40 protein-coding genes are annotated in these 40,784 nt (G+C 35.3%); 26 read left to right on the top strand and 14 right to left on the bottom strand.

Annotated elements, in window-relative coordinates; translation table 11 throughout:
• The first annotated feature begins 245 nt into the window (after positions 1 to 245).
• Positions 246 to 707 (top strand): hypothetical protein, encoded by a 462-nt coding sequence (locus IV57_RS09835; RefSeq protein WP_057881348.1) that lies wholly within the window; start codon positions 246 to 248, stop codon positions 705 to 707.
• A 51-nt stretch (positions 708 to 758) separates the two neighbouring features.
• Here IV57_RS09835 and IV57_RS09830 read toward each other — a convergent pair whose 3' ends face one another.
• Positions 759 to 1,862 carry a YdcF family protein gene (locus IV57_RS09830; RefSeq protein ID WP_057881347.1) on the bottom strand — a complete coding sequence of 368 codons (1,104 nt, stop codon included), beginning with the start codon at positions 1,860 to 1,862 and terminating at the stop codon, positions 759 to 761.
• Between the two features lie 181 nt (positions 1,863 to 2,043).
• Between IV57_RS09830 and IV57_RS09825 the strand changes: the two genes are divergently transcribed.
• From IV57_RS09825 to IV57_RS09810, 4 genes are all read left to right on the top strand, one after another.
• Complete coding sequence (locus IV57_RS09825; protein ID WP_057881346.1) at positions 2,044 to 2,862, top strand: Cof-type HAD-IIB family hydrolase; 819 nt, start codon at positions 2,044 to 2,046, stop codon at positions 2,860 to 2,862.
• A 17-nt stretch (positions 2,863 to 2,879) separates the two neighbouring features.
• Positions 2,880 to 3,380 (top strand): macro domain-containing protein, encoded by a 501-nt coding sequence (locus tag IV57_RS09820; protein WP_057881345.1) that lies wholly within the window; start codon positions 2,880 to 2,882, stop codon positions 3,378 to 3,380.
• Between the two features lie 235 nt (positions 3,381 to 3,615).
• On the top strand, positions 3,616 to 4,455 hold the full coding sequence (locus IV57_RS09815) for an aldo/keto reductase (RefSeq protein WP_057881344.1): 840 nt from the start codon (positions 3,616 to 3,618) through the stop codon (positions 4,453 to 4,455).
• A 15-nt stretch (positions 4,456 to 4,470) separates the two neighbouring features.
• Positions 4,471 to 5,265, top strand: a complete 795-nt coding sequence (locus IV57_RS09810; protein ID WP_057881343.1) for an SDR family NAD(P)-dependent oxidoreductase — start codon at positions 4,471 to 4,473, stop codon at positions 5,263 to 5,265.
• Positions 5,266 to 5,338: 73 nt separating this feature from the next.
• Here the strand turns inward: IV57_RS09810 and IV57_RS09805 are convergent, their stop codons facing one another.
• Genes IV57_RS09805 through IV57_RS09795 form a run of 3 tightly spaced genes read right to left on the bottom strand, consistent with a single transcriptional unit; the run spans position 5,339 to position 8,127 of the window.
• Positions 5,339 to 5,626 carry a putative quinol monooxygenase gene (locus tag IV57_RS09805; protein ID WP_057881342.1) on the bottom strand — a complete coding sequence of 96 codons (288 nt, stop codon included), beginning with the start codon at positions 5,624 to 5,626 and terminating at the stop codon, positions 5,339 to 5,341.
• Between the two features lie 16 nt (positions 5,627 to 5,642).
• Entirely contained in the window at positions 5,643 to 7,409 is a 1,767-nt protein-coding gene (locus IV57_RS09800) for an ABC transporter ATP-binding protein (protein WP_157051944.1), read from the bottom strand.
• 22 nt (positions 7,410 to 7,431) lie between these two features.
• Positions 7,432 to 8,127 (bottom strand): MarR family winged helix-turn-helix transcriptional regulator, encoded by a 696-nt coding sequence (locus IV57_RS09795; protein ID WP_057881341.1) that lies wholly within the window; start codon positions 8,125 to 8,127, stop codon positions 7,432 to 7,434.
• A 282-nt stretch (positions 8,128 to 8,409) separates the two neighbouring features.
• On the opposite strand from IV57_RS09795, the gene rpsN reads away from it, so the two are divergent.
• The 6 genes from rpsN (at position 8,410) to IV57_RS09770 (ending at position 15,786) form a co-directional block, all read left to right on the top strand.
• Entirely contained in the window at positions 8,410 to 8,679 is a 270-nt protein-coding gene (gene rpsN / locus IV57_RS09790; RefSeq protein WP_057881340.1) for a 30S ribosomal protein S14, read from the top strand.
• A 9-nt stretch (positions 8,680 to 8,688) separates the two neighbouring features.
• Positions 8,689 to 8,802, top strand: a complete 114-nt coding sequence (locus tag IV57_RS13230) for a putative metal homeostasis protein (protein ID WP_162261220.1) — start codon at positions 8,689 to 8,691, stop codon at positions 8,800 to 8,802.
• 85 nt (positions 8,803 to 8,887) lie between these two features.
• The gene (locus IV57_RS09785) at positions 8,888 to 10,420 is read left to right on the top strand and encodes a YfcC family protein (RefSeq protein WP_057881339.1); all 1,533 of its coding nucleotides are present in this window, start codon (positions 8,888 to 8,890) and stop codon (positions 10,418 to 10,420) included.
• A 347-nt stretch (positions 10,421 to 10,767) separates the two neighbouring features.
• Entirely contained in the window at positions 10,768 to 12,912 is a 2,145-nt protein-coding gene (locus tag IV57_RS09780) for a glycoside hydrolase family 65 protein (RefSeq protein ID WP_057881338.1), read from the top strand.
• 98 nt (positions 12,913 to 13,010) lie between these two features.
• Positions 13,011 to 14,396: a class II fumarate hydratase gene (locus IV57_RS09775; RefSeq protein ID WP_057881337.1), complete on the top strand. Its 1,386-nt coding sequence runs from the start codon at positions 13,011 to 13,013 to the stop codon at positions 14,394 to 14,396.
• A gap of 1 nt (position 14,397) precedes the next feature.
• Positions 14,398 to 15,786, top strand: a complete 1,389-nt coding sequence (locus IV57_RS09770; RefSeq protein ID WP_057881336.1) for a flavocytochrome c — start codon at positions 14,398 to 14,400, stop codon at positions 15,784 to 15,786.
• Between the two features lie 482 nt (positions 15,787 to 16,268).
• On the opposite strand, the gene IV57_RS09765 is transcribed toward IV57_RS09770, so the two are convergent.
• Together IV57_RS09765 and IV57_RS09760 are read right to left on the bottom strand one after the other, a co-directional pair.
• Positions 16,269 to 16,895, bottom strand: a complete 627-nt coding sequence (locus tag IV57_RS09765) for an HAD family hydrolase (RefSeq protein WP_057881335.1) — start codon at positions 16,893 to 16,895, stop codon at positions 16,269 to 16,271.
• Positions 16,896 to 16,905: 10 nt separating this feature from the next.
• Positions 16,906 to 17,658 (bottom strand): DeoR/GlpR family DNA-binding transcription regulator, encoded by a 753-nt coding sequence (locus tag IV57_RS09760; RefSeq protein WP_057881334.1) that lies wholly within the window; start codon positions 17,656 to 17,658, stop codon positions 16,906 to 16,908.
• Positions 17,659 to 17,862: 204 nt separating this feature from the next.
• Between IV57_RS09760 and IV57_RS09755 the strand changes: the two genes are divergently transcribed.
• Positions 17,863 to 18,828 (top strand): agmatine deiminase family protein, encoded by a 966-nt coding sequence (locus IV57_RS09755; RefSeq protein ID WP_057881333.1) that lies wholly within the window; start codon positions 17,863 to 17,865, stop codon positions 18,826 to 18,828.
• A 366-nt stretch (positions 18,829 to 19,194) separates the two neighbouring features.
• Complete coding sequence (locus IV57_RS09750) at positions 19,195 to 20,046, top strand: AraC family transcriptional regulator (protein WP_057881332.1); 852 nt, start codon at positions 19,195 to 19,197, stop codon at positions 20,044 to 20,046.
• Here the strand turns inward: IV57_RS09750 and thrB are convergent.
• Entirely contained in the window at positions 20,039 to 20,920 is an 882-nt protein-coding gene (gene thrB, locus IV57_RS09745; protein WP_057881331.1) for a homoserine kinase, read from the bottom strand. The genes IV57_RS09750 and thrB overlap by 8 nt on opposite strands.
• A complete protein-coding gene (gene thrC / locus IV57_RS09740) occupies positions 20,907 to 22,397 on the bottom strand; it encodes a threonine synthase (protein ID WP_057881330.1) in 1,491 nt (496 codons plus the stop codon). The genes thrB and thrC overlap by 14 nt, the downstream gene beginning before the upstream one ends.
• Positions 22,398 to 22,508: 111 nt before the next feature.
• Here thrC and IV57_RS09735 point away from each other — a divergent pair, with 111 nt between their 5' ends.
• Together IV57_RS09735 and IV57_RS09730 are read left to right on the top strand one after the other, a co-directional pair.
• The gene (locus IV57_RS09735; protein WP_057881329.1) at positions 22,509 to 23,684 is read left to right on the top strand and encodes a homoserine dehydrogenase; all 1,176 of its coding nucleotides are present in this window, start codon (positions 22,509 to 22,511) and stop codon (positions 23,682 to 23,684) included.
• Positions 23,684 to 25,012, top strand: a complete 1,329-nt coding sequence (locus tag IV57_RS09730) for an aspartate kinase (RefSeq protein ID WP_057881328.1) — start codon at positions 23,684 to 23,686, stop codon at positions 25,010 to 25,012. Before IV57_RS09735 ends, IV57_RS09730 begins: the two co-directional genes overlap by 1 nt.
• 58 nt (positions 25,013 to 25,070) lie before the next feature.
• On the opposite strand, the gene IV57_RS09725 is transcribed toward IV57_RS09730, so the two are convergent.
• A complete protein-coding gene (locus IV57_RS09725; RefSeq protein WP_057881327.1) occupies positions 25,071 to 25,946 on the bottom strand; it encodes an aldo/keto reductase in 876 nt (291 codons plus the stop codon).
• 184 nt (positions 25,947 to 26,130) lie between these two features.
• On the opposite strand from IV57_RS09725, the gene IV57_RS09720 reads away from it, so the two are divergent.
• From IV57_RS09720 to phnW, 6 genes are read left to right on the top strand one after another with little or no spacing between them, the layout of a single operon-like run.
• Positions 26,131 to 27,174, top strand: a complete 1,044-nt coding sequence (locus tag IV57_RS09720; protein WP_057881326.1) for a phosphate/phosphite/phosphonate ABC transporter substrate-binding protein — start codon at positions 26,131 to 26,133, stop codon at positions 27,172 to 27,174.
• 12 nt (positions 27,175 to 27,186) lie between these two features.
• Positions 27,187 to 27,942: a phosphonate ABC transporter ATP-binding protein gene (phnC, locus tag IV57_RS09715; RefSeq protein WP_057881325.1), complete on the top strand. Its 756-nt coding sequence runs from the start codon at positions 27,187 to 27,189 to the stop codon at positions 27,940 to 27,942.
• Positions 27,942 to 28,733 carry a PhnE/PtxC family ABC transporter permease gene (locus IV57_RS09710; RefSeq protein WP_057881324.1) on the top strand — a complete coding sequence of 264 codons (792 nt, stop codon included), beginning with the start codon at positions 27,942 to 27,944 and terminating at the stop codon, positions 28,731 to 28,733. Before phnC ends, IV57_RS09710 begins: the two co-directional genes overlap by 1 nt.
• On the top strand, positions 28,730 to 29,578 hold the full coding sequence (locus tag IV57_RS09705) for a PhnE/PtxC family ABC transporter permease (RefSeq protein ID WP_057881323.1): 849 nt from the start codon (positions 28,730 to 28,732) through the stop codon (positions 29,576 to 29,578). The genes IV57_RS09710 and IV57_RS09705 overlap by 4 nt, the downstream gene beginning before the upstream one ends.
• Before the next feature lie 21 nt (positions 29,579 to 29,599).
• Positions 29,600 to 30,394 (top strand): phosphonoacetaldehyde hydrolase, encoded by a 795-nt coding sequence (phnX, locus tag IV57_RS09700; RefSeq protein ID WP_057881322.1) that lies wholly within the window; start codon positions 29,600 to 29,602, stop codon positions 30,392 to 30,394.
• Positions 30,388 to 31,476, top strand: coding sequence for a 2-aminoethylphosphonate--pyruvate transaminase (gene phnW / locus IV57_RS09695; protein ID WP_057881321.1), 1,089 nt, complete (start codon positions 30,388 to 30,390; stop codon positions 31,474 to 31,476). The genes phnX and phnW overlap by 7 nt, the downstream gene beginning before the upstream one ends.
• A 43-nt stretch (positions 31,477 to 31,519) precedes the next feature.
• Here the strand turns inward: phnW and IV57_RS09690 are convergent, their stop codons facing one another.
• Positions 31,520 to 32,188, bottom strand: coding sequence for a phosphatase PAP2 family protein (locus tag IV57_RS09690; protein ID WP_057881320.1), 669 nt, complete (start codon positions 32,186 to 32,188; stop codon positions 31,520 to 31,522).
• Positions 32,189 to 32,378: 190 nt separating this feature from the next.
• On the opposite strand from IV57_RS09690, the gene IV57_RS09685 reads away from it, so the two are divergent.
• The 4 genes from IV57_RS09685 to IV57_RS09670 all read left to right on the top strand — a co-directional run bounded on the left by IV57_RS09685 (position 32,379) and on the right by IV57_RS09670 (position 35,979).
• Positions 32,379 to 32,624, top strand: a complete 246-nt coding sequence (locus tag IV57_RS09685) for a hypothetical protein (RefSeq protein ID WP_057881319.1) — start codon at positions 32,379 to 32,381, stop codon at positions 32,622 to 32,624.
• Between the two features lie 104 nt (positions 32,625 to 32,728).
• Positions 32,729 to 33,667, top strand: a complete 939-nt coding sequence (locus IV57_RS09680) for a DMT family transporter (RefSeq protein WP_057881318.1) — start codon at positions 32,729 to 32,731, stop codon at positions 33,665 to 33,667.
• Between the two features lie 131 nt (positions 33,668 to 33,798).
• Positions 33,799 to 35,559, top strand: coding sequence for a thiamine pyrophosphate-binding protein (locus tag IV57_RS09675; RefSeq protein ID WP_057881317.1), 1,761 nt, complete (start codon positions 33,799 to 33,801; stop codon positions 35,557 to 35,559).
• 105 nt (positions 35,560 to 35,664) lie between these two features.
• Positions 35,665 to 35,979 carry a hypothetical protein gene (locus IV57_RS09670; protein ID WP_057881316.1) on the top strand — a complete coding sequence of 105 codons (315 nt, stop codon included), beginning with the start codon at positions 35,665 to 35,667 and terminating at the stop codon, positions 35,977 to 35,979.
• Positions 35,980 to 36,026: 47 nt separating this feature from the next.
• Here IV57_RS09670 and pstB read toward each other — a convergent pair whose 3' ends face one another.
• From pstB to IV57_RS09650, 4 genes are all read right to left on the bottom strand, one after another.
• Positions 36,027 to 36,821, bottom strand: coding sequence for a phosphate ABC transporter ATP-binding protein PstB (gene pstB / locus IV57_RS09665; RefSeq protein ID WP_057881315.1), 795 nt, complete (start codon positions 36,819 to 36,821; stop codon positions 36,027 to 36,029).
• Positions 36,822 to 36,832: 11 nt separating this feature from the next.
• A complete protein-coding gene (pstA, locus tag IV57_RS09660; protein ID WP_057881314.1) occupies positions 36,833 to 37,720 on the bottom strand; it encodes a phosphate ABC transporter permease PstA in 888 nt (295 codons plus the stop codon).
• Complete coding sequence (gene pstC / locus IV57_RS09655) at positions 37,721 to 38,638, bottom strand: phosphate ABC transporter permease subunit PstC (RefSeq protein ID WP_057881313.1); 918 nt, start codon at positions 38,636 to 38,638, stop codon at positions 37,721 to 37,723. It lies immediately after the preceding gene.
• Positions 38,639 to 38,710: 72 nt separating this feature from the next.
• Complete coding sequence (locus IV57_RS09650; RefSeq protein ID WP_057881312.1) at positions 38,711 to 39,607, bottom strand: phosphate ABC transporter substrate-binding protein PstS family protein; 897 nt, start codon at positions 39,605 to 39,607, stop codon at positions 38,711 to 38,713.
• 319 nt (positions 39,608 to 39,926) lie between these two features.
• Here IV57_RS09650 and IV57_RS09645 point away from each other — a divergent pair, with 319 nt between their 5' ends.
• Entirely contained in the window at positions 39,927 to 40,733 is an 807-nt protein-coding gene (locus tag IV57_RS09645; protein ID WP_236704355.1) for a response regulator transcription factor, read from the top strand.
• The last annotated feature ends 51 nt before the right edge of the window (positions 40,734 to 40,784 follow it).

The following is a 40,784-nucleotide window of genomic DNA, read 5'->3' as shown; positions in this document are numbered from 1 at the left end:
AATAATTTAAAAATTAGCTTCTATTATTCTAATTATAATATCTTTTAACATTAGTTTAAACATATTTGACTATTATTTTTTTTATGTAATTGTAATGTTATTTGCTTGTTTGGGATTATCGTTGTACGATTGGTGAATTAAGAGAATAGTAGTAATTATCATGTTCTAAATACAGTAAATATTAGATTAATACCTATGATTTATGGTGCTATCAAGGATTAAATTCTAATTAAAGAGGAATTGTAATGTCATATAAAGTAAATTTTAAACAAGTTGAATTAACTGGTTTTGAGGGTTCACCATTTGCAGAAGGATTAGCTGGAATTAGAGCTCATGAAGCAAGATATTTTCGAAATAATTATCAGACTGAATTTGTAACCATGGCCGTCGATGAAAATCCAGAAATTTTTAATCGAATTAAAGCTATTTTATTGGGACAAGGTTTGGATTTACCATATAAGGCTTTAGAGGTCAGTGATTTTGTGGTCAATAACATGCGCTGGTCATATATTTTTTACGACAATGGTTTGGTAATTAGTATCGAATACAGCATAAATCCCGCGGGGAAACGAGAGATTGGTGTGAAATTGGTTGAAGGTGCTGAGACACCAGTTGAATTTGTGGACCGTTGCAGTTTTGTTCGTCAAAGGTCTAGTTTGGCGGGAATTATTCGGGAGAGCTATTTTCCACTTAAAGGTAATTTTTAAAAGTATTTGTAAACAAAAACCTCTAATTCATTTTGAATTAGAGGTTTTATATTATTGTCCAACAATATCGACGTAGATCGCTAAAGCAACCATGAGTAAAATCATAAGTGTTATCAAACCGATCATAATCATGTGTCGTTTTTTATTCATTAAGAGAATAGCCACAAATTCACGAATCAGAGCATTTGGTAAAAAATAAAATCTTGTTGGTGCTCCAACTCCATTCGCAGCAATACCGGCCATTTTAGCATATAAACCAGCACGGAAGATATGATAATTATTACTGAAAAATTTGATATAAGCATTCTCACTGCCATAATCCTTAGCAATGATAGCTTTGGAAAATTGCATGTTCTGCAGAGTATTACGAGATTTATCCTCTAAGATAACTAAATCTTTATCCCAACCATGAGCAACTGCATAATCGGCCATGGCCTGAGCTTCCGATAATTTCTCGTCCGGACCTTGCCCACCGGAGAAAACAATCTTAGGAGTAGGGCGGCCTTTTTTAATTTGTTTATTAGCAAACTTGATAGCAGCATCGATCCGATTACCTAACAAGCGTGAAACTGTATCGCCATTGATCAATCCTGCGCCCAAGACAATCAAGTAATTGGCTTGGTAACGTCGAGGGAAAAATTGATAGAGAAATACATTGGCTAAAAAATTATATGAACAAATGACTAGATAAAGACCAATAGCCGGTAAACCAGAGATTAAAGTGTTGAACCAATCAGGTAGAAATTTAGCATGTCCAGCCATAAAGGCGTTAGCAAACCAGAGGGCAATCAAGCCAATCGCTAGAAATAGGGTCAACATATTGGAAAGGGTATGACTTTCTCGTTTCCAAACAACGATGGCGTTCCACAATAATAAAACCCACATAAAGATCAGAGTGATGGAGATAACACCCAGTATTAGCAAAAATAACATCCCCATAATGACAACGAAGGGAAGATTACCAGTGCTAAAAATCAAGATTGCTAACTCTGTTAGGAAGCTAAGAAAGAAAATCGTAAAAGTTATTCCGTTGAGTAAACGTCGTGGTTCTTTTAACCACAAGTATAGGAAGATTCCGAACAGGATGATAGTTGCAACTCCCCAATAAGCCGAGACTTTTTGCAGCACATCCATGTACGGAGTAAGTTGGTTCATAAGATCGCCTCACTTTGACAAATAAATTGTTATTTCCCCCGAAATAATCATATTAATTTTAGCATAGCTAGAAACTTTTGCCATTAATCGTACCTACGTAAAATTAACTGAAAATGTTACGATGATATTAGAGATTAGTGAAATTTTTCAAACACTAAAAAATATATTGAGGTGTACAAAAATGGATATTAAATTAATTTTGAGTGATATAGATGGCACGATATTAAATGACGAAAATGTAATTGATAGTGGATTAAAAGAGGCAGTGGATAAATTACGTCAAAAAGATATTCCGTTTGTATTAGCATCAGCACGTTCTCCAGAAGGAATGCTTCTAATTGCTAAGGAACTGGATGTTTTGGATAATCCCATTGCTTGTTACAACGGGGCTTTGGTGGTTAAGGATTTACAAAACAATAAATATTCAACCATCTTGAGTCATGAATTGGATATCACTGAAGTTCAAAAAATTATTTCGATTGTTCATGATAAATTTCCACAGGTTTCAATCAATCTGTATTCAGGAGCTGATTGGTATGTGGAACAAATTGATAAGTGGGTCAAAATTGAATCAGATATCACTAAATTAACTCCAATTGAAACTGATTTGAGTAAGTTGGTGGAAGGTCATCAAGTACCGATTCATAAATTATTATTAGTCAGTGAATCAGCAGAAATCAAGCAATTGATGCAGGACTTACAGTCTGATAAATTACCTGATAGTTCTTTCTATCTTTCTAAGCCTAACTACTTAGAGATAACGAACGTTAATGCTTCTAAAGAAATGGCACTTCGAGAATTAACCAAGACTTATAAACTGTCGTTGGATCAGACGATGACTTTGGGCGACAACTTCAATGATGTACCAATGCTAAAAGCCTCAGGTTTAGGTGTAGCGATGCAGAATGCTCCAATTGAAGTACAAAAATGTGCTAATGTAATAACAGAGACCAATAATCACAATGGTGTTTCGCTAGCTATTGAAAAATATGTTTTGTAATGAAAGAAGTAATTATTATGGAGAAAATTTCCGTAATCAAAGGTGATATTTCATATCTACCATTGCACGTTGATGCTTTAGTTAACGCAGCCAACAGTGCTTTAGTACCAGGTGGTGGAGTCGATGGTGCATTGAATCAAAAGGCTGGTCCTGATTTGGGGCGGGCAATGTTGAAGTTTGGTGGTACTCCCACAGGGACAGCTGTATATACTGAGGCCTATAAGCTCAATGCTGATTATGTGATTCATGCAGTTGGACCGCATTATTTAGATGGGGATCATGGAGAGCAAGAATTACTAATCGAGGCCTATAAGGCTATTATGACAATTGCGACAGAATTAGAAGTAAATTCGCTGGCTTTACCATTTCTTAGCACAGGAGTTTATGGTTATCCTGTGGAGGAAGCTATAAAAGTGGCAATAGATACCGTTAAAGAATTTGATCTTGATGCAAAGATATACTTTGTAGCTTTTGATGCCACAACAGAAAAACTTACTGAGAAATATTTGAACCAATAAGACTAATTGGCCCGTTGATGTAATTATGAAATCAACGGGTTTTGTTTTGGAATAAATTAACCAAATGTACTCAAAGCATCAAAGGTGCAGTTGGTATAAAAACATAATAATATATAAAGATATACGTTGAGGCAGGTTAATTCTTTTTACAGGTACAAAAAGGTACGTACTATCTAAATTAATCGATTCGGTTTATATTATGAATACGAATTAACTAACAAGGAGAAATAAATATATGATTACTTCACTAAATGATCGCATAGAATTAAACAATGGCACAAATATTCCTGGATTAGGTTTGGGTGTTTTTCAAATACCTAATGAAGAAACAGCTGAAGTCGTAGCTAACGGAATCAAACAAGGTTACCGTTTGATCGATACAGCACAGGTTTATGGTAATGAAGAAGGAACTGGCGAAGGAATTCGTCGTGGTTTAAAAGAAAATAATTTAAAACGGGAAGATCTTTTCATCACTTCAAAAGTTTGGAATAATCACATTTCATATGATGAAACGATTGTCGCTGCCAATGACAGTTTAGAAAAATTAGGTTTGGATTATTTAGACCTTTATTTAATTCACTGGCCGGGTGATGATTCATTTAAGGATTCATACCTAGCCTTGGAGCAATTGTATAAAGAAGGTAAGATCAAGGCAATCGGCGTCAGCAATTTCCAAGTACATCATTTAAAAGAATTAGCAAAATATGCCACAGTGACGCCTGTTTTAAATCAAATTGAATCGCATCCTAAGCTTGATCAAGCTGAAATTCGTCAATATGCATCCGAACATGACATCAGGGTCCAAGCTTGGTCACCCTTGATGCAAGGTAAGATTCTAAAGGACCCAACGTTGCAAGAGATTGCTGAAAAACATGGTAAATCAACTGCTCAAGTAATTCTTCGTTGGGATATTCAAAGGGATGTCTTATTAGTTGTTAAATCAGTTCATCCGATGCGAATGCAAAGTAATGCCGACATTTTCGACTTTTCTTTGGATCAAGCTGATATGGACAAAATTGATGCTATGAACGAGAATTTACGTATCGGACCTAATCCGGATGAGTTTGATTTCTAAATAGGAGGAATTATTATGGATCTTCATTTAACTAATAAATTGGCTTTGATAACTGGTTCAACTAAGGGTATTGGTAAAGCAATTGCTATCGAAATGGCCCGTGAGGGAACTGATGTTGTTATTAATGGTAGGAAGCAAGCAGAAGTAGATGCGGTTGTTACTGAAATTAAGCATAACTTTCCTAAGACAAAACCACTTGGAGTAGCGGCGGATTTAGCTAAGGCAAGTGATCGTGAGAACTTATTTCAGAAAATTTCCAAAGTAGATATTCTAGTTAACAATATGGGGATTTTTCAACCAATGGCATATGATGAGATTGATGATGCCACGTGGGAAAAATTCTTTCAAATCAATGTATTAGCTGGTAATGCTTTAGCCAAATTTTATTTACCTAAGATGCTTAAACAAGATTTTGGTCGAATTATTTTTATAGCTAGTGAAGAGGCCATAATGCCTTCTGGTGAAATGCCACAGTATAGTATGACTAAATCGATGAATTTGTCATTAGCTAAGAGTTTATCTAAATTAACAGTTGATACACATGTGACGGTCAATACGATCATGCCTGGTTCCACCTTGACTGAAGGTGTGCAAACAATGTTGAACAAAATGTATCAAGACAGCGATTTGCCAAAAGATAAATGGGAAAAGGATTTCATGAAGAATCATCGCTCACGTTCCCAAATTCAACGCTTAATTCGTCCTGAGGAAATTGGTCGGTTTACGGCTTTTGTAGCTAGCCCAGATGCTTCATCATTTTCGGGAGAAGCACTCAGAGTTGATGGGGGATTAGTTCCAACGATATTCTAAAAGTAAACAGGCAGTAGTAATCGTATGTTGATTACTGCTGCCTGTTTGGCCCATCGCTTATTATTAATAAGTATTAAAACTCATTAACTATTTCAGCTGAGCTTGTTTCAAAAATTGTGTCTTTTACTTTGGCAAATTGAACCATGAAATCAAGTTTAGAATGTTCCTTAATGGCCTCAAAGCTAGACCATGATTCAAGCAAGGTAAACTGAGTTAAATCATTTGTATCTTGCATCACACGAAATTCTAAATTATTGGGATTAGCGTGAATCGGCTTTATCAAACTAATTAGTAGTTCCTTTGCATCCTCAAGTTGTGAGGGAGTTGTTTTTAAACGAACAATAACTTGTATATTTTCCATAATTTTTTCTTCCTGCTTAATTAACGACTTGCTCACTGACATATTGAGCGTATAATTCGTGGTCTTTCATCATTTCTTTATGTGTACCATGTCCAGTAACTGAACCGTGTTCAATGAAGTAAATTTGATCAGCATCAACAATAGTTGAAAGTCGATGTGCAATGACTAAAGTAGTTCTACCAACCATTAATTGGTCCAAAGCACGTTGAACTTTCTCTTCTGATTCGGAATCAAGACTGGCTGTAGCCTCATCTAACATCAAAATCTTAGGATCGCGTAAGAAAGCCCGGGCAATGGCGATACGTTGTTTTTGACCACCAGATAACTTCACGCCACGCTCACCAATCTGGGTATTTAGTTGTTCAGGGAAATCACGGACAAATTCATCGGCGTAGGCTAATGATAAGCCATGCCATAATTCGTCATCAGTTAATTTGCGATCCAAACCATATTGAAGATTATCACGAATACTGCCGGCAAAGACGGCGCTATCTTGTGAAACGTAACCGATTTGTGAACGCCAACTGGCAAGGTCAATATTTTTAATATCATTTTTACCAATTAGAATTGAACCGTTGTCAGGTTGATAAAATCTTTCCAGTAGTGAGAAGATGGTTGATTTACCACCACCGGATGGTCCGGCAAAAGCAATCACGGTATTAGGTTTAGCCTCAAAGGAGACATCATGAAGGATTTGGTGGTCAGCATCATAACTGAAATCAAGATGATTAGCAGTAACCACTTGTCCTTCAACATCGATGGCTTTATCAGATGTAGAAATTTCTGGTTCAGTGTTTAAAATTTCTTGAATTCTTTCAGTTGATCCCATAGCTTTTTGAACCTGAGAGAAGAAGGTAGCAAAGCTAGCTACTGGGGTAATAATATTGAACAAGTATAGTAGAAAGGCTACTAGAGAGCCACTGGAGAGAGTGCCTTGTTGAATTCTAACAGCACCATAACCGAGGATTCCTACGAAAATTCCCAACATGGCAGTAGTCATAATTGGTTGTAAGACGGCTTCAATTTTAGCATCTTTAATACCAACCTTGAAGATCCGATCGATAAAGTCTCCACCAGTCTTTTTTTCAAAAGCTTCACCATTACTGGATTTGATCAAACGAACTTCTGATAATTTTTCACTGGCATCGGCATTAAAGTCAGCAGTGGCTGCTTGTAATTTGCGGCCTAGTTTTGACATGATTCGTCCAATGGGTAAAAGGATCAAAACAATAATCGGTACAATGCTGAACATTAATGAAGCCATTTTCCAATCCATGAAGAATAAAATAATCATTGAACCAACTAATTGGATTGCTCCAGTAATGAAATTAGGGAATTGAGAAGTGATCAGGTCTTTGATAACACTAGTATCATTAACCAATCGGGAACTACTTTCACCAGATTTATGATCATCAAAATAATCAACTGGTAATTTTAATAGGTGAGCCCAAAGTTTTTCACGTAAAGTTTTAACAGAACTCTCACCAACATAACGTAGAATATAACCTCCAACTGTTCCAAATCCTAATTGAATTAAGAAAGCTAGAATTAAAACGGCTAACATTTTGCCGTCAATTTTGGACAAACCACTAGTATCAACCAAACCCTTGGTTAACTGAGGCACGATTAAACTGGCCCCACTGGTAACTAAACTCAATAGCATTCCTAAAACAAACAGTGACTTTTTAGGATTAACACTGTTGATTAAATGAAAGAAATCTTTCGTCTTAAATTTACCGGTTCTCTTTGGTAAATCTCGTTGCATCATTGCTCCATCGCGCATTTTACTATCCTCACAAATTTAATTAATCTCTGTTACCATTCCAAAAGTTATTGTGGAAATCTGGTCTTTGACCGCGACCATGTTCACCGAATGAATGGGGACGACGGTTATCGAAATTGGGCATACAATTTCCATCTTCAAAGGGCATATTATGCATATTCTGACGCATTTCGTGACGGATATTCTCAATATCTTCAGGTGTCATGTTTTCACGTAGATCCATCATTTGATCACGCATATTTAACATTGCTTTGAATTTGTCGGTTGGATCAACGAATTTATTAGAATTTTGTTTAAATTCATCATCCCAACCATCGGAAATCTTTTGAAGATGGTCACTGAATTGTTGCTTTTCGTCTGAATTTAAACCAGCAAAGAAAGTTTCACTGTAATCTTCATTTTTGAGTGAAGCATTATCTTCGGCTTTTTTACGACCGATCTCAGTTAAGTAAACCTTTTTGCTGCGTTTGTCATTTTCGTCTTCCTGACGAGTGATATCACCGTTTGTTTCCATCTTCTTCATTAATTCTGCAACTGAACTAGGACGGAGATCCAAAACTTCACCCAAATAATTTTGAGTTAAACCGTCTTCAAGTTTCAAAATAGCCAGAACTCGTTGTTGGCCAGTTAGTTTTTGTTTCTTTTGGCCCATGAAGTAGTTACCCGCTTCACTGATAAATCTTAATTGTTTCATCAAATCATCTGAAATTTTACTCATATTAAATTTCCTCGCTTTGTTATATTTTGAATTGTTACGGTACCGAACTTTTATCACGAGATGAATTATAGTTCGGTACCTAATTAAATGTCAACAGTTTAATTTGAATTATTTTTGAAAAGGTCCAAGAACGCTTCAATAACAAGATAGTTAGCAGAATCTTTTTTCGATGAACTAATTGTTTGACACTTGATGATAAAGTGAGTAGAATCTAAAAAGTAAAAATTATCATTTACTAGTGAAATTGACAATATATATAGAAAAATTTTAGGAGAAAATATAATGGCAAAAAAATCAAAAATTGCTAGAAATAAGAAACAACTTGAATTAGTTGAGCGATACGCTCAGATTCGAAAGGAACTAAAGACTAAGGGTGATTACATTGCTCTATCCAAATTACCTCGTGATTCAAGTCCTGTAAGAATTAAGAACCGCGATTCATTAGACGGACGTCCTCATGCTTATATGCGTAAATTTGGAATGTCACGTTTGAACTTTAGACAATTAGCTCATGCCGGTCAGATTCCGGGTGTAAAAAAAGCTAGTTGGTAGGGAGAAATTATGGAAAAGATGACAACAGCAACAGCTTATAGAAATTTAAAGAGTCCTAATATCAAAACTAGAAAAAGAGCCTTACGTGCGATTAAAGATAGTAAAAGAAAACTAAATAAATAATATCAATATAATAATGTTGACGTTTTCTTTCTCTGCTATAATTAACTTGTGAATAGTTTAATTAATGGGGAAAGAAGGGACAATTATGGCTACTGCAAAGAAAAAAAAGCATAGCTTTCCGTCCGCGTATACTGTTATTATTATTGTTTTAATTTTAGTTCAGGCATTAACTTTCTTTATTCCTTCAGGTAAGTACAGTACCTTGGAATATAATTCGGGGTTAAACAAATTCGTTATTACTGAAGCCTCTGGTAAGACGACAAAAGAGAGTGCTACCCAAAAGACACTTGATAAGTACAAAATCAAAATTAAAGTATCGAAGTTTAAGGATGGAACAATTTACCGTCCGGCAGCAATTCCGAATACTTATCATGAGATTAAAAAACCTAAGCGTGGTGTTTTTGGAACTATCAATCAATTCTTGACCTCACAGGTTCAGGGTATCGTTGATAGTGTAGACATCATTGTTTTCATTCTGATTCTTGGTGGAGTAATTGGGGTCGTTAATGCTACAGGAGCGATGAACTCCGGAATGATGCGGCTCTCTGAGAAACTAAAGGGGAAACAGAAGTGGTTGATTATTATTGTCACTTCTTTGATTGCTTTAGGGGGAACAACCTTTGGATTGGCGGAAGAAACGATTGCCTTTTATCCAATCCTAATTCCAATCTTTTTGTTAGCGGGATATGATACGTTGACCGCGGTGGCGGCGGTTTATCTGGGAACGGCGATTGGTTCGATGAGTTCAACCATTAATCCGTTCTCAACTGTAATTGCTTCAAATGCTGCCGGAATCAACTTTACTGATGGGATGCCGATGAGAATTTTGATGTGGATCGCATCAGTTGGTATTTCAATTGCTTATACGATTCACTATGCAGAAAAAGTTAGAAAAGATCCTTCAAAGTCACTAGTGGCTGATCAAGCATCGACTGATAAAGAACGATTCTTGGGTGATATGGATCTTACTACCAAGAGTGATTTTACAATGCGTCAAAAATTGTCACTGATTGTTTTTGCCTTAGGATTTGTAGTCATGATCTATGGGGTTCAACAATTAGGTTGGTACTTTACGGAAATTGCGGTTGTCTTCTTGGCAGTAACGTATGTACTGATCTTTACAGCTGGATTAAAGGAAAGTAAGTTTGTTGATAGCTTTGTTTCTGGAGCAGGTGATTTACTTGGTGTTGCTCTAACTGTTGGTTTAGCTAGATCTGTTGGAATCGTAATGGAAAAGAGTTTTGTCAGCGATACGATTATGCATTACTTCAGTAATCAAATCAGCGGCATGAACAATGTACTCTTCATTTGTGTCTTGTTCTTTGTTTACATCGTTTTAGGATTCTTCATTCAATCTTCATCTGGTTTAGCCGTGTTATCAATGCCAATCATGGCTCCTTTAGCTGATGTTGTGGGAATTGATCGTTCAATGATCATCAATGCTTATAACTGGGGACAAGGTTTGATTGGTTTGATTGCACCAACAGGATTGATTTTGGTCTCACTGGCTATGGTTAAAGTTGGATTTGATAAATGGTTAAAGTTTGTAACAAAACTCTTAATTATGATCGTAATTCTGATTTTGATTTTCCTAACCGTGGGAGTTTTGATTAAGTAGGAAATCTCGGTTCTTTCAGAGGTTGGATCAGTCTATATTTACTAGTGATTTTTATAGAATAATCACTGTAAAATTAAAAAAGCACACTATATTATTGTTTCGGATTCCAATTAAGGAATTCACAATAGTATGGTGTTTTTTTGATTTAGAATAATAAATCAGTTATCCAGACGGGAATAAACGAAGGTCCACTGTGTTCCAACCAAATTGGAGATAGTTATTTTATAAACGTTTTTTTAAAATTTTAAAATAAATTTGTTTATACAGGACTTTATATTTTGCAGAAAAGAGTCATGGGTGTAGCTTTAAATTGAATATAAATATTTTGATTTGGAGATGTAGATATTATGACTAATAATGCAAAAATTATTTCAATTAACGATTTAAAATCTAATGATCCCAGTTATTTAGAAACTATCTTTTCCATTGCTAATGGTCACTTGGGAGTTAGGGCTAGTAATCCAGTAAATATTTCGGATACTGCAGGGACCATTGTGAATGGCTTTTTTGAAATTTCAGAAATTGTTTATGGTGAAAAGGCTTTTGGATATGCTAAGAATAATCAAACAATTGTAAAACTGCCCGATTTACGTCAAATTAAAATATGTGATGGACAACAAAACGTGTTCCATCGATCAGAATTAAAAGCTGAATCGTTAGACATGAATAATGGTGTTTTAGTATCAACTTATAAATTAACTAATGATTTGGGTAAGTCAGTTGAATTAACGGTTAAAAGTGCTTTACAACAGGCAAATAATCAGGTAATTGGTTTACGTTATGAAATTAAACCAATTGATTATACTGGTCGAATCAAAATAGTAAAACACCTAAAGGCTATTAGTGATGGGGAGGAAACAGATGATCCTCGAAAATCACGAACGGTGCATACTTTAACTTATGAAAAACATGATGTGAACTCTAAATCAGAAATAGTAAAAATAACAACCCAAATTAGTAAAATGTATTTGGAGATGGCGATTTATACTCCAGCTGCCTTGGAACAAAAATTTGAATTAACTGATGGGAAGACAATTAATTTTGATGTCATTGGATTAGTGGGAGAAATCAATGAACCAGTAGAATTCACTGATATGCCAACGTTTGAAGAAGTCATAAAAGGCTCGAGTGAATTTTGGGAAGAGTTTTGGAAAAATAGTGAAATTAAAATAACTGGTGATGATAGCTTGAATCAAGCCATTCATTATAATTTGTTCCAATTGACCTCATCAACTGGTCGTGATGGCAAAACTAATATTCCAGCTAAGGGATTATCAGGAACAGGTTATGAAGGGCATTACTTCTGGGATACAGAGATGTACATGTCACCATTTTTTGCTTATACGAACCCACAGATTGCCCAAAAGTTAATTAAATATCGATACAGTATTTTGGAAGCATCAAAAAAACGAGCCCGTGAATTAGGTGTTGCTAAAGGGGCTTTGTTTGCTTGGCGGACAATTAATGGACAGGAAGCTAGTGCCTATTATCCGGCAGGAACGGCTCAATATCATATTGATGCCGATATTGCTTATGCTATTGATCGATATTATAAAGTTACCGATGACAAACAATTTTTGGAAAATTATGGCTTTGAAATAGTTTTGGAAACGGCTCGTTTTTGGAAGAATTTTGGGAGCTTCAGTGAGATACATGGTAAAAGGAAATTCTGTTTTTTTGATGTCACAGGTCCAGATGAATATACGGCCATTGTTAATAACAATTACTATACCAATCGAATGGCCAAATTTAATATGGGCTTTGCCGTTGACTTAATTGATGAGTTTCCAGAGAAGGCACGTGAGTTGGGGGTAACCGATCAGGAACGGAATGAATTGGCTAATATTTCTGAGTCAGTTTATCTACCATATGATCAGATCAAGGGGATTAATCAACAAGATGACAGTGCTTTTGAAAAACCTATTTGGCCATTTGACACTACCCCTAAAGACAATTATCCGTTGCTGTTACATTACCATCCTTTGATGATTTATCGTTATCAAGTTAATAAGCAGGCGGATACTTTGTTGGCGGACTTTCTTTTTGATGATTTGTCTAAGGAACAGTATCTCAGAGAATATGATTATTATGAAAAAATCACGACGCATGATTCTTCGCTTTCTAGATCGATTTTTAGTGCGATTGCAGCCAGAATTGATTTAAAAACAAAGGCATACGATTACTTTATGGATACTGTTAAAACAGATTTGGTCGACTTGCAAAAAAATACTGCCGATGGTTTGCATGTGGCTAATTTGGGTGGTAGTTGGTTAACCGTAGTTAATGGCTTTGGTGGTTTACAAGTTAAGGATGGTTTGTTAACAATTGATAATCATCTACCAGATGAATGGAAAAAATTAACTCTTAGATTACAATATTTAGGTAGATTATTACAGATCACATATACAAATAAGACAACTCAGATAGAAGTATTAACAGGTGCTTCAATCAAAATTAGAGTTGATGGTACAGTGAAAATGATTCAAGCATAAGATTTTATTTTGGAGGGCTGAATAAGCCTTCTTTTTGTTTGGGCGAAAGTTTCAACTCGGCTATAATTGAGATAATAAGTTTGTTTTGGAGGGAAATCATGTCAGATTATAGAATTGAAGAAGATACCTTAGGTGCCGTCAAAATTCCAGTTGATGCACTTTGGGGTGCACAAACTGAACGTAGTCGTAATAATTTTTCCACAGGTGCAAAAATGCCACTCGAGATTATTAAAGCTTTGTTGCAAATTAAAAAAGCTGCCGCAATTGCGAATAAGGATGCAAAAGCAATTGATGCTAAAAAGGCTGATTTAATTGTGGCTGCGGTTGAAAAACTTTTAGTTTTGGATGATACAAAATTACGTAAAGATTTTCCATTGGTAGTTTATCAAACTGGTTCGGGTACGCAGACTAATATGAATGTAAATGAAGTTGTCGCTCATGTGGCCCAAACAATCGATTCAAAAATCGAAATCTTGCCTAATGATGATGTTAACCATGGCCAAAGTTCAAACGACATTTTCCCTACAGCAATGAATATCACTGCAGCCATGGCCGTTGATAAGCTTGAAGAATCAACAAAACACTTGATTGATGAACTTAAACGAAAACAAATTAAATATTGGAAAGTTGTTAAGATTGGTCGGACACATTTACAAGATGCTACACCACTTACTTTTGGACAAGAAGTTAGCGGTTGGGTCAGTATGTTGGAACATGATCTGTCATATTTACAAGAATTAAATAAGACATTGGCTGAGTTGGCTATGGGTGGAACAGCTGTTGGAACTGGTTTGAATGCTGCACCACATTTTGCCGATAAGATTGCTGAACAAATGAGTCAAGTCTATGATTATGAATTTACTGCTGATACTAATAAATTTTATGGTTTAGCAGCTCATTCTGGTTTGAATGTTGTTCATGGTGCAATTAAAACCTTGGCAAGTGATTTGATGAAAATTGCTAATGATGTCCGATTTTTAGGTAGTGGTCCTAGATCAGGTTATGGAGAATTAAATATTCCTGCCAATGAACCTGGATCATCAATAATGCCGGGAAAAGTTAATCCCACGCAAGCGGAAGCAATTACTATGGCTGCCGCTCGGGTAATGGGCAATGATGTGACTATCAGTATCGCTGCTAGTCAGGGTAATTTTGAAATGAATGTCTATAAACCAGTTTTGATCAATGCCTTTTTGGAATCAGCTGAATTATTAACTGGGACAATGTATGGATTTGCTGACAAAATGATTGCTGGCTTAACAGTGAATGAAGATCGAATGAAGGAATTAGTTGATCGTTCGTTGATGACTGTTACGGCCTTATCACCACATATCGGCTATCATGAAAGTGCAGAAATAGCTCAACAGGCTCTACGTGCGGGAACGACATTGAAAGTGGCAGCTATTAAATCTGGTTTACTAACAGAGCAACAATTTGATAAATGGGTTGTACCGATTGATATGACTAATATTGAGGAGAAATAAGATGTCAGAAAAATTTGTGTTCGAAGCAACTGATCTTAAGCAATTAAAAAATCATTATGATGTAGTAATTATTGGTTCTGGTGGGGCCGGTTTAACTAGTGCTATTCAAGCTTATGAATTGGGGCTCTCACCAGTTATTTTGGAAAAAATGGATAAAATCGGTGGGAATACAACACGAGCATCTTCAGGAATGAATGCCGCAGAAACTTTTGTGCAACTTAATCATAAAATCGTTGATAGTTTTGAGGATTTCTATAATGAGACCTTTATCGGCGGTGGCAAAATGAATAATCAAGAATTGTTGAAGTTTTTCACTGAACATGGAGCTTTAGCAATTGATTGGTTAGCACAGCATGATATTAAACTGGATGATTTAACAATCACTGGAGGAATGAAAACAATGAGAACCCATCGTCCCAGTTCTCTAGCCCCCATTGGAGGTTACTTGGTAACAGAATTGTTGAAATATATTGCTAAGTATCAAATTCCTTTGTTTGATAATATTAAAGTAACCGATCTTTTGACCGACAAGGGGCAGATTACAGGGGTTAAAGCTCTGACTGATCAAGAGATTATGATTACAACTGATGCTGTCGTTTTGGCAACCGGTGGCTTTGGTGCTGGAAAAGATCTTTTGGCTGAATATCGTTCAGATTTATTAAACTTACGGACAACTAACCAACCAGGAGCTACAGGTGATGGCTTGAAACTGGCCAAAAAGATTGGTGCTAAATTAGTTGATATGGATCAGGTTCAAGTTCATCCAACCGTTCAACAGGATACTCCGCATGCCTTTTTAATTGGTGAGGCGGTTCGTGGTGAGGGAGCCATTCTAGTTAATAATGATGGTAAGAGATTTGTGAATGAATTAGATACACGTAAGAATGTGACTAAGGCGATTGATGATTTGGGTGGCACGGGAGCTTATCTGATTTTTGATCGTGATATTAGAAGTCGAGTTAAAGCAATTGAATTTTATGATCATGTTGGTTTAGTTAAAACTGGTCAAAATGTTGAAGAGTTAGCCCAAGAAATCGGAGTTGATAGTCAAATACTTCAACAAACGGTTTATGATTGGAATGCAGCCGTGGAAACTCAAAAAGATTCTAAGTTTAATCGAACTACTGGGATGGAAAGAAATATCTCTGATGGACCATTTTATGCCATTCATATTGCCCCAGCAGTTCATTACACAATGGGTGGTGTGGCAATCAATCATAAGACACAAGTTTTGAATGAAGACAACCAAGTGATTAAAGGACTATTTGCGGCTGGAGAAGTTGCTGGAGGATTACATGGTAATAACCGAATCGGTGGAAACTCTATAGCTGAGACAGTAGTCTTTGGTCGTCAAGCAGGTCAACAAGTTTATAAATATCTCAAAGATTAAGAATGTTTTTGAAATTAATTGATTATTTCATAAAATGGGCTTGACTATAAGTGAACGGCCGTTTATTATTAACTCATGCGAAAATAAACGCTGCAAAATAATATTTAGTAGTCAATTAAAAAAGAATCAAATATCATTGCAAGTTATACTGAAGAAGTTGATTGATATTTCGATAGAAATTATCGAATGAAATCAATTTTTTATTTAAGCTTAAGCTAAACGATTGTTCATTAAAGGAGAACGCAATATGACAAAAGTAGCTATTATTACAGGAATGGGTCATGCAGCAGTCATTTTTGCTAGAACCATGCCTAATGCTTATCGAGCAATTGTCTCAAGATTTATTTAAATAAAAATTGGATGGCATGTGTTTAATTATCAAGGATTAAATATAAAAATGGCGTTAACTCATTTTGGAGTTAGCGCTGTTTTCATATTTAGGCTGGAGATTGTGTATTAGATTCCACATTTAGATTGGCTAGTTAAATTAAATTAAGTAAATCAGTAGGATATTTTAGTGAATGATCGACCTTATCAAATTCGGGATTATCCTTGGCACCCCAACTGGCTAAAGCAAATTCGACATTTGCATTACGGGCGCATTGAAAATCGTAAATTGAATCACCAATATACATGGTTTCGGAAGGATCGATTTTAAGAGTTTCGAGTGCCTTTAGGATTGGTTCGGGATTTGGTTTATGAAGTTTAGTTTTTGAAGCTGTAATGAAAATGTCGAAGTATTTTTTGATATCAAAATTATTGAAGACGATTTGAAGTTCCTGATTGGTTCGAGAAGTAACGATACCTAGGTTGATGTCTTGGGCTTTTAACTGTTGCAGCATTGAATCGATTCCAGTAAATATCTTGGAGTAATGAAACATTTGATGATCATTTTCTTCCCAGAGTTTTAATAGTTGCTCGCTCTGAACTGGATCATTAGAGTATCTTTCAACTGCCTTAGTTCCAGGAATGCCGAGGATATAATATGATTCTTCAGCTGTGGGCTCAATATTCAAAGTGTCCTTTAAGGTTTTTTGCCAAGATTTGATAATCGTTTTTTCCGTATCAATTAAAGTACCATCAACGTCGAATAAAATTGTTTTATTCATGATTTTCTCCTTAGATATAAATCATTTGAGTTTTTGATTTTAATAGTTTGTTCATTAGTTTTTGAGGCAACTGATCATTGGTGATGATGTAATCAATTTGATTTAGATTGAGAACTTTAAAATTATGTTTAACGTTAACTTTGCTATTATCGAGTAATAAGACTAATTTTTTCGATTGCTTACGAATCTTGGCCTTGTAATCAATATCGTCTTCATAGGCATAATAGATACCATCTTGATCAATTCCAACACTGCTGAGAAAAGCATAGTCAAACGTATAGTTTTCCAAATCTAAACAGGGACGAGTCCCAACGACACAACGTTTTTCAGCATCAAGATTTCCGCCCAAAATACGCGTCTTACAAGCAGAATGGCGTAACATTTGGTCAGCAATGTCCAGGGAATTAGTGACCGCAAATAAATTAGGATTAGTCAAAAATTTGGGCATAAATTCTACAGTTGTCGAAACATCTAAGTAGATTTGTGTAGCCTGTTGAGCGAAAACTGCGGCTCGTTTAGCAAGTTCTTTCTTGGCATTAACGAAGTCATCACTACGTTTTAAATAATTGTCTAATTTTTTAAAAGTATCAGGTAAGCTGATGCCACCATAGTTTCTTTCTACTAAGTTGTTATCAGATAATTTAACAATGTCACGCCGAGCCGTATCGCGAGAAGAATTGGTTAAATCAATGATCTCTTTTAGACTGAGAGTCTGTCGTTCTTGAAGAGTTTTTAATATCAAATCCAAACGTTCTTTTTGCATAAGTTATACCATCCAAATAAGCTACTTTAATTTATAAATAGATAATAGCTTATTTTGACTTAAAACACAATTATATAAATATATATATTTATATAAACTTGGCTGTCAAGTCTAAATTTAAGTGATAAGGTCAGCTTTATATATTTTATATAATTAATAAAGAAAAAGGGCTGATATACTTATTTTCGAAAGAAGGAATCACTTATGAAAAAAATAATTTTTGCTTCAATTATGGCCTTATTTTCAATTTTTGAAACTACTAATTCTGTTTCAGCAGCGCAGACAATATATACAAGTATGCCCAATCAAGATGATACATATTACCAACCTTTCAAAAACGAATTACAAAAATTTAATGTCGATTTGCAAGGAAATGCCGATGATCAAGATAAAATTATTTCCTTAGATACTAACAAAACTAATTATAAAACGCTCGATTTTAACTACCCTGATATTTGGATTCGTGATGTTGCGCCGGTGGTCACGACGAAGATGGTTAAGTTTAGATATGCACCCAATTATTTGAAGAAATCTGATAGCCGTTATCTAAATAATCGTTTTAATAAATTTCTTAAAGGGAGATATAATTATCGGAAATCTGATTTGATTTTGGATGGTGGAAATTTGCAATGGAACGGAGATCAGACAGTGATTTTAACTAAACAAGTTTTCGATGATAATTCTGATTGGACTAAACAAGAGATAGTTGACGAATTAAAAGATAAATTGCAAGTTAGGAAAGTGATTTTTATCTCGAAGGAACCAGGTGACGTTCTTGGACATAGTGATGGTATGGTTAAGTTTATTGATAGAAAGAAAATATTTATCAACGATTTTAGTTATGAACCCGGTTTTTTGAAAAAAGTTGAACAGCAAATTCTAAAACAAGAACCAGATATGAAGTTTGTAGTTTTGCCATCGTCTTATACCAGCAAAGGTCAATATGACAAAAATATTGCTTCCGCCAAGGGCTTGTATATCAATATGTTGGAGACTAACCAAGTGATTTATTTTCCGATGTATGGATTGAAAAAGGATCAACAAGTTTTGAAATTAGTTGAAAAACAAACTGATAAGAAAGTTATTCCAATCAATGTTGCGAAGTTATCAACACTGGGTGGCTCCATTCACTGTATGACCTGGGATGCACCAGATAAATTTGCCTTGTAAAGATAGTATTAAAGAGCCAATGGTTTTATGGATGGTTCGCCAAACTTTCTAAAAGTGTCTTTCATAGTCAAGAAGTATTGTCAGCAATCATCCCTTTTAAAAGATAAATCACCGGTAAATCTGACGTTCAAGTCAGGTTTATCGGTGATTTTTTTGGTCGCAAAACGGCAATCTATCAATAATAAGGTAGAAAAAGAATTGTTTTTAAGATATACCATTTTTTGTCCATACAGTTTCTAGATATTTTGATTATTTAATAATCTGATTGACAATAAACGATGCATCCGCTTACAATTATATTAATAAGTTTATTTTTTATTTAGCCAACTACCAATTTTTGTCTTGAAAATAAAGGAGAATTAAATTATGGCGACTCCAATGGAACTGCTTGAGTTTGATTATATTAATCCAATTAAATGTATCTACCATCGTCCAATTGGAAAGAAATATGTTGTGCCACATTGGCATGAAGCAATTGAAGTTTCATATATTGAAAAAGGTAATCCCGGGACCATGAAAATTGATGATCAGGAATATAACTTGGAAGAAGGAGACATTTATGTGATCAATTCCCAATTGATTCATAGTTTTGATACGGTAATAACTAATAATCAAAGAATTGTGACGTTGTTAATAAACTATGATTGGTTACGACATTGTTTACCTCAAATGATCAGACATAAGAGTTTTGCTCTAATTAAGGCGCCAAAAAAAGACAGTCAATTGGCTGCCTGTAATGAATTAAAGAAATTAATAAATGATATTAAAGATTATCAGAATCAGGATAATACTGAAGAAGATCATTTACATCAATTATCAATGGCAATCGAATTTATCAGTATCCTAGTAAAAAACTTTACAGTTGATAAGGAACCAGAACATGAGATTCCTGAGGTTATTTCAGAAATAATTGAAAAATTTCATAATGAATATCAAGATGATATTCAATTGTCAGATATGGCCCAGATATATAATTATAGCTATGCTTATTTTTCAAAACTTTTTAAAAAATATTTGGGTGTTTCACCAAAAAAGTATTTGACCCTTTTGAGAATTCAAAAAGCAGCTGAATTGATTGAAATAAACGATGATAAGTTTGTTAAAATTGCTGCTGATACTGGTTTTCCTGATGAGAAAAGTTTTTATGCTGCATTTAAAGATAAGTATAAGCAGACACCGTTGGAATATCGAAAACGGGTGCAAGTTTTACCTAATTAATTGCGCAGGTTACTCCAGTTGTATCAATCTCTAGTTGAAGGACTTCCCATTGGGGGAAGTCCTTTTTTAGTTCCTTAAAAGATTTTTGAGAAATAAGTTCATCGCTAGTAATAGCCATCATGGTTGAACCACTACCACTAATGTACATTACCGCTGCATTATTCTCACAGATTTGTTTAACCCGATGATAGTCGGGGATGAGTTGACTACGGTACGGTTCGTGCATTTTATCAACAATGGCTGTCTTGATCAGAGAAAAATCTCCGATTTCAAGAGCTTTTGATAAAGCAATCGCATGTCCCATTTGGTATGTGGCAGTTTGATATGTCATCTCTTGAGGAAGAATTTTACGAGCCTGATCAGTGTTGACAGTATAATTGGGAATTATTGCGATGAAATGTAAATTATTTGCTAATTCAAAAGGGACCGTTTGCACGTTATGATCATCATCAATAAATGAGGCCATCATTTTGCCAAAGATAGCTGGGGCAACGTTATCCGGATGTCCTTCTACTTTTGTCGCTAATTCTAATAATTGAGTTTTAGAAAGCGGCTGACCGAACCAAGCGTTAGCACCTGCTAAGCCAGCAACAATACAAAAGGCAGAGCTACCTAGACCGCGAGAAATTGGAATATTATTTTGAATAGTTATTTTAATCTTAGGAATGGGACGTTGAAGAAAATTACAAGCAGCTACAAAAGATTGATAGATCAAATTATGGCTATTTTGAAATCCCTCCGGACAACCACTAATGGTAAGCTTTTTGTCGCTGGGTTCGAATAAGACTGTTGAATAAAGTGATACGGCCAAACCTAAACAGTCGAAACCAACACCGATATTGGCACTAGTTGCAGGGACTTTAATTTCTATCATAGAAGACATCCTCAACTTTCGTTTTGACATAATTTTCCATTTGATCTTTTGCAATGACGTCAGTATGTAAAATGGGAAGCTCCCATACTTTGGCCAAGTTAGTAGGGATGGGAATCTTGGTAAATGCGGCCAATTTTTGCATAGCTGAGAAATCATCATCAGGAACAACTGGCAGAATTGAATCAGCTACAACACGAACAAATTTATACGGACTGGCAGTACTCAAGAGAATCATGGGTGTTTTATCGCCGCTCTTTTGGTAATCACGCATAACTTTATAGCCGACCGCAGTATGTGGATCCATTAGATAATGATCTTTTTGATATACGGTAGCAATGGAATCTGCGATTTGTTGGTTCGTACAATAACCACAATAAAAGTCATTGTGAATCCGTGATAAAACATCAGGAGACACTTTATAGTGGCCATTTTTTTCTAAGTCAACCATCAATTTCTTAACGTAAGCAGTGTCTTTGTTACTCTTGTAATAAAGTAGACGTTCAAAATTACTGGATATTTGAATGTCCATACTAGGTGCAAAAGTCTGCAAAAAGGGAATATTACGATTATAAATACCGCTATTAAAAAAGTTTGTTAAAACATTGTTTTCATTACTGGCAACAATAAATTTATTTACTGGTAAACCCATTTGCTTAGCATAGTAACCGGCCAAAACATCACCGAAGTTACCAGTGGGAACAGTGAAATTAACTTTTTCTCCGAGCTGTAATTTATTTTGGTCAATCAATTGCATATATGCTGAAAAATAATAAACTACTTGGGGAATCAAGCGTCCAATATTGATGGAGTTGGCACTTGAAAGACTGATATGAGAACCGAGTTCTTGTTGGAGATGTTTATCATTAAGAATCTTTTTAACATTGGTTTGTGCATCATCAAAGTTTCCTTTGATAGCGGTGATTTCGGTATTATGACCAGTAGTCGTCTGCATTTGCAATTGTTGAACTTTGCTGACTCCGTTGTGTGGATAAAAGACGGTGATTCCCATTTTTTTGAGATTTTTAAAGCCCTCTAAGGCAGCTTTACCAGTGTCACCACTAGTAGCAGTCAAAATCATAACTTTATCTTCAGGAGTTAGGACATGTTTCATTAATTGGGGCAACATTTGCAGTCCAACATCTTTGAAAGCACTAGTTGGTCCGTGGAACAGTTCGAGAACATGAAAATTATTAACGGAGATCAATGGAGTTATTTTTGAACTGTCAAAACTATTGTCATAAGCATGGTTGATACTTTCAGCAATTTCGGCCTCGGAAAAGTCAGGTAATAATTTAGTTAAGATGATTTGGGCAAGTTGTTGGTAATTTAAATTACGTAATGACTTTAAATCAATTTTTAATTCTGATAGTTCCGGATAGACGAAAAGACCACCATCATCAGCAAAGCCTTTTTTTATTGCATCTTTAGCGGTGATTTGGATCTGCTTATTTCTGGTACTTGTATAGTTTGTATTCATAGGTTATAACTCCTTGCTTTTGGAATATCTATATAGTAAACTGTTCATAAATTAAAAACAAGTGTTTAGTAATAATGAACACGAGCAAAGATAAAGCAGGAGGTTAAACCTATGAAAATTGCAATCTTAGGATTCGGAACAGTAGGAAAAGGCGTATATGAAATAGTTAAGAAGGCTAACGTACAGACGCAAAACCTCTCTGTAAGCCACATCTTAATTAGGAAAAATAAAACTCGTCTTTTACCAGAAATGACTGATGACATTAATCAAATATTAGATGACCAGGAAACTGATGTCGTTGTAGAGGCCATTGGTGGAATTGAGCCAGCACATCAATATATCTTGGCTGCTCTAGAGCATGGAAAGCATGTCATTACTGCCAACAAAGCTGTGATAGCAATCTATCTGAAAGAATTTACTGATGCAGCTGAGGCTAACAATGTAAAATTTTATTTTGAGGCCTCTGTTGGTGGCGGTATTCCGTGGATTCAAGGTTTGGAGAAAGCACTGCGGATCGATAATGTTAATTCGATATCAGGCATCTTTAATGGAACAAGTAATTTTATTTTGGATCAAATGAGTCGCAATGGTGAAACTTTTGTAAAGGTTTTGAAGAAGGCACAGGAATTAGGCTATGCTGAGGCCGATCCTAGTGCTGATATTGATGGCTATGATGTCGCTAATAAATTATGTATCAGTGCAGACATCGCATATAATATCGATATTAAAGACCACCAAGATTTACCTATCTTTGGAATTAGAAATATTACTTGTTCAGATGTGAAGTATTTTCAACAAAAAGGATTTTCGGTTAAGTTGATTGGTCGTACTCGGCAAAGTGGTAATAAATTTGATTATGCAGTGGAGCCTGCTTTATTTTTGAATCGAACATTGGAAGCCAATACACCTGACAATTATAATTTGATTTCTCTGAATGGTGATACTATTGGCAAACTAGACTTTTTTGGTCAAGGTGCTGGAATGTTGCCCACTGCTAATGCAGTTATTCAAGATATTTTGGATATCAAGGAACAAAAGAGTCATTTGAAACGTAATTTTGATAAACGGATGGAATATTGTCCTGAATTAACTAAAGGTAACTATTTAGTTCGTTCTAAGACTGATGTACGGGGTTTACTTAAAAATTATGAGCTTTCACAAGAAGGAGCATATCTGATGGTTCATCAAATTCCCGTTGGTGAGATGCATCAAATTATGAAAGTAGTCCTAAAAGCAGACAAATCGGCCTTTATGGTCAATGTGCCTAGTCAGGGGGCCGTTGCCTAATGAAAGTAGCTAAATTTGGTGGCAGTTCGGTAGCTGATGCAGCACAGTTTAAGAAAGTAAAAGCTATTATTGAAAGTGACACAGCAAGAAAGATTGTTGTCGTTAGTGCAGCTGGAAAAAGTAAGCAAGAACCAGTTAAAATTACTGACATGCTGATAAAACTAAAGGATAAAATAAATCATGAACAAAATTACCAGCAACAATTTGCAGAGATTAGTGAACGATTTATAGAAATTAGAAATGAACTTCAATTAAAGATTGTTATTGAGAATGATTTACAGGAGATTGAAAATAATTTAAATAATTGCTCATATGATTATTTGATTTCACGTGGTGAATATCTAACCGCTAAGTTAATGGCTGAATATTTAGGATATTATTTTTTGGATGCGAAGAATATTCTGATTTTTAACGGAAATGAAATCAATTATTCCGAATCAGCACAGCAGATCCAGGAAATATTAGTTCAATATCCACGAGTAGTCGTCCCAGGATTCTACGGAGCAAATGGGGACGGCTCAATTCACCTGATGCCCAGAGGTGGTAGTGATATTTCCGGCTCAATTCTAGCTAACTTAGTAGATGCAAAATTGTATGAAAATTGGACTGATGTTTCTGGAATATTGATGGCTGATCCTAGAATCGTTGATCATTCAAAAAAGATAGACGTTTTAACATACGATGAATTACAAGAACTTTCGTATATGGGGATTGGTGTTTTTCAAGATGAGGCAGTACGTCCCGTGAGACAAAAGCAAATTCCTACTAAGATCCTTAATACCAATCATCCAGAAGAAGGTGGGACTTTAGTAGTTGATACAGATGACAAGAAACTTGACGATCGAGTTATTACTGGAATCGCAGGTAAGAAGAATTATACGGTGATAACAATCAAAAAATATCAATTGAATAAACATATTGAAACTTTACAAAAAATCTTGTCAATTTTTCAAAAACTTAAGGTGTCGATCAATTACATTCCTTCTGGAAATGACGGGTTTAGTTTTCTTTGTCAAAGCCATGATATTGGTAATAAGCTCAATGATATTATTGATGAATTGAAGCAAACATGTCACTTAGATTCAGTTGAAGTAAATAGGAATATTGCTTTAGTAGCAGCCGTTTCATTACAATTGAGCAAACGTCCAGCCATTGCTGGTAAAATATTGAATTTTCTAGATGATAGTCTGATTCATGTCAGATTTGTTTTTCAAGAGGGCAGTGACATTAAGGTTGTTATTGGAGTTTCTAATAGTGATTATGAAAAAACAATTGCCAGAATATACCAAGAATCCTTAGATAGTCGTTTCAAAAAAATACCCGCATAAAAAAAACTTCATCAATTGGAATTGTTAATTTCCGATTGATGAAGTTTTTAGTTTAAAATTATTTTTCGTTATTTTGATTAGTATAAGTTGTCGAATGCTCCAAAAAAGCTGCGTCATCGGGGTCTGCTCCGACACGCTTGTCAGCATCCAATTTAGCAATTTGTTCCATTTCTTCGAGAGTTAAATCGAAGTGATAATTGAATAAATCAATATTTTCAATAATACGGCTCTCGTGAATTGATTTAGGAATAATGATCTCACCACGTTGAATGTGCCAGCGCAAAACTACTTGGGCTGGTGTTTTTTGGTGTGCTTCAGCAATTTCTTTGATAACAGGATTGTCGATGACTTTGTTCAAACCACCACCAAGTGGACTCCATGATTCATGAGCAATGTTCTTAGTTTGAAGATATTCATGTAAATCAGTTTCCTGTAGATATGGATGTGTTTCGATTTGGTCGACCATTGGAGCAATTGTTGCAGTTTTCATCAATTGTTCGATGTGATGAGCCTTAAAGTTTGAAACTCCAATAGCTCTAATTTTACCGTCTTTGTAAAGGTCCTCCATGGCACGCCAATTCTCTTCGAATCCAGGAGCAGGCCAGTGAATTAGATAAAGGTCTAAGTAATCTAAACCTAATTTTTGTAATGAATCATTAAATTGAGCAATTGTTTCATCGTATCCACGAACATTATTCCAAACCTTGGTTGTGATGAAAAGATACTTACGATCAATACCAGATGCTTTCAATGCCTTACCAACAGCTGCTTCATTGTCATAAAAACTAGCCGTATCAATATGTCTGTATCCAGCCTTAAGTGCTGCTTTAACACTATCCTCGACTTGACTATCATCCATTCTAAAAACGCCTAGTCCCACTTGGGGAATCATAACGCCGTTTGCTAATTCAATATAAGGAATATTTGTTGCCATAAAGTTACCTCCTATTTGATTTCATTTCTATTATAGTCCAATGTTCATCTCTCCATTTGTATAAAATTTGTATAAATAGTGTAAAAGTTATAATTGATTATTTTACAGAAAATAAATAATTAATTTACATTCCTTTGTTACTCTAAGATTGTTCAAATAAAACAGAGAAAGTTGGGAGTTATTTATGAAAAAAGGGCGATTATTAACCGCTTTTCTAGGGGTATTTTTGTTACTTACGGGAGTTCTAGCAGGTTGCTCATCAAAGAGTTCAGCATCTGAAAAACCAGGTAGTGCCAGTGATAAGGAAATTACAATGGTTTTCTATCCAAATGAATCCGCAAAGAACTTTACTGCATCACGTAAGGCTTTACAGGATGAATTACACAAGGCAACTGGTAAGAAAGTTAATATTCAAACAACTACAGATTACAACGTAGCTATTGAAGCAATTGCATCAGGTAAGGCACAACTTGCTTTCATGGGTGCTGATGGATACATTCAAGCACACGCTCAAAATGCCAAGGTAGAACCTTTACTTCTTCAATCAGGTCCCGAAGGTACAACTAAAGGTGCTAGTTACCGTTCATATCTAATGGTTCCAAAGGATAAGGCCGATCAATATAAAAAAGACGGTAAGTATAACATTGACAAGATCAAAGGTGAAAAGGCCTCATTCGTTTCAACTAGTTCAACATCAGGATTTGCCGTACCAACAGATGAAATTCAAAAACACTTCAAATTAAAGAATAAAGATGAACTATCAGAAGGTGGAAAATTCTTTAGCAAAGTTCTTTATGGTAGTACTCACCCAGGTTCAGCAATTAACTTATTAAAGGGTGACGTTGATGTTGCAGCCTTTGATGATGGAGATCTAACACCATTCTTAAAGGTTACTGAAGGTAGTTATGACAAGGTTGGTTCAACATTTACAGTTCGAGATGATGCCGACGCACCATTTGCTGAATTTAAAGGCAAGCAATTAGTAAATATTTCAGTATTACCTGTACAAAATGGACCTTTCGTAGTTAATACCAAAGCTCTAAGTAAAAAAGATACCGATGCAATTACTAAACGTTTTACTTCAAAAGAAATTACAGAAAACAAAAACCTATTCTCTGATGGAAAGAGTAAAACTCCTACATTATGGCAAAAGAAGAGTGATAAGACAATTCTTCTAAAGGTTGACGATGCATGGTACAAACCTACTCATGAACTTGTTGGTAAATAAAAGAGGTAGCTTATGTTAGAGGTTAAGAGTTTAGAAAAAAGTTACGAAAAAGATAAACCGGCATTAACGGATATTTCCTTTGATATTAAACCAGGAACATTTGTTGCCATTATCGGTCCATCTGGTGCTGGTAAAACTACTATTTTAAGAAGTTTGAATCAATTGATCAAAGATGATGGTGGTCAAATTCTTCTGGATGGTCATGATATTAGAACGGCTAATAAAACTGAGTTACGAAAATACCGTCGTCAAATTGGAATGGTTTTCCAAAATTACAATTTGGTGGAACGTTTAACTGTGATTGAAAATGTTTTACATGGTCGTTTAGGTTATAAATCCACTTTAGCTGGTGTTTTTGGTAGATATACTCAAGCAGAAAAAGAAGAAGCTATGTCACTATTAAAGAAAGTTGGTTTAGAAAACTTTGCCTTACAAAGATGTTCTGAACTGAGTGGTGGTCAAAAGCAACGGGTTGGGATTGCACGTTCTTTAATTCAACACCCTAAAGTTATTTTATGTGATGAACCAATTGCTTCACTTGATCCAGCTTCAGCTCAAAATGTAATGGAATTACTGAAAGACTTGACTGAAGAATACAATCTGATCTGTATTGCCAATTTACATCAAATTAATATGGCAAAAAAATATGCTGACCAAATTATTGGTATTCGTAAGGGACATTTAGTTTTTGATGAAAATGCTGATATGTTGTCAGAAGATATTTTGAAGACCCTTTATGATCAAGATATTACAAAGGAGCTTGAATAATGCAATCTCCTGTAAAGTATTTATCACGCAAAGGATGGCATCAGACAGCAATTATCGCAATTATTGGCGGTATCTATGTATTCGGTAGTTGGATTTTAAATTTTGATAATTTGAATGGATTATTAGCTATACCAAAGGCTTTTGCATGGTTAGGGGTTAATTTCAGGCCCAATGCTAATACGATGGAATATTTACCAAGAATTTTACAAAAGTTGATTCAAACAGTGCTATTAGCTATTGCCTCAACAGTAGTGGCAGCCATTATTTCGATTTTTGTAGCCTTACTAGGATCAAAAGTGACAGGCATAAATGGTTTTGTCCAGACAATTGTCCGTGGAATTGCTTCATTTTTTAGAAACATTCCTTTAGTTGCATGGTCTATGATTTTATTGTTTTCATTTAAACAGAGTGATTTCACGGGATTCTTGGCATTACTTTTAATGTCAATAGGTTACTTGATTCGGGCTTTTATGGAAATTATCGAAGATGAAGCAAGCGAAACTATGTTGGCTTTGAAGGCTACTGGTGCGAGTTATTTTCAAGTTATTTTCCAAGCAGTTTTGCCACAAATTTTACCTAGTATTCTTAGTTGGATTCTCTATATGATTGAAAATAATGTCCGTGATGCGACTTTGGTTGGGATTCTTACTGGTACAGGAATTGGATTTATTTTTGATATTTACTATAAGAGTTTCAGATTTGATGCAGCAGGAATGACAGTATTAGCAATTATCTTCGTAGTTATTGCACTAGAAATTATTTCAAATCAAATTAGGAAGGTGATCCTATGACAGATAGCGAAAGCGTACTTCAACAACCTAAGACACCTAAGTCTCCTGAGATTAAATTACATGAGAAAAGTCTTTCTAGAACAATGATCATCGTGGTTTTTGCTAGTTTAGTTTTAATTACTGGTTATACTTTGACACATTTGGATACTGCCGGAGTACAAATAAATGTTGCTATTAAAGAATTGATGACAACTATGAATCAAATGTTTTTACAGCCTAATGCAGGAACTGATGGGTTACCACTATTACTGCAAGCATTAGGTAGTAGTGTGATTCTTTCCATATTAACGACAATTATTGGAGCTGTTTTCGGATTTTTGTTTGCTGTTCTAGCCTCAAAAAATCTAACTAATGCTTACCTGGGTGCAAGTATTAGAGTGATTATGGCTGTCGTCAGAGCAATTCCAACAATTATCTGGGCACTGATTTTCTCAATTGTCTGTGGACTAGGAACAACTGCGGCAATTCTAGGTTTGAGTTTTCACAGTGTGGCTTATCTGACAAAAGCATATTCAGAGAGTATCGAAGGTATTGATGAATCAACTATTGAATCATTGAAGGTTACCGGAGCAAAATTTTGGGTAATTGTCTTTCAAGCTATTTGGCCAACTATCGTAGCATCGTTCGTTTCTTGGACTTTCATTCGTTTAGAAATTAACTTTGCAAATGCCATTGCTGTTGGTGCTGCCGCCGGTGCAGGTGGTATTGGTTATCAACTGTTTGTTGCCAGTGGGATGAGTTTTGATTTCCATGAAACTGGTTTTATCGTTTATATGGTTGTTTTAGTAACATTTGTACTTGAGTTTATTGCGGTCAAAATAAGACGTTTCTATTTGAGCCGTTAAGTTAGTTAGGGAGAAAATTTTATGATTGAAGCAGTTATTTTTGATTGGGCCGGAACGACCGTTGATTATGGAAGTTTGGCACCAGTTATCGCATTTAAAAAGGCGTTCAAGAATGCCGGTATTGAGTTGAGTGATGAAGATATTCGTCAAGATATGGGTATGGCAAAATGGGACCATGTTGGTAGAATCTTAGAGCTTGAGGATGTTAAAAAGCAATGGGAACAAAAGTATTCTGAATTGCCCAATAATAATGATAGAAAAAAAATCTATGCCGATTTTCAACAATCTTTACTTCATTATTTAAAAGAGTATACAGAGTTAAAATCCGGGGTATTAAAAACATTTAATTATCTTAAAGAATATGGAATCAAAGTTGCCACCACTACTGGATATACTGCAGAAATGATGAAAATTGTTAAAGATAAGGCTGCAGAAGATGGCTATGCTCCAGATTTAGTTGTTACATCAGAAGATGTTAATGGCTTAGGTCGTCCATCCCCAGCTATGATCCAATTAATCATGCGAGAATTCAATATTAGTGATCCTAGAAATATCATCAAAATTGGAGATACTTTGGTTGATATCGAAGAAGGTCAAAATGCTGGCGTTAAAACAGTTGGGATAGTCGAAGGTAGCAGTTTGCTGGGATTATCACAGGTTGAATTTGATGAATTGGATAACGAAGAACAGATTGCTAAACGCAATGAGGTAAAACGTAAGTTTGAAGCAGTAAATGCTGATTTTGTAATTGACAGTATATTTGATTTAGTTCAAATTATTGAATACTTAAATGAATCGATGGATAAAAAATGGTAGAAAAATACTTACTCTTAACACCTGGTCCTTTGACAACTAGTGAAACAGTAAAAAAAGCAATGGACTTTGATTATTGTACTTGGGACGATGATTATAAGAAGATCACTCAATCATTCCGTCATTCATTATTAGAAGTTGCCAAGGTATCAAGCGATGAATATACAGCAGTACCAATTCAAGGTAGTGGCACTTATGGGGTAGAATCAGTTATTAGTTCAACTGTATCTGCTGATGATAAATTGTTGATTGGAATCAATGGAGCCTACGGAAAACGTATCAGTGAAATGGCTGATATTTATGGGATTGATCATGTAGATTTAGTAGTTGATGAAAGAGCACCAATTACCTTGGAACTAGTGAAGGAATATTTAGATAAGTATCCTGATATTACTCACTTTGCTATGATTCATTGTGAAACGACGACTGGTATTATTAACCCAATTGATGAAATTATTCCGTATGTTAGTGCACATGGAATCGTAACAATTGTTGATGCTATGAGTAGTTTTGGTGGTGTTCCAATTAATGTTAAAGAAGATAAAATCGATTATCTAATTAGCAGTTCTAATAAATGTATTCAAGGTGTTCCCGGTTTTTCATTTGTGATTGCTAGAAAAACTGTTCTTGAAGCTACAAAGGGTCTGGCAAGAACTTTGTCACTTGATTTGTATGATCAATATGCAGAGATGGAACGTAACAATGGCAAGTGGAGATTTACTTCACCAACCCATGTGGTACATGCTTTCTATGAAGCTCTTAAAGAGTTGAAAGAGGAAGGTGGGGTTGAAGCTCGCCATCAACGTTACGTGAATAATCAAAAACATTTGGCAACGGGAATGGAAGAGTTGGGATTTAAGGTTTTAATTGATGAAAAATATCAATCACCTATTATCACCTCATTTATTTATCCAACCGCTGAATTTGATTTTAATGAATTTTATCACGAATTAAAAGGTGATGGCTTTGTGATTTATCCAGGTAAAATTTCTCAAGTACCAACCTTTAGAATTGGTAATATTGGAGAAGTTTATGATGAGGATATCACTAAATTACTTATTGCCATCAAAGAAATTATGAAGTAAACAAAAAAACAATCGGCAGATTATTACGCCGATTGTTTTTTGTTTATTTATTAGTATGTGTATTTAATTTAAGTACATTAGCGATGGTTTTATAATATCTGAAATACAATAGTTCGCAACACTCCCACCAAGCACCGGCTAGTAAGGCACTACCTATAACATCACTAGGAAAATGTCCATGTAAGTAAACTCGAGAAATAGCGACTATGATCAACCAGACGATTAATAAAAAAGTGATTGTTTTTCTAGTAGCTTGGCTTTTTAGATAAGGTAGGACTAGAAATATCAAGGTTAGAATGACTAAGGTAGTTCCAAAAACGTGTCCACTAGGGAAACTGTATCCTGAAGCAGGGATTATCTTTCCTAAGGGGCGTTGTCTTCTAACGGTGATTTTGACTAGGAAAGAAATAATATTCCCACTAAGTAGAATAAAGCCAATCCATATGCTAGAGTCTTTTTTGCCATTTAGAAAAAGAACTAACATAATGATAACCAGATAGATAACATCCATAATTGGACTTCCAAGGGAAGTGATGGTTGAAAATATCCTGGTATTAACAGGGGATACAAGGTTGCCAAGACTATTTTGAATTGAATGATCAATTCCTAAAATTAATGAATTATTAGTTATTATCATTAGCTCTAATAGAAAGAAAGCAAGAACATAAGCGATAGAGAGCCATTTTCTATGATTATTTTGTTTAAATATCAAAATTAAACTCCTTTGAATAAAAAACAATAAGATCAATTCTTATCATTTACTCTAAGCATTGATTGTAATATTATTTTTATAACATTTACAGTAAATTATATGAAAACTTAAAAGATATTTAATTACACAAAATAATTAACTCCTGGATTGCTTTAATGATATAATCAAATTTACAAAAAGGAGGCTTAAAATGCTCACATTAATGGCAGCCAATTCTAGTAGTACTGCACCTGTATTGATAGCAATTGGGGTGGCAATTTTAGTTATTATTTGGTTATTCATTAAAACTGGGATTGCCTTATTACATCATCCAATCATCGGAATTGTTTTAATACTATTGGGTGTTCTGGGGTTATGGAATTATCTCATCATTGGAATCGGAGTAATTGTTGGTGGGATAGTTTTCTTAGTCATTTCACAATTTTTTAATAATTGATAAAACCAAAGTAAGGCGAAAGCCTTGCTTTTTTAGTTGGTTCAAAAAATTGTTTTTCTGAAAAATAATAATTATTATTGTGTCGAATATATGGAGGTCATCTTATGTTAGCAATAATTATTGGTTTAGCCATTGGAATCGGATTGCCTATCCAGACGAGTATCAATTCACGCTTAAAAACGTCAGTTGGTTCGCCATTCGTGGCATCATTGATATCCTTTACTTTGGGAACAACTTTTTTGGCTATTATTACTTTAATCGTCGATAAATCGCTATTCTTTCCAGTAACGATTATGCTTAAACAACCATTGTGGCTTTGGCTAGGTGGTGTTTTTGGCGTTATCTATTTGACGGCTAATATTCTCTTGTTTCCTAAATTGGGAAGCGTTCAAACAGTTATTATGCCTATATTGGGTCAAATCATAATGGGACTATTGATCGATGATTTTGGTTTATTTAAATCTTTAGTTAAACCTTTAACACTTACGAGAATTCTGGGGGCAATACTTGTCCTAGTGGGTGTGATTGGTTCAGTTTCAATAAATGAAATAATTAATAAACGACATGATAGAGTTTTGGCGACAACGACTGTTCAAAACAAAACGTGGCCTTTCAGATTAATGGGTATTTTAGCAGGGATGTTTAGTGCAAGCCAGACAGCTATCAATGGACACTTAGGTGTTGTTTTACAATCGACTGTTAAGGCGGCTTTTGTATCTTTTTTCGTTGGCATTGTTGTTTTGATAATAATAGTTGCTACTTTACACCCACAGATCAAATTGTTAGCAGTCAATGGTAAAAATCCTTGGTGGATGTGGATCGGTGGTTTGATTGGTGCAATATTCGTCTTGGGAAATGTTTATTTAGTACCAATTATTGGGACTGGTTTAGCCGTAGTAATTGTTTTAGTGGGCTTAATTACCGGGAGTCTTTTGATAGATCAATTTGGTTGGTTTGATTCAAAAAAGAATCCAATTACCTTTGCACAAATAATTAGTTTGCTGATTATGATTAGTGGTGTGATCATAATTCGAGTTTTGTAATTATAGATTAAATTATTAATAAGATTAAATGTTTGATTTTTTCTCAAAAGTATTCGATGATAACGTTTGCAAGCGGTTTAATATAATTCTACAAATTGTCAATTGAAAATTTTAAGAGGGAAAGTGCAAATATGACAAAAATGATAGCTGGACAAGCATTAGTAAAGGTTCTCGAAGACTGGGGCGTTGATCATATTTATGGTGTACCTGGTGGTTCAATTAACCATACTGTTGAGGGACTTTATCTAGAAAAAGAAAAGATTAAGTATATTCAAGTTCGTCATGAAGAAGTGGGAGCTATTGCGGCATCAGCTGATGCTAAGTTTACAGGTAAGATTGGTGTCGCCTTTGGTTCTGCGGGTCCTGGTGCCACTCATTTGTTTAATGGTCTCTATGACGCCAAAATGGATCATGTACCTGTTTTAGCCTTAGTAGGACAGGTTCCACAGGAAAATATGAATACTAATTATTTCCAAGAAATGGATGAGGGACCAATGTTTGAGGATGTAGCAGTTTATAATCGTACTGTTACTACTGCTGAACAGATTCCTTATGTGATCAATCAAGCTATCCGTGAAGCTTATCGTCAAAATGGTGTTGCAGTAGTTATTTTGCCAGAAAACTTAACCTCTGATGAAATTGATTACACACCAACTAAAACACCTAGAATTGTTAAAAATAATTATTCTCAAACAATTGATCCTGATGATGTTACTAATACTTTGAAACTACTTAAATCGGCGAAACATCCTTTGATTTATGCTGGTCGGGGATTATTAGGTGCTAAAGATATTTTGACTAAATTTTCAGAACAATTTAATATTCCGGTTATGAACACAGTAGTTGCAACCGGAGTAATTAGTACCGATCATCCTAACTTTATTGGGACTTTTGGTCGTTTAGGAAGTAAATCAGGTTTTGAAGCTTTACAACATACCGACCTTATTTTATTCATAGGTTCAGAATTTCCATTTGCTAGATTTTGGCCAGAAGGAGTCAAAATTATTGATGTAAATAATAATCCTTATGATATTGGTAAAACGGTAGATGTTGATTATGCTGTAATCGCTGATGCTAAGAGTTATTTACAGGCATTGATCGATACTAAAGAAACCCTTCCGGCTGGAACTTGGTTGAAAGCTAATCAAGAAAACAAGGCTAATTGGGATAAGTGGTTGGTTCAACGCGCCAAGGATGATAGCACAGGTTTAAATCCTGAAACGGTGACTGCTAAGATGGCTGAACTTGCAGGACCTAACGATACCTACGGTGTTGATACAGGGAATGTTTCTGAGTTTGGAGTACGTGGTTTGCCAATGAATCATAATCAACGTTTTGCATTGTCAGGTTTATTCGCTACTATGGGCTTTGGCTTACCTGCCGGACTTGCCGGTGCTTTGAGTGTGCCTAATGCTCAGGCCTGGACTTTGTCAGGTGACGGTGGTTTCTCAATGGTTGCTCCAGATATTATTACTGAAGCTAGATATGGATTACCAGTTATTAATGTAGTGCTTTCCAATGAGAGACTTGGTTTTATCTATTACGAACAAGTTGCTTCAAAACAACATCTATATGGAGTTGATTTGACCGGTGCTGATTGGGCTAAAGTTGCTGAAGGACTTGGCGGTATTGGTTTCACGGTCACTTCAATTAAAGATACCGATGAGGTCTTTGCCAAAATTAAGGAATTACAAGCTGCTGGTAACAAGAAACCTATTGTTGTTAATGCAGTGATCAAACAGGAAGATCCAATTGCCACAGCCTTTATGCCATTAGATGCTAAGTTATATGGTCAAGGGGCAGTTGATGCTTATGCTAAGCAGTATCATATTGATCCTAAAGAACAACCAGCTTTAGGACAACTTTTAAGAGCCCAAGGTGATAACGACTAGCTTTTAAGGAATTGAACTATATTATTATTTAGTAAACAAGTAAAATAAAAGACGAGATAGAGTTTATCCCGTCTTTTTATTTTGTTATTAAATGAGGAATTTTATATGTTAATCAATAGTATGAAAGCATTACAAGCAGCGATTTCTACGAAGGAAAATGAATTTGAAGTGGTCGATGAGGCCTTTGATTTTTGTGATGAGATTCATCAGGCACAGGTTTCAGGTAGTGGAACAGATTGGTCAATTACCGCTACTAATGGCTGGATGGCCATATTCACTAATTTTAATCACAGTATTCATCGATCATTTATGAAACAAGCAAAACGTGATCGTGAAGATCTACAACATATTATTTCAAAATCTTATATTATTAAGAAAACTGATGTTGACGATAAGTACAAATTGACGCTAAGAAAATAAAACAACCTGCACTCACAAAATTAATGTGAAGGCAGGTTGTTTTATTTTTAACCAAAGTTTCCAGAAACATAATCTTCAGTGGCTTGCATCTTAGGATTAGTGAAAACATTAACAGTCGAATTATACTCGATAATGTGTCCTAAATGTAGGAAAGCAGTATAGTCACTGATACGGGAAGCCTGTTGCAAGTTATGAGTTACGATAACTATTGAATAATCTTTACTCAAAATTTTTAAAGTTTCTTCGATTTTTGATGTTGAAATGGGATCCAAAGCACTGGCGGGTTCATCTAATAGAAGAATATCTGGCCGCATAGCAATTGATCTAGCGATGCAGAGACGTTGCTGCTGTCCACCAGAAAGAGCTAAGGCACTTTTGTTAAGATCATCTTTGACCTCATCCCAAAGGGCAGCACTTCTTAAACTCTGTTCCAAACGTTCCTCTAAGTCAGCCTTTTTAGTAATACCAGCATTTTTTAAGGCAAAGGTAATATTTTCACGGATTGATTTAGCAAATGGATTTGGACGTTGAAAAACCATGCCAATATGTTTTCTGACCTCATAGACGTTTATTTTGGGTGAATTAATATTAACATCTCGATAATTAATTTCTCCATCTACTCGAGCCACTTTATCGTTCATTCGATTCAAACAGCGAAGGAAAGTTGATTTTCCACATCCGGAAGCTCCAATCAAAGCTGTGATTTTGTAACGAGGAAAGCTTAAATTGGCATCAAAAATGGCATGATTGTCACCATAATAAACTTGTAGATTTTTAGTAGTTAAAGCCTTTTTTTCAGTGATATCGGTTATATAAGAGTCAGTTAAATTATATTCTTTCAACTATAAGGACCTCATTTCGTAGCAGTAATTTTTTTGTAAAGTTTATTACCCAAGAAACGCGCTCCTAGGTTGAAGAGTAAGATAACAATAATCAGAACAGCTGAGGATGCACTAGAAATAGCATGAGCATCAGGGGTGACACTCTCAGTATTAACTTTCCAAATATGAACCGCCAAGGTTTCTGCAGGACGCATTGGATTTAAAAAACTGGTTGCTGAAAAAATATTCCAATTACTATAGTCTACGGTTGGAGCACTTTGACCGGCCGTATAAATTAAGGCGGCGGCTTCACCAAAGATTCTACCAGCACTTAAAATTAGTCCGGTTAAGATTCCTGGTAAAGCAGCGGGCAAAATGATTTTGGTAGTTGTTTTCCAATTAGATAAACCGAGGGACATTCCGGCTTCTCTTTGCAAATTAGGTACGCTGCGTAATGATTCTTCAATATTTCTAGTCAACAGGGGAAGATTGAAGAATGTTAAGGCGATGGCTCCAGATAGAATAGAGAAACCTAAATTTAATTTGATAACAAATAGTAAATAACCAAACAAACCAACAACTACGGAAGGCAATGAACTCAAAACTTCGACACTGGTTCTGATCAAATCAGTAAACCAATTGTCCGAGGCATATTCGGATAGGTAAATTCCAGCTCCTAAACCAATTGGCAAGGACACGATGATTGTTAAAACCAGAAGATATAGTGAATTAAAAAGCTGATCCCGAATACCACCACCGGCACTAAATGACTGTGCGGCTGATGTAAGGAAGTGCCAGGAAATATCAGGTACACCATTAAAGAGAATATAACCCAGAATGGCGATTAAAATTAAGATGACCGTTGCTACTAATGTGTAAATGACACCAGTAGCTAGATGGTCCATTTTTTTTGCATTCATTTAGAAACGACCTCGCTTTCCAATGAATTTAACGAGCATATTGAGGATAAGAGACATTAATAGTAGGATCAAAGCTAATGACCAAAGGGCATTGTTAGGCAAAGTACCCATAACGGTGTTACCAATATCAGTAGTTAACTTACTTGTTAGAGTTGATGCGGGGGAAATTAAGTTCTTAGGCATCAAGGCAGCGTTACCAATAACCATCTGAACAGCTAAAGCTTCACCAAAAGCACGGGCCATACCAAAGATAATGGCGGTCAAGATACCAGGAGTAGCAGCACGAAGGACTACTTTGTAGATGGTCTGCCATCTAGTAGCTCCTAAAGCAAGTGACGCTTGACGGTAATAGAGTGGTACTGATTTTAAGCTGTCAACAGATAACGAGGTAATCGTTGGTAAGATCATAACGAAAAGCACTAGAGTACCAGATAAGATACCAAATCCAGTACCACCAAAAATACTTCTGATAAAGGGTACAATAACTGATAAACCGATAAATCCATAAACGACAGAGGGAATACCAACTAATAATTCAATAACTGGTTGGAGAATCTTACTACCATTTTTGCTAGAAAATTCAGCCATAAAGATGGCAACACCTAAAGCGAAAGGAGTAGCAATGACGGCAGCCAATAAGGTAACGCTAAACGAGGTTACGATCATTGGTAAAGCCCCAACGTCTGGGCGTCCCTGTGCGTTAATCGAACCAGGATTCCAATTAGTTTTGGTTAAGAAATCAAAAACATTAACGTGGTCTTTAGTGAAGGTGGCTAATCCTTTAGAGGCAATAAAGTAAAGGATACAAACCACTAGAAGAATGATTAAACTGATGCAAAGATAACAAATTCCCTTACCAAAATAATCTTGAAAGGTGGCCTTGGATTTCGTTTGTAATTTTTTTTGAATATCATCCATAGGGAATCACTCCTGTATATTAAAAAAAGAACCTCGACCAAAGTAGGCAAGGTTGAAGTTCTTTTTAATTATTTATTTTGAACTAACTGTTCCTTTAGAATCCTTTTGGACTTTCATATTATGGATACTAATGTAACCCATATCCTTAACTAATGAGTCTTGAACATCTTTTGAATTCATATAATCTAGGAACTTAGATGTAGCACCGTCGGCCTTGCCATTAGTGTACATATGTTCATATGACCAGATTTTCCATTTGTCTGATTCAACATTTTCGTCAGTAGGTTTAACGTTGTCGATTGAGATTGATTGAATCTTGTCAGTAATGTATGAGAATGCTAGGTAACTTACGGCACCAGGTGTACTTTCAACAATCTTTTGAACAGTACCATTTGAATCTTGTTCTTGAGATTTAACAGCTTCAGTACCTTTTAGAACTGCTGCTTCAAAAGTTGCACGAGTACCACTACCTTTAGCACGGTTAACAACGGTGATCTTTTCGTCTTTACCGCCAACTTCTTTCCAGTTAGTGATTTTACCAGTGAAGATTTGTTTTACTTGATCCATTGATAGGTTTTTAACATTAACATCTTTGTTAACTACCGGTGCCATACCAACTACGGCTACTTGATGATCAGTTAACTTCTTAGAATCAATACCTTGTTTCTCTTCAGCAAAGATATCTGAGTTACCAATGGTAACTGACTTATCTTGGACTTGACTTAGACCAGTACCAGAACCACCACCTTGAACGGTGATATTAACTTTACTGTTCTTCTTTTGGAAGTTACTTGCGGCTTTTTCAACAAGTGGTTGTAGAGCAGTTGAACCAACTGCTGTGATTTTGCCTGAAGTTTCACTACTAGTGCTTTTTGATGCTGAGCTGTCCTTACTGTTACCACAACCAGTTAAGACAAGTATCAAGGCAGCGAAACTTAATACCAAGGAAATAATAGTTTTCTTTTTCATTTCTAAAACCCCTATTCAAATTCGTATTGAGAGAATCATTTACTGAACACTTATAAAGATAAAGGGGTGGTGTATATATATTGTTTATTTAATGTAAATTTTTTGTAAAGTTGTGAAAGAAATATACATTTGCTTTGTAAACTAAACCTGCAAGGGAATCGCTAAACACCCTAATATAACAACATTTGTATTTGTATATATTGAAATATAATGGACGAATTAGGCAATGTAAATGACCCACCTTATTTACATTGTTATAATCAAAATGTGATGTGGCTGTAGTTAGTGTTGGTTTCAAGAAGTTGTTTCTAAAGATTTCTTGATTTTTAGTATTGTAGTAGTTTCAGCCCTTGCAATATTAAATGACGGAAAGGAAGTAGAGCAAATGCAACCGCTAGTATTATTAAGCAATAAACTACCGCTTTTTATTGAAATTAATGGTTATTTCAATAAACAAGGATGGTTTATTCGCAACATAACTGATCCAAAAGATATCGAGAAGTTGGTTGATAAAGAGGGCATTGCTGGATTACTTTGGGATTTTTCCACAACTGACATAAATCAAACATTAAAAATACTAAAATCATTGAGAAGTAAAATCTCTGGCCCAATAATAATTTTGGCACCAGCTAAAGAGAAAAAAAGACGATCACTGTTTTACAACATTAATATTGACAGCTTTATCACTAAGCCGTTTGAATACCCTGAATTAGTCGCTAAGGTAAAGCAGTTGTTCTGGGTTTATGATAAGTTTTCAATTTCAAAAGAATCACCGCACGTTTCTAACCAAGCACGTAAGAAGGAAACTGTTAAATATAATGACATTGTGATTGATTTTAAACATTACCGTGTAACACATAATGGCTATGATCTGGGTTTAACCCCAAAGGAATTCAGTTTATTTTGGTATTTGGTACAGCACCGTGGAAAGGTAATGAGCCGAGATCAGTTATTAGAAGGTGTTTGGGGCTATGATGCTGCTGGATCTAGTCGTACAGTTGACATTCATATCAGTCATTTGCGAGACAAGTTGGATGAAAAATCCAAATCAAAAAATTGTATAAAAACTGTTCGAGGCTTTGGCTATGTTTTAGATAATAAATATCCACTTGTTTCTGAAAAATAAAAAGGTAGTTTATTCGTGAGTTTGGTTCTTTACCAAGTGTGGCTGTGCAAC

Source organism: Companilactobacillus kimchiensis, assembly GCF_001438805.1.
GTDB lineage: Bacteria > Bacillota > Bacilli > Lactobacillales > Lactobacillaceae > Companilactobacillus > Companilactobacillus kimchiensis.
This window is presented reverse-complemented; position numbering and strand designations above follow the sequence as displayed.

Coding starts and splice junctions, on each gene's coding strand:
- IV57_RS09750 (WP_057881332.1), top strand. CDS start 19,195: ATGGCGACTCCAATGGAACTGCTTGAGTTTGATTATATTAATCCAATT.
- IV57_RS09810 (WP_057881343.1), top strand. CDS start 4,471: ATGGATCTTCATTTAACTAATAAATTGGCTTTGATAACTGGTTCAACT.
- IV57_RS09835 (WP_057881348.1), top strand. CDS start 246: ATGTCATATAAAGTAAATTTTAAACAAGTTGAATTAACTGGTTTTGAG.
- IV57_RS09760 (WP_057881334.1), bottom strand. CDS start 17,658: ATGCAAAAAGAACGTTTGGATTTGATATTAAAAACTCTTCAAGAACGA.
- phnX (WP_057881322.1), top strand. CDS start 29,600: ATGATTGAAGCAGTTATTTTTGATTGGGCCGGAACGACCGTTGATTAT.
- IV57_RS09725 (WP_057881327.1), bottom strand. CDS start 25,946: ATGGCAACAAATATTCCTTATATTGAATTAGCAAACGGCGTTATGATT.
- IV57_RS09770 (WP_057881336.1), top strand. CDS start 14,398: ATGTCAGAAAAATTTGTGTTCGAAGCAACTGATCTTAAGCAATTAAAA.
- IV57_RS09675 (WP_057881317.1), top strand. CDS start 33,799: ATGACAAAAATGATAGCTGGACAAGCATTAGTAAAGGTTCTCGAAGAC.
- IV57_RS09795 (WP_057881341.1), bottom strand. CDS start 8,127: ATGAGTAAAATTTCAGATGATTTGATGAAACAATTAAGATTTATCAGT.
- IV57_RS09680 (WP_057881318.1), top strand. CDS start 32,729: ATGTTAGCAATAATTATTGGTTTAGCCATTGGAATCGGATTGCCTATC.
- pstA (WP_057881314.1), bottom strand. CDS start 37,720: ATGAATGCAAAAAAAATGGACCATCTAGCTACTGGTGTCATTTACACA.
- IV57_RS09705 (WP_057881323.1), top strand. CDS start 28,730: ATGACAGATAGCGAAAGCGTACTTCAACAACCTAAGACACCTAAGTCT.
- rpsN (WP_057881340.1), top strand. CDS start 8,410: ATGGCAAAAAAATCAAAAATTGCTAGAAATAAGAAACAACTTGAATTA.
- IV57_RS09710 (WP_057881324.1), top strand. CDS start 27,942: ATGCAATCTCCTGTAAAGTATTTATCACGCAAAGGATGGCATCAGACA.
- thrC (WP_057881330.1), bottom strand. CDS start 22,397: ATGAATACAAACTATACAAGTACCAGAAATAAGCAGATCCAAATCACC.
- IV57_RS09830 (WP_057881347.1), bottom strand. CDS start 1,862: ATGAACCAACTTACTCCGTACATGGATGTGCTGCAAAAAGTCTCGGCT.
- IV57_RS09735 (WP_057881329.1), top strand. CDS start 22,509: ATGAAAATTGCAATCTTAGGATTCGGAACAGTAGGAAAAGGCGTATAT.
- IV57_RS09825 (WP_057881346.1), top strand. CDS start 2,044: ATGGATATTAAATTAATTTTGAGTGATATAGATGGCACGATATTAAAT.
- IV57_RS09765 (WP_057881335.1), bottom strand. CDS start 16,895: ATGAATAAAACAATTTTATTCGACGTTGATGGTACTTTAATTGATACG.
- IV57_RS09650 (WP_057881312.1), bottom strand. CDS start 39,607: ATGAAAAAGAAAACTATTATTTCCTTGGTATTAAGTTTCGCTGCCTTG.
- IV57_RS09755 (WP_057881333.1), top strand. CDS start 17,863: ATGAAAAAAATAATTTTTGCTTCAATTATGGCCTTATTTTCAATTTTT.
- IV57_RS13230 (WP_162261220.1), top strand. CDS start 8,689: ATGGAAAAGATGACAACAGCAACAGCTTATAGAAATTTAAAGAGTCCT.
- IV57_RS09730 (WP_057881328.1), top strand. CDS start 23,684: ATGAAAGTAGCTAAATTTGGTGGCAGTTCGGTAGCTGATGCAGCACAG.
- IV57_RS09685 (WP_057881319.1), top strand. CDS start 32,379: ATGCTCACATTAATGGCAGCCAATTCTAGTAGTACTGCACCTGTATTG.
- thrB (WP_057881331.1), bottom strand. CDS start 20,920: ATGATAGAAATTAAAGTCCCTGCAACTAGTGCCAATATCGGTGTTGGT.
- IV57_RS09805 (WP_057881342.1), bottom strand. CDS start 5,626: ATGGAAAATATACAAGTTATTGTTCGTTTAAAAACAACTCCCTCACAA.
- IV57_RS09780 (WP_057881338.1), top strand. CDS start 10,768: ATGACTAATAATGCAAAAATTATTTCAATTAACGATTTAAAATCTAAT.
- phnW (WP_057881321.1), top strand. CDS start 30,388: ATGGTAGAAAAATACTTACTCTTAACACCTGGTCCTTTGACAACTAGT.
- IV57_RS09800 (WP_157051944.1), bottom strand. CDS start 7,409: ATGCGCGATGGAGCAATGATGCAACGAGATTTACCAAAGAGAACCGGT.
- IV57_RS09775 (WP_057881337.1), top strand. CDS start 13,011: ATGTCAGATTATAGAATTGAAGAAGATACCTTAGGTGCCGTCAAAATT.
- IV57_RS09720 (WP_057881326.1), top strand. CDS start 26,131: ATGAAAAAAGGGCGATTATTAACCGCTTTTCTAGGGGTATTTTTGTTA.
- phnC (WP_057881325.1), top strand. CDS start 27,187: ATGTTAGAGGTTAAGAGTTTAGAAAAAAGTTACGAAAAAGATAAACCG.
- IV57_RS09785 (WP_057881339.1), top strand. CDS start 8,888: ATGGCTACTGCAAAGAAAAAAAAGCATAGCTTTCCGTCCGCGTATACT.
- IV57_RS09670 (WP_057881316.1), top strand. CDS start 35,665: ATGTTAATCAATAGTATGAAAGCATTACAAGCAGCGATTTCTACGAAG.
- pstC (WP_057881313.1), bottom strand. CDS start 38,638: ATGGATGATATTCAAAAAAAATTACAAACGAAATCCAAGGCCACCTTT.
- IV57_RS09815 (WP_057881344.1), top strand. CDS start 3,616: ATGATTACTTCACTAAATGATCGCATAGAATTAAACAATGGCACAAAT.
- IV57_RS09820 (WP_057881345.1), top strand. CDS start 2,880: ATGGAGAAAATTTCCGTAATCAAAGGTGATATTTCATATCTACCATTG.